This window comes from Streptomyces sp. NC-S4 (genome assembly GCF_054353315.1).
In genome coordinates, this window is record NZ_CM135937.1 from 5374482 (window position 1) to 5431093 (window position 56612).

The window sequence follows — 56612 nt, forward strand, 5'->3', positions numbered from 1 at the left end:
GCGGGCAGGATCGTCGAGCTTCTCAAGCGCCACCCGAAGGTCACCAACGTCCTCTACCCGGGCCTGCCCGAGCACCCGGGTCACGAGGTCGCGGCCAAGCAGATGCGCAACTTCGGCGGCATGATCTCCTTCCAGGTCGCCGGCGGCGAGGAAGAGGCGGTCGCGGTCTGCGGCCGCACCAAGATCTTCACCCTGGCGGAGTCGCTGGGCGGCGTCGAGTCCCTGATCGAGCACCCGGGCCGCATGACGCACGCGTCGGTGGCCGGTTCGGCGCTGGAGGTTCCGGCGGACCTGATCCGCCTGTCGGTGGGCATCGAGAACGCCGACGACCTCGTGGCGGACCTGACCCAGGCCCTGGGCTAACCCCCACCCCGTGCCGGGCCCCACCCGGGCCCGGCACCCCCCGGCTCCGCCGCGCCGCCATCCAGCCTCGGCCGGGCCAATCCCAGCCTCGCTGGCGGGCCCCGGCTTCCCGGCTATGCGGGGCCATCATCCAGCCTTGGCCCGGCCAATCCAGCCTCGCCGGCGTTTGAGGCGCGGGTCCGGGCGGAGCCCGGTGCCCGGCGGAGCCGGGATTCCTGGGGCTCCGCCCCAGACCCCGCGCCTCAAACGCCGGCGAGGCTGAACAGGCCCGGCGGGGCTACCAGCCCTGGAGGGGTGGGGAGATTCCGCTGGGTGGGGTGAGCCAGGGGCGGGTCAGGGAGGCCCACACCACGAAGGCCACCGCGGCAGCGAAGAGCACGGCCCAGCCAACCCCCCGCAGCGCCCGCCGCCGCCGCAGCAGACGGTCGCCCCGGGCCGCGGCGCCCGCCGCGAGCCCCGTCGGCACCGGCGGGTACGGGCCCTCCAGGAGCCGCTTGACCTGCTCCTCCTTCCGGTCCGGGCGCCCGCTCACGCCGCCTCCCGGTCCCGCAGCGCGGCCACGGCCCGGTTGCACAGCACCCGTACCCGCTCCACCGGCATCCCGAGCTGCGCCGCCGTGACCTCCTCCGCGACCCCTTCGTAGAGCCGCAGGACGAGGACGAGCCGCTCCGGCGGGCTCAGCCGGGCCAGCACCCCGGCGCCACCGTGATGGCGCCAGCCGGTCCGGGCGAAGGCCGAGCACAGTTCCTGGCGCGTGAAGTCGTACGGATCGTCCCCGCGCAGGCGCCGCCAGTTCGCGTACGTACGGGCCAGCGCGCCCGCCAGCAGCCGCCGGGCCGACTCCGGTTCACCGGTCAGCAGGAGCGCGACGTGCAGGAGCCGCCCGGCCGCGCCCGCGACGAAGGCCTCGAACTCCGCGTAGGAGCCCGCCTGTTGATCAACCACCCGCATAGTCCACATAGTGCGGGCAGCGGGGCCGCTCAGGTCAAGAGGCCGGACGGACTCCGCTCAGGAGGCGGGACCGGCTTCGGCCACGGCCGCCATGAGCTCCGACAGCGACAGGTTGAAGCGCGTCAGCAGACCGGTGAAGGATTCCCGTTCGCCCTCGCTCCAGCCCTCCGTCACACGGGCCATCAGCTCGCGCCGCGAGGAGCGGACCTCCTCCAGCCGGGCCATCCCCCGCGGGGACAGCGCGAGGACCACGGCCCGTCCGTCCTCGGGGTGCGAGGTCCGCTTGACCAGACCGCTGTCGACCAGCGGCGCGACCTGCCGGGTCACCGTGGAGGAGTCGATCCCCATGCCGCCGGCGAGCGCCTTCACGCCCATCGGGCCTTCCAGGTCGAGCCGGTTCAGCAGCAGGTAGGCGGCGCGGTCCATCGAGTTGCGGGCCTGGCCCACACCGCCCAGACGGGTCTGCTCGGCACGGCGGGCGAAGACCGCCACCTGGTGCTGGAGCGCGTCGAGGAGACCGGCTCCGGCGGGCGCGTCCGGCGCCGCGGGCAGATCGGAATTGGCCGGGGTGGAAGGCATGGCCGTGGGCTCTCTTCGCGTGGGTCCGACAAGGATGGGGGACAGAGTACGCGGCCGTGCGGCGGCTCGTACGCCTCGTACGAGAACTGGTGCGGCCGGTTGGGACTCCTGCCCCGAGCGTGTCCCGGATGGCGAGATATCGCCCCTACCGCGCGCCCTGCGAGACTGGCGCAATGAACTACCGCGTGCCCCAGCCCGTCCCCCAGGTCATCCTCGACGACGTCCGGGGGGCCCAGAAGATGCTGTCCGGCGTCTCGCGGGTCACCGCCATGGAGGGCAGCCGGCACCTCTCCGCACTCACCGGCTCCCCGGTCCACCTCAAGTGCGAGAACCTCCAGCGCACCGGATCCTTCAAGCTCCGCGGTGCCTACGTGCGCATCGCCGGCCTGCGCCCCGAGCAGCGGGCCGCCGGTGTCGTCGCCGCGAGCGCGGGCAACCACGCGCAGGGCGTGGCGCTCGCCTCCTCCCTCCTCGGGGTCCGCTCGACCGTGTTCATGCCGGTCGGGGCGCCGCTGCCGAAGGTGGCCGCGACCCAGGAGTACGGCGCGGACGTGCGCCTGCACGGGCAGGTCGTCGACGAGACCTTCCTGGCCGCCCAGGAGTACGCGGACCGCACCGGTGCGGTGTTCATCCACCCCTTCGACCACCGCGACATCATCGCGGGCCAGGGCACGGTCGGCCTGGAGATCCTGGAGCAGTGCCCGGAGGTGCGGACCATCCTCGTCGGGATCGGCGGCGGCGGTCTCGCGGCCGGCGTCGCGGTCGCCGTGAAGGCGCTGCGGCCGGACGTGCGGGTCATCGGGGTGCAGGCGGCGGGCGCGGCCGCGTACCCGCCCTCGCTCAGGGCCGGACATCCGATCTCGATCGACGAGCCGAACACGATGGCCGACGGGATCAAGGTCGGCCGCCCCGGAGACATCCCCTTCAACATCATCGGCGAACTCGTCGACGACGTGCGCACGGTCTCCGAGGACGCCCTCTCCAGTGCCCTGCTGCTCTGCCTGGAGCGGGCCAAGCTGGTGGTCGAACCGGCCGGGTGCAGCACGGTCGCGGCCCTGCTCAGCGAGCCCGAACTGTACGGCGGCGGCCCGGTGGTGGCCGTCCTGTCCGGCGGGAACGTCGATCCGCTGCTGCTCCAGCGGATCCTGCGGCACGGCATGGCGGCGGCGGGCCGCTACCTGTCCCTGCGGCTGCGCGTGGCCGACCGGCCGGGCGCCCTGGCCGGGCTCCTGGCGGTGTTGTCAGTGGTGGATGCGAACGTGTTGGACGTGAGCCACGTGCGGACGGACCCGCGGCTGGGGCTGACGGAGGTGGAGGTGGAGCTGCAGCTGGAGACGAAGGGCCCGGAGCACTGCGCGGAAGTCGCGCGTTCCCTGCACGGCGCGGGATACAAGGTGATGAGCTAGGAGGCGTCCCCGGCCCCCCCGGCCGCCCCGGACATCCCCCGTTCGGCCGAGCGGGACCTGCCCGGCACTCATAGGATTTGCGTAGAAATGCCCTGAATATCCTGATTCTACTGGCCCGATTCACTGGGAGAATCCATATGCCAGGCGCTATCTACGCCGAAGGTCTGGTCAAGACCTTCGGCGACGTACGGGCTCTCGACGGCGTGGACCTCGATGTCCCCGAAGGCACCGTCCTGGGTCTGCTCGGCCCGAACGGCGCGGGCAAGACCACGACCGTACGTGTCCTGACCACCCTCCTGCGGCCCGACAGCGGCAAGGCCGTCGTCGCCGGCATCGACGTACTGCGGCACCCCAACGAAGTCCGCCGCGCCATCGGCCTGTCCGGCCAGTTCGCGGCCGTCGACGAGTACCTGACCGGCCGCGAGAACCTCCAGATGGTCGGCCAGCTCTACCAGATGAAGGCCAGGGCGGCCAAAGCCCGGGCCACCGAACTCCTCGAACGCTTCAACCTCTCCGACGCGGCGGACCGCACGGCCAAGACGTACTCCGGCGGCATGCGCAGGCGCCTGGACCTCGCGGCCGCCCTCGTCGTCAGCCCGCCCGTGATGTTCATGGACGAGCCGACCACCGGACTCGACCCCCGCAACCGCCAGCAGCTGTGGGGCATCATCCAGGAACTGGTCGCCGGCGGCACCACCCTGCTCCTCACCACCCAGTACCTGGAGGAGGCCGATCACCTCGCGCACGACATCTGCGTGGTCGACCACGGCAAGGTCATCGCCCGCGGCACCTCCGACCAGCTCAAGGCCCGTACCGGCGGCGAGCGCGTGGAGGTCGTCGTCCACGAACGGCAGCACATCGCCACCGCGCGCGAGGTGCTCGCCGGCTTCGGCAAGGGCGAGACCACCGTCGAGGAGCACACCCGGAAACTGACCGTGCCCGTGGCCGGCGGCGCCAAGCTGCTCGCCGAGGTCATCCGCGAACTCGACGGCCGGGGCATCGAGATCGACGACATAGGCCTGCGCCGCCCCACTCTCGACGACGTGTTCATCTCCCTGACCGGGCACGCCGCGGAACGGGCCGAGGACGAGAACGGCGACGCGCCGGCCGGTGCCGGTACCGGGACCGGTACCGGCACCGCGACCAAGGGCCGCAGGGCGGCCCGCAAGGAGGCGGCCAAGTGACCCTCACCTCCCCGAACCCGGGCGCCTCCCCGCACCGCGACCTCGCGGCGCCCCGTCCGCGCGGCGGCGTCGTCCAGAGCGTGAACGACTCCCTCGTGATCGCCAAGCGCAACCTGATCCGGATGTCCCGGATCCCCGAGATGATCATCTTCGGCGTGATCCAGCCGGTGATGTTCGTCGTCCTGTTCAGCTACGTCTTCGGCGGCTCGATCAGCGTCGGCGGCAGCACCTCACCGGCCGCCTACCGCGAGTTCCTGATGGCCGGCATCTTCGCCCAGACCGTCACCTTCGCCACCGCCGGCGCGGGCGCGGGCATCGCGGACGACATGCACAAGGGCCTGATCGACCGCTTCCGCTCCCTGCCCATGGCACGCGGCGCGGTCCTCACCGGCCGCACCCTCGCCGACCTCGTCCAGACCACGTTCACCCTGATCATCCTGGCGATCGTGGCCCTCCTCGTCGGCTGGCGCACCCACACCAGCCTCGGCGAGGTCCTTGCCGGCTTCGGCCTGCTGCTCCTGCTCGGCTACGCCTTCTCCTGGATCGGCGCCCTGATCGGGCTGTCCGTGCGCACCCCCGAGGCGGCCACCTCGGGCGGGCTGATCTGGCTCTTCCCGCTGACGTTCATCTCGAACGCCTTCGTCCCCGCCGAGAACATGCCGCCGTTCCTGCGCACCATCGCGGAGTGGAACCCCTTCAGCGCCACCGTGCAGGCGGCCCGCGAGCTCTTCGGGAACCTTCCCGAGGGCTACCCGGTCCCGGACGCCTGGCCCATGCAGCACCCGATCACGGCGTCGATCCTCTGGTCGGTGCTGATCGTCGTGGTGTTCCGGACCCTGTCGGTGCGCAAGTACCGCTCGGCGACCGCCTAGGACCCGTACGGACGCCGGACGCGGCAGGCGGCCGTACGGGCGGCAACGCGCGATGCCCGGCCGGAAGGATCCGGCCGGGCATCGCGCGTCGTCGGTCAGACGGAAAACGGTGACCGAGGGTGATCAGCCGGTGAAGGGCTTGACGTCAAGGATCTTGACCGAGGCCTTCTTGCCGTTCGGCAGTTCGTACTCGGCGTCCTCGCCGATCGCCTTGCCCAGCACGCCGCTGCCCAGCGGGGACTGGGGGGAGTACGTCTCGAAGTCCGAGGACGCGTACTCGCGCGAGGCCAGCAGGAACTCCATGGTGTCGTCCTCGTCGCCGTCGAAGGCGATCTTGACGAGCGTGCCGGGGGCCACCACGCCGTCGGACGCGGGCGCGGTGCCGACCTTGGCGTTCTCCAGGAGCTGCGTGAGCTGGCGGACCCGGAGCTCCTGCTTGCCCTGCTCCTCCTTCGCCGCGTGGTACCCGCCGTTCTCGCGCAGGTCGCCCTCCTCGCGGGCGGCTGCGATCTTCGTGGCGATCTCCGTGCGGGCGGGACCAGAGAGGTAGTCCAGCTCCGCCTTCAGCTGGTCGTACGCCGCCTGGGTCAGCCAGGTGACGCTTTCGCTCGTCTGGGTCACGGGTGCTCCTCGTCGGTACAGGGGACTACTGACCGCCATCGGCGGACGAAACCACGAGCCTAACAATTCGGGAAGAAAAGGGGGAGGACCCCAGAGGCTCATTGCCTCGCGGGGCGCGACTTCAATCCTCTTCGGTCCTCCGGGGACCTCAGTGCGCGGAAGGGGCCGGCTGGCAGCCGATGAGCTCGATCATCGTTGCCCGGCTCGTGGTCTTCAGGGTGACGATCTCGTCCACCCGCGACCGGTTCTGCGCGAACGTGAAGTCCGCGCGACCCACCTCGGCGTGCTCCTCGTCCTGGGAGCTCAGGGAGCAGACCCCGGTGAGCGAGGCCTCCTTGCGGACCTCCAGGTGCACCTTCACCTCGGTGTCCGAAATCACCTGGAACTTGATCACCTCGGCGCTCACGCTCTGCCCCGCGACGTAGTCCCAGCCGATCCAGCCGACCACGCCCAGCAGCGCCGCACCCAGCACCGATCCGATGATCTTGAGCTTCCGGTCCGCACGCTCGTCCGCCGACCGGCCGTACCGGCCCTCGGGCAGTCCCTCGCGCACCGCGCTCATGATCGTTCCTCTCGCCGGGGACGGCTGGGTCACCCCTGGAATTTTCCGCCCCCCGGTTCGGTCACTATAGGAGCTGAGTGTCGCGCCGAATCGCAGAGGATCCTGTTTTGACCGAGCAGCTTCGACTGATGGCCGTCCACGCCCACCCCGACGACGAGTCGAGCAAGGGCGCGGCCACCATGGCCAAGTACGTGTCCGAGGGGATTCCCGTGCTGGTCGTCACCTGCACCGGTGGCGAGCGCGGCTCGATCCTGAACCCCAAGCTCCAGGGCGACAAGTACATCGAGGAGAACATCCACGAGGTCCGCGCCAAGGAGATGGACGAAGCCCGCGACATCCTCGGCATCCAGCAGGAATGGCTCGGCTACGTCGACTCCGGCCTCCCCGAGGGCGACCCGCTGCCCCCGCTGCCCGAGGGCTGCTTCGCGCTCGCGGACGTCCACGAGGCCGCCGGCGAGCTGGTGAAGAAGATCCGCGCCTTCAAGCCGCAGGTCGTCACCACCTACGACGAGAACGGGGGCTACCCGCACCCCGACCACATCATGACCCACACGATCTCCATGCTGGCCTTCGAGAGCGCGGCCGACACCGAGAAGTACCCGGAGGCCGAGTACGGCCCGGCCCACCAGCCGCAGAAGCTCTACTACAACCAGGGCTTCAACAAGCCGCGCACCATCGCCCTGCACGAGGCGCTGCTCGCGCGCGGCCTGGAATCCCCCTACGGAGAGTGGCTGGAGCGGTGGAAGGAGTTCGAGCGCAAGGAGCGGACCCTGACCACCCACGTCCCCTGCGCCGACTTCTTCGAGATCCGTGACAAGGCGCTCATCGCGCACGCCACGCAGATCGACCCGGACGGCGGCTGGTTCCGCGTCCCGATGGACATCCAGAAGGAGGTCTGGCCCACCGAGGAGTACGAGCTCGCGAAGTCGCTCGTCGACACTTCCCTCCCCGAGTCCGACCTCTTCGCGGGCATCCGGGAGAATGCGTAGCTATGAGCGCTACGCAGGCAGCACTGACCCAGCTCCTTCCGCTGGCGGGTGACACCTTCGACAAGAACAAGGTGACGCCCGGCCTCCTCGGCTTCGTCGTGTTCGCGGCCCTCGCCGTCGGCGTGTGGGCCCTGATGAAGTCCATGAACCGGCACATGGGCCGGGTGAACTTCGAGGAGGCCCCGGAGCCCGGCGCTCCGGCCGCCCCCGGCGCGGACGGCACCCGGGCCCCGTAGGACCCTCTGCGCCGGCCGCGCGAGCCCCGGCCCGCCCCGGGCCGGGGAGGGCCGGGCTCCCGGCGAGCGGGCCGGTGGCCGGTGGCCGGCGGACGCGATCCTCACCAGGGGCCGCGGACCTTCACGCCCAGCGCCCGCACCCGGTCCTGGTCCCGGTCCGCCAGCCTCGGCAACAGGTCCTCGCCGACGACGCCGTCGTGCCGCCATATGGCGCACAGGCTCGCCAGCGCCGCCTCGGCGACCTCCGGTTCCCCGTCCTGCGCAGCGGCCACCAGGGCTTCGGCGACCGGCCTGGTCCGGAGTCCGGCGACCGCGTGCGCCACCCTGGCCCGCTGTTCCGCCGGGACGGCGGCGTCGGAGAGCGAGCGCAGCACCTCCGCGGTGTCACGGGCGTCCTCGCACCGCAGGATCCGGATCAGGTAGGCGAACTGGAAGCCCACCATGATCAGGTACTGCAAGGGCATGAGCAGTGCCGCCGGCAGGAAGAGCGCCACCGGGCGCCCACGCGGGTCAGGCCCGCGGGACCCCCATGACCTCCCGCGAGTGCAGGTTCGGGACCAGGCCGAGCCGCCACGCCTGCCAGCCCTCCGCCGGATCCACACCCCGGCCCAGGACCACCCCGTACGTCTCCAGGCAGTCCTCCAGCCGGCCGTCCCGCGCCGGATGCGGAGCCTGGGCGAGGCGCCCCAGCTCCGCCCGCGCCTCCTCCGGCGCCGCCGGCACCGCATACGGCAGCATCGTGCACCGCAGGAACCGCGCCCAGTCCTCCCCGCGCCGGTCCCCGTACGAGATGAACAACCGCACCGCCTCCTCGCACAGACCCAGCGCCTGCGACAGCCTGCCGTTGCCCGCGTCGATCACCGCCAGCTCCAGGCACGTCCACGCCTCGCCGTGCGCCAGCCCGATCCGCCGGAAATCCGCCCGCGCGTCCACCAGCAGCTGACGGGCGAAACCGGAGTTGCGCAGGTTCCCCGTCTGCGCCGCCCGCTGGTCCCGCGTCACCCGGCCCGAATGGTGGCGGGCGTACGCCAGCCCGTACACGTCCCGCATCCGCGAGAACATCGTCCGCGCCCGCTCCAGCTCCCGTACCGCCTCGTCGCGCTCGCCGCCCACCTCCAGCGCCTGCCCGAGGTAGTACTGCGTCCACGCCTCCCCCCGCGCGTCCTCCGCCTCCCGGTGCCGGGCCAGCGCCTCCCGCAGCCCCTCCACCGCCGGCCCCGGATCGCCGTCCACCACCCGGGCCCGGCCCAGCTGCGTCAGCGCCCAGGCCTCACCGCGGTCGTCACGCGTCCGCCCGTACAGGTCCAGCGCCCGCCGCAGCTCCACCTCGGCCGGCTCCACGTCCCCGAACCGCAGGTGCACCTGACCCAGCTGGAAATGCGCCCACGCCTCCCCGTGCACGCTCTCGCTCTCCCGGTGCAGGGCCAGCGAGGTCTCCAGCAGCCGCGCCGCCTCCGCCAGCCGCGCCCGGTCCCGCTCCACCGCCGCCAGCGCGTGCAGCCCCCACGCCCGGTCACCCGCCAGCTCCGGCGGCTCCTGCAGCACCAGCGCCTCCCGGATCCGCACCGCCGCCTCCGGAAGATTGCCCTGGTGGTGCAAGGTGATCCCGAGCGAGACCAGGGCCATCGCGGCCGCCGCCTCCTGATCCGCCTCCATGTACTGGTCCACCACCGAGGCCAGCGTGGTGCGGGCCTTGTCCAGCTCGCCCAGCTGTCGCGCCGCGATACCCGTACGCCACTGCACCGACCGCACCAGCCGTCCCTGCTGCCCCTTCAGCCCGTTCTGGCCGGCCGCCACCACCTGCGTCAGCTCATCTATCTCGCCCAGCCGGTACAGATCCCCGCGCAGCAGGCAGAAATCGCACAGCGCACCCAGCAGATCCAGCACCGCCTGCTGATCCACCCCCTCCGAATGCCGCAGCGCCGCCGTGATGAAGCTCGACTCGTCGTCCAGCCAGCGCAGCGCCGCGTCCAGCGAGGTGAAACCGTGCCCCCCGACCGGACCCTTGAGGAACGTGCTCGCCCGCGTCGACATCTTCCCGTCGACCATCCGGATCACCGAGTCCGCGAGCCGCGCGTAGTCCCGGATCAGCCGCTCGTGCGCCGCCGCGGCCTGCGCCCGGTCCCCGTCCGCCGCCGACCGCGCCGCCGCGTACGCACGCACCGCGTCGTGCATCCGGAACCGCCGGCCGCGCACCCGCTCGATCAGCCCGGCCTCCCACAGCTCCTCCAGCGTGCGCAGCGCCGCCGCCTCAGGTACGTCCGCCAGCGCGGCCGCCGCCGCGGCACCCAGCGAAGCCCGCCCGGCCAGCGGCAACCACCGCAGCAGCTGCCGGGCGGGCTCGGCCAGCCGCGCGTCCGCCGCACGCAGCGCAGCCTCCACCGGGTGCGCCGCCGCACCGCCGGCCAGGGCCAGGCCCTCGCCGGCCAGCGGAGCCAGCAACCGCAGCGCGAGCGGCAGCCCGCCGCTCAGCTCCACCACCGCCGCCACGTCCTCCTCGGCCACACCCGCCTGCGGCGCGCGGAGCAGCTCCGCCGCCTCCTGCGGCGCCAGACGCTCCACCGGCAGCTGGTACACCCACGCCGCCAGATCGGCCGGCAGCTCCAACGGCTCCCGCGCCGTCACCAGCACCAGGCTCTCCGACCGCTCCGGAACCAGCATCCGCACCTGGGCCGCGTCCACCGCGTCGTCCAGCAGCACCGTCACCGGCAGCCCCTGCAGATGCTGGTGGTACAGCTCGCCCAGGCGCCGCACCTGCTGCTCCGCCGACGCGCCCTCCCGGAACAGCAACTGCTCGCGGGGCGCACCCAGCCGGTTCATCAGGTGCAGCAGCGCCTCCCGGGTGGCCAGCGGCGCCTCCCCGGACGCCTCCCCGGCCGAACCGCCCCGCAGGTCCACCACGCACGCACCCCGGAACTGGTCCCGCAGCCCGTGCGCCGCCCGCAGCGCCAGCGCCGTACGGCCCACCCCCGGCTCACCGTGCAACACCACCACCACCGGCCGGGTCTCCGTACTCGCCCGGGCCGCCTGCACCCATTGCGCGATCCGCGTCAGCTCGGAGCGCCGCCCCGCGAACACCTCCGCCGGAGCCGGCAACTGCCCGAAGGAGTGCTCCAGCGCACTGCGCCGCCGCGCCTCCGCGCTGCGGTCCACACCCCGCAACCGCGGAGCGGGCCGCGCCGCCGACCCCGCCGCCGCGGGCCGGGCCGCCCGGGCCGCCGCGGCCACCGCACGCTGCTGCTCCAGGAACGGCCGTATCCCGCGCACCTCCAGCGCCGACAGCCACTGCAGCTTCAACTGCTCCGGCCCGCCCGGCCGTCCCCGCTCCCCGGCCCGCCGGTTCGCGGCCGGCAGGTGCAGCGCCGTCACCTTCATCACCGTCGCCACCGCCCCGGAGATCCCCACCACGGCCCCCGCGGTCAGCGCCGTACCGGCCGCGACGCCCAGCGACAGGTCCGCGCCCACGGCCGTGGCCGCCGCGACCGCCGTCACCAGCAACGCCGTGGAATGGTCACCGCGCCGGAAGGCGTCACCGAGCGACTGGTCCCCGGCCGCCGCCTCGTCCAGGGCCCGCACGTACGCCTCGTACTCCGGCGCCGCGCTCGCGGCGAGCGCGTCCAGCGCCTCCCGACCCCGGGCCAGCAGCGTCGCACGGTCGATGCCCGCACCCGTCCCCCGCTGCGCCGCGTCGTCCACGGCCCGCTCCAACAGCCGCTCGGCATCACCGCGATGGCTGTCCCGCATCGGCATCCCCCTCAGAGAGCTCCGGCAACGAGCCCCAAGTGTCCTGCGGGACTCCGCCGAGCGCGAGGGAATCTGAGCTAGTTCAGAGGGAAGTGCGCACTCTCTCCTGCAGTCGGGTCAAAATCAGTCAACTGGCATATCCTGAGGGCAATATGACGCTACCTCGCTTACGTGTGGCACTGGTGTCCGCCTTGTGCGCGACGGTACTGCTGCCGGCACTGTTCGGATGCGAACACCCTTCGTCGGCACGGGGGTTCGTACACCGCCACGAGGAACCGGCCGAAGCCGACCGCGATAGCGCCGACTTCCTACGGCAGTGGAAGCTCCTCGAGCTCGTCACCGCCGACCTCAACGCCTACCTCGACGTCCCTGACCGGATCACGGTCGTCGCCCGTTCCTGCGCGGGCGAGGGCAGCGGCTACGACCCCGCGACCCAGCGGATCGAGCTCTGTTACGACGACCTGACGGAGGACCGGAATCTGTTCGAGGAGGCCGACCGCCGTCCGGCGGACGAACCCCTCGCCGAGGTCGTCCGGGAGACCCTCCACCACGAGGCGGGCCATGCCCTCATCGACGCCCTCGACCTCCCCGTACGCGACGGGGGCCGCACCGAGGAGGACGCCGCCGACCGCTTCTCCCAGCTGATGCTCCTGCGCGACCCGCAGGGCGACCACGCCCTGCTGACCGCCGCCCGGGCCTACGACCTCGCGGCCGCGGCCGACCCCGCCCCGGCCCCCGACGATGAACACGCCCCGGACCCGGCCCGCGCGGAATCCCACCGCTGCGCGGCCTACGGCCACGACCCGGCCCGCCACCCGGACCTCGCGACCCCGGCCCGCGCCCACTGCCCGGGCACCTGGACCACCACCCGCGACACCTGGACCGCCGACCTGACCCCGCTGCTCAGGCAAGAGTGATCGCGAAATGCAATCATCCGATTCTCCGGTGATCCGAGTATCAATGTGGATCGTGCCGCATTCTGGGAAAGTGCCAATTCAAGGCCCATCGCCTCCCTAGCATTTCCTCTTGGATATCAGGGGGGTTGAGGTGCGCGAGGACCGCGTAACGCTGGACGCGTTGGGGTTCAGCTCTGACGAACTGGAAGCCATTGGGCTGGGCCTGCCCGCGACGGCGGAGCCGTCGGGGCTCATGGATGTCTACCTGAGGCGGAGCAGCAAGAAGGAGGATCTGGCCACCCTCAGGGGGCACCTTCGGGATCTGGTGCGCTGGGCGCAGGCCGAGGGAATTCAGATCCGGCATGTGTGGTTCGAGCAACTCTCGGCTTCCAAGTCCTACGTTCGACGCCGCGAGTTCGAAAAGGCCACGCAAGCGATCCTGGAAGGCAGCTCCAAGACGCTCGGCGTGTGGAAGGCGGACCGCTTCGACCGGCGGGGGATGGGGGCGGTCGGGCGGATGCTCGACGAGTTCGACCGTCGGCAAGCGCGTCTCGTATCGGTCTCCGAAGGGCTGGATTCCGCAAAAGGCGGGCGCTTGGTGTTCGCGATCCTGAGCGAGCGCGCCAGAGACGAAGCCAAGGACATCGCGAAGCGCGTCAAGATGGGCCACGACGCGCACAAAGCCGAAGGCCGACGTGGAACGGGCAGACCCCCGTTCGGGCTCTGCAGCCCACCCGGAAGCGGCAAGGTCGAACCGGACCCCGACGAGTACGAGACCGCCCGACGGCTGGCGGACATGCTGCTCGACGGGAAGACCACGAAGGCCACGGCGCACCAGCTCAACAGGGAGGGCCATCGGACTCGGAGCGGCGCCACGTGGTCGCCCACCGCGGTGAGCAAGCTGGCCCAGTCCCCGCTCTTCGCGGGCATGGTCCCGGTTCGGCGCCGCATTACGGACGAGCACGGGAACCTCCTGGACCGTTGGAAGGGATACGGCGAACCTCTGCGCGACGGGAAGGGCGAGGTCGTCCTGTGCGGAGCGGGAGTGGTGACTCCGGCCGAATGGTTCAGGATCAAGGCCTTGATCGCCGAACGGACCGACGACCGCTGGTCGAGGGGCAAGCCCGAAGCGAAGTATCTGGGAACGGGCAGCTATCGCTGCGGACGGATGCGGGACAAGGAGGGGGCCGGTGAGTACGAACCCTGCGGCGGTGTGATGAGTCACCGAGGTGGGCGCTACCGGTGCGAAGTCCGGCAAACGCGCGGCAAGTCGATCTGTGAGGGCGTTGTCACGCTGGCCGAGCGCATCGACCACGCGGTGGGGCAGGCCTGGATCAGCCACATCACCTCCCTCGAACCGGACGATCCGGTGATCACTGCGATAGCGCGTCGCTGGCTCGCCTTCGCGGATCCTGAGACGCAGGCAAGGAGGGAAGAGATCCGGAAGGCGCTCGAATCGGCCCAGGATCGCGTGAGGAAGCTCGAAGACGACTTCTACCTGTACGGCAAGATGGACGAAGCGCGGTTCGAGGAGCTGAGCGAGGGGCAGCGAGCCCTCATCGAAAGCACGACCACCGCCTTGGAAGCCCTCGACGCCGAAGCCACCCGGACAACCCCCATGCAGATCGAAGGTTTACGGGAAGCCTGGGGGAAAGCGGACATGAGGGACAAGCGAATGCTGCTGAAGTGTGCGCTGGGAGAGAAGGGCATCACGGTCCGGCCGGCGACCCGGCAGGGCGACCCCACACCGATCCTCGAGCGACTCGAGTTCGACTGGCTCTCGACGTCCTCGTCTTCCCCGGCCGGGTGCTGACCGGACTCACCGTCATGCGCCACGCCTGGGCATTCGGGCCGGTCCTCACCCCGTACGCAAGGATGGGGGCATGCCCAACCGACTTGCGCACGCCACGTCCCCGTACCTTCTCCAGCACGCGGACAACCCCGTCGACTGGTGGCAGTGGGAGCCCGCTGCCTTCGACGAGGCGCGCAGTCGCGGCGTGCCCGTGTTCCTGAGCGTGGGGTACAGCAGCTGCCACTGGTGCCATGTCCTCGCGCACGAGTCCTTCGAGGACGAGCTGGTCGCCGCGTACATGAACGAGCATTTCGTCAGCATCAAGGTGGACCGCGAGGAGCGGCCCGACGTGGACGCCGTCTACATGGAGGCCGTACAGGCGGCCACCGGGCAGGGCGGCTGGCCGATGTCGGTCTTCATGACGGCCGACGCCGAGCCCTTCTACTTCGGCACCTACTTTCCGCCCGAGCCCCGGCACGGTATGCCCTCCTTCATGCAGGTGCTGGAAGGCGTCCACGCAGCGTGGACCGGCCGTCGTGAAGAGGTGGGAGAGGTCGCGCAGAAGATCACGCGAGACCTGGCCGGCCGCGCGTTCAGCACCGAAGGCACGGGGAGGCCGACCGACGAGTCCCAGGCCCGCGCCCTGCTCGCCCTGACCCGGGACTACGACCCGGCCAGCGGATGGTTCGGGGGTGGTGACACGAAGTTCCCGCCGAGCATGATCGTGGAGTTCCTACTGCGTCACCACGCCCGGACCGGGGCCGAGGGGGCCCGCGAAATGGCCGAAGGGGCGTGTGGGGCGATGGCCCGCTCGAGTCTCTTCGACCAGGTGGGAGGCGGGTTCCACCGCTACGTGCTGCGTCAGCAGGCCAGTGGTGTTTTGGTACCGCACTTCGAAAAGATGCTCTATGACAACGCGCTGCTCTGCCGGGTGTACGCGCACCTGTGGCGTGCCACCGGGTCCGATCTCGCGCGCCGGGTCGCGCTGGAGACCGCCGATTTCATGGTCCGGGAGCTGCGCACCGATCAGGGCGGCTTCGCCTCCGCGCTCGACGCCGACAGTGCGGACCCGCTGACCGGGGAGCACGTCGAGGGGGCCTACTACGCCTGGACCCCGGCCCAGCTGCGCGAGGTGCTGGGGGAGGCCGACGGGGATCTGGCCGCCGGGTACTTCGGGGTGACCGAGGAGGGGACCTTCGAGCACGGGACGTCCGTGCTGCAGCTGCCCCAGGACGGCCCCGCGGTGGAGGCGGGCAGGCTCGCCGGGATCAAGGAGCGGCTGCTGGCCGCGCGGGTCCGGCGGCCCGCGCCCGGGCGGGACGACAAGATCGTCGCCGCGTGGAACGGGCTGGCGATCGCCGCGCTCGCCGAGTGCGGGGCCTACTTCGAGCGGCCCGACCTGGTGGAGCGGGCGACCGAGGCGGCCGATCTGCTGGTGCGCGTGCACATGGACGGCCGGGCGCGGCTGTCGCGCACGAGCAAGGACGGGCGGGTCGGTGGCAACGACGGGGTCCTGGAGGACTACGGCGACGTGGCGGAGGGCTTCCTCGCGCTGGCGTCCGTGACCGGCGAGGGGGTCTGGCTTGAGTTCGCCGGGTTCCTCGTCGACCTGGTCCTGGACCGGTTCACCGCCGAGGACGGGTCGCTGTACGACACGGCGCACGACGCGGAGAAGCTCATCCGCAGGCCGCAGGATCCGACGGACACGGCCGCCCCGTCGGGGTGGACGGCGGCCGCGGGCGCGCTGCTCTCGTACGCGGCGCACACGGGGTCGGAGGCGCACCGTACGGCGGCGGAGCGGGCGCTCGGGGTGGTGCACGCGCTCGGGCCGCGGGTGCCGCGCTTCATCGGGCACGGGCTGTCGGTGGCCGAGGCGCTCCTCGACGGGCCGCGCGAGGTGGCGGTCGTCGGCCATCCGGAGGATCCGGCGCTGGCGCTGCTGCACCGGACCGCGTTGCTGGGGACGGCTCCCGGGGCGGTGGTGGCGATGGGTCTGCCGCGCGCGGCGGACGGCGGCGGAGGCGAGTTCCCCCTTCTTGCCGAGCGCACGCTCGTGCACGACCTTCCGACGGCGTATGTGTGTCGACATTTCGTCTGCGCGCGGCCTACGACGGATCCGGTCGAGCTGGCCGAGCAGTTGGGTGCGATTCGCCCCTGAAGCTGCCGGAGTACCGTCAATTCCGGTTGCGCGTGCATGAGTTGAGAAACGAGCTTTTTATCTGCGATGCGGCTGAGTGTCATGTTCACTGCCTAATCTCGTAGCTTCGGGAGTCACCGAGACGGCGTACTGGGGGGTGCGCGCGAGGGGGAAGCGGGGGCGGCTGGCCGGGGGGCCCGCCGTGAGCCCCCGGGGGGGTTTGCTGATCGCCGCCGGGGGGGGGGGGCGGCGGGTCTGTGGGGGGCCTTTTGTACACATCTGTGTTCATCGCTGTGATTTCCCTGGCGCTCTTCTGGATGGCGGCGTTCACGCTCTGGTGGCAGATGCACGCGTGGCGGACCCCCGAGGTGCTCGCCTCCACGCGCTTCGACCGCCCCGACGGGGAGGGCCGCCTCGCCTTCTCGCTGCTGCTGCCCGCCCGCCACGAGCAGGCGGTCCTGGAGCACACGATCGACCGGCTGCTGGAGTCGAGCCACACCGACTACGAGATCATCGTGATCGTCGGACACGACGACCCCGGGACGGCCGCCGTCGCCGAACGGGCCGCCGCCCGCGCGCCGGCCCGCGTACGGGTCGTGGCCGACCACCACGAGACGAAGAACAAGCCGAAGGCCCTCAACACCGCCCTCCCGTCCTGCCGCGGTGACATCGTCGGAGTCTTCGACGCCGAGGACCAGGTCCACCCCGAGCTGCTCGCCCACGTCGACCACGCCTTCCGCTCCACCGGCGCCGACGTGGTCCAGGGCGGGGTCCAGCTCATCAACTTCCACTCCAGCTGGTACAGCCTGCGCAACTGCCTGGAGTACTTCTTCTGGTTCCGCTCCCGGCTGCACCTGCACGCCGAGAAGGGATTCATCCCGCTCGGCGGCAACACCGTCTTCGTGCGCACGGAGGTGCTGCGCGAGGCCGGCGGCTGGGACCAGAACTGCCTCGCCGAGGACTGCGACCTCGGGGTGCGGCTGTCGTCGGTCGGCAAGAAGGTGGTCGTCGCCTACGACTCCGACATGGTCACCCGCGAGGAGACGCCCGGCTCGCTGGTGAGCCTGCTCAAGCAGCGCACCCGCTGGAACCAGGGTTTCCTCCAGGTTTACCGGAAGAAGGACTGGCAGCAGCTGCCCGGCCGCGGCCAGCGCTGGCTGGCCCGCTACACGCTGATGACGCCCTTCATGCAGGCCGCGTCCGGGGTGATCATTCCGCTCAACTTCGCCGTCGCGGTGCTCCTCGACGTGCCGGTCGGCATCGCGATCATCACCTTCCTCCCCATGATCACGGCGATGGTGACCTTCGTCTTCGAGATCGTCGGCCTGCACGACTTCGGCCGCCAGTACGGTCTGCGCGTCCGCCTCGTGCACTACGTCAAGCTCGTCGTCGGCGGCCCGTTCTACCAGGTGATGCTCGCCGGGGCCGCGATCCGCGCGGTCTGGCGCGAGCAGCGCGGCCGCAACGAGTGGGAGCTCACCAGCCACACCGGCGCCCACCTGGCCGCGACCGCACCCGACAGCGCTGCCGCCACCGCGCCCGACAGCGCTGCCGCCACCGCGCCCGTCCCCGCCACCGCCGCATCCGGTGTCGTCTCCGCCTCCACCGCGATCCGAGAGGACAGCCGCCAGTGACCGCCACCCTGCCCACGGCCACTGATCCCCAGCCCGGGACCGGCACCGACACCGGCACCGACACCGGCACCGGCACCGACACCGGGACCGACACCGGCACCCTCACCGTCCCGGCCCGGCCGACGCCCGCCGCCGGCGGCCTCGGCGTGCGCCCGGCCGCGCCTGCCCGGCCGCTCGTGCGCTTCCGCTCCTCCCGCCCCGACCTGCTGCTGTGCGGCGCCCTGCTGCTGGTGATCGTGCTGGTCCAGGGCTGGAACATCACGAACTTCCCGACCCTGAGCGACGACGAGGGCACCTACCTCGCGCAGGCCTGGGCCGTCCAGCAGGGCGATGGCCTCGCCCACTACACGTACTGGTACGACCATCCGCCGCTCGGCTGGATCCAGGTCGCGGGCCTGACCTACCTGCCGTCGCTGTTCGTGCCCGACTGGATGACCGTCGCACCCATGCGGTTCTCGATGCTCGCCGTCTCCGCCGCCTCCTGCGTGCTGCTGTACGTCCTGGCGCGCCGGCTGTGGCTGCCGCGCTGGGCGGCCGGGCTCGCGATGGCCCTCTTCGGGCTGTCGCCGCTCTCCGTGGTCCTCCAGCGGGAGATCTTCCTCGACAACCTCGCCGTGATGTGGATGCTGCTGGCCTTCTGCCTCGCCGCGTCCCCCAGCCGCCACCTGTGGCACCACTTCGGCTCCGGGCTGGCGGCCGCCACCGCCGTCCTGACCAAGGAGACGATGCTGGTGGTGCTCCCGGCGCTGCTGGTGACGATGTGGCGCCACAGCCACCGCGACACCCGTAAGTTCGCGGTCACCGGTGCGATCACCGCCTGCGCCCTGATCGGGCTGTCGTACCCGCTGTACGCCCTGCTCAACGGCGAGCTGCTGCCCGGCTCCGGGCACGTGTCGCTCATCGACGGCATCACCTACCAGATGGGCCGCGAGGGCTCCGGCTTCATCCTCACGCCCGGCTCCGGCTCGAACGGCGTGTTCCGGTCCTGGCTCTACTACGACACCGTCCTCCCGCTCGGTGGTCTGGCCGGGGCGGTGCTGCTGATCGTCACCGTGCGCCGGTCGGTGACCGCCCGCGCGCTGGCCGGTCCCGCGCTCGCCGCCGTGATCCTCGCCGCCGTCGCGATGCGGCCCTCCGGATACCTGCCGGCGATGTACGTGATCCAGGCGCTGCCCTTCCTCGCGCTCGTCCTGGCCGGGGGAGCGGCCAGTACCACGCACGCCGTACTGCGCCGCCGCCGCGGGCCGGGGGAGCGCAGGCCGCTGGTGTGGGCGCGCTGGGCGCTGCTCGGCGTACTCGCCGCGTCGGCCGCGGTGTACGTGCTGCCGCGCTGGTACGACGGCAACCGCACCGCGCTGACGGTGGACGCGAACGCCCCGTACCGGCAGGCCGCGGCCTGGCTCGGCCGCGAGGTCGCCGATCCGGCGCACACCCGGGTGCTGCTGGACGACGCGCTCTGGCTGGACGCGGTGCACCACGGCTTCGAGCCCGGCCTCGGCGCGATCTGGTTCTACAAGGCGGACCTCGACCCGGCCGTCACCGAGGCCCTGCCGCGGGGCTGGCGGGACATCGACTACGTGGTCTCCTCGCCCACCGTGCGCCGGGACGCGGTGAACCTGCCCAACGTGAAGGCGGCGCTGGAGCATTCGGCGGTGGTGGCGGTCTTCGGCTCGGGCGAGGACCGCATCGAGATCCGCCGGACCGACCGTACGAGTGGGAGCTGAGCGCGTATGAGCGAGGACCTGTGGCCCCTCCATGCCCCGATCGACACGGACCTCACCCTTCCGCAGGCGGTGACCGGCAGCGTCACCCTCATCATCCCGACCTTCAACGAGGCGGGGAACATCACCGAGTTGCTGCGCCGGCTCGGTGACGCACTGCCCGACCCCGCACAGCTGCCGCGCGAGGTGCTGTTCGTGGACGACTCCACGGACGACACCCCGGCTGTCATCGAGAAGGCCGCCGCCGACCACCCCTTCCCGGTGTCGGTCCTGCACCGGCAGACGGCCGACGGCGGGCTCGGCGGCGCCGTCGTCGAAGGGATCGGGCGCGCGGACACCGACTGGATCGTCGTCATGGACGCCGACCTCCAGCACCCGCCCCACCTGGTGCCCGAGCTCGTCGGCGAGGGCCTGCGCACCGGCGCCGACCTCGTCGTCGCCTCCCGGTACATCAGCGGCGGCAGCCGGGCCGGGCTGGCCGGGAGCTACCGCATCGCCGTCTCCCGCGCCGCGACCTGGCTGACGAAGGGGCTCTTCCCGCGCGCGCTGCGCGGGATCAGCGACCCGATGAGCGGCTTCTTCGCGATGCGCCGTTCCGCCGTCACCGCGCAGGCCCTGAAGCCGCTGGGCTACAAGATCCTGCTGGAGCTGGCGGTGCGCTGCCGCCCAGGCAAGGTCGCCGAGGTGCCGTTCGTCTTCCAGGACCGCTTCTCGGGGGAGTCGAAGTCCACCGCCCGCGAGGGCATGCGCTTCCTCGCCCACCTCGCCTCGCTGCGCTCGGCCGCCCCGCTGGCCCGCATGATCGGCTTCGGGCTGATCGGGCTCTCCGGCTTCGTCCCGAACCTGGCCGCGCTCTGGCTGCTCACGCGTGCGGGGATGCACTACCTGCCGGCCGAGATCGTCGCCAACCAGGCGGGGGTCCTGTGGAACTTCCTGCTCATCGAGACCCTGCTCTTCCGCGACCGGCGCCGGCACCGGCACTGGGCGGACCGGGTCGGGCGCTTCGCGCTGCTCGCCAACGCCGATCTGCTGCTGCGCATCCCGCTGATCGCGGTGTTCGTCGCCGAGCTCGGGATGGAGGTGCTGCCCGCCACCGCCCTCGCCCTGGTGACGACCTTCGTCCTGCGGTTCGCGGCCACCGAGGCCCTCGTCTATCTGCCGCGTCACAACAGGAGTTGAGCCGCACAGAAAGGAACCCCTCCATGCGTCTGACGATCCGGCGGAGGGCAGGGCGGCGGGCCGCCCTGCTCGCCGTCGGGGCGATGACCGCGAGCCTGCTGCTCACCGCGCCGCAGCAGGCCACGGCCGGTCCGCCCAATCTGCTCTCCAATCCCGGTTTCGAGACCGCCGGAGCCGCCGGCTCCGACATGCCGTCCTGCTGGTCCAAGTCCGGCTGGGGCGACAACGACTTCACCTTCGCCACCGTCGCCGACGCGCACGGCGGCACCAAAGCGATGAAGGTCTCGCTCACGCGCCGCGTGGACGGCGACCGCAAGGCGCTGGTCACGGAGAACAGCACCTGTGCCCCGACCGTCGTACCGGGCAGGCAGTACGACCTGTCCGCCTGGTACAAGTCGAACACCCCGGACGTGTCGGTGACCGTGTTCCGCCATGACGCGACGGCGGGCTGGCAGTACTGGACCGACCTGCAGAACCCGCCCGTCAGCGCGGCCTGGGCGCGTACGGAGGTCCGTACGCCGGCCGTTCCGCCGGGCACCGACAAGATCGCGTGGGGTCTTTCGGTCTACGGGGTGGGCACGCTCACCACCGACGACTACGCGCTGGAGGAGGTGGGCGCCGTCCCGCCGCAGCCGGTCTGTTCGGGTACGGCGGAGGAGTGCGCCAAGGGGAAGTGGCAGGTGATCCCGGCGCAGAACCCGGTGCGTTCGATGCACGCGGTCGTGCTGAAGAACGGCAAGGTGCTGCTGATCGCGGGTTCGGGCAACGACATCGCCCAGTTCAACGCGGGCACCTTCACCTCCGCCGTCTACGACCCGGCGAACGGGTCGTTCAGGACGATCCCGACCCCCGTCGACATGTTCTGCGCGGGCCACGTGCAGCTGGCGGACGGCCGGGTGCTGGTGATGAGCGGCAACAAGGGGTACCCGTCGGCCGACGGCTCGATCGGATACCAGGGGTTGAAGGACTCCTACACCTTCGACCCGGCGACCGAGACGTACACGAGGACGAACGACATGAACGGCGGGCACTGGTACCCGTCGGCGACGATCCTCGGCAACGGTGACGTGATCTCCTTCGGCGGGCTGAAGGAGGACTCCACCGGCAACGTGACGGCGGAGAAGTTCTCGGCGGCGCAGAACAAGTGGCTGCCGATGAACCAGGTCAACCAGACCTGGTCGTACTGGGGGCTGTACCCGTCGATGATCCTGATGCAGGACGGGCGGCTCTTCTACTCGGGCAGCCACACCTTCGGCAACGGCACCCCGGGCACCGGGGCCTCGGTCTACGACTACGGCGCCAACACCGTCACCGACGTGCCGGGCCTGCGGAACAAGGACGAGCGGGACGAGTCGGCGAGCGTGCTGCTGCCCCCGGCCCAGGACCAGCGGGTGCTGACCATCGGCGGCGGCAACAACGAGCGCAATCCGGCGGCCAACCGCCTCACCGACATCATCGACCTCAAGCAGCCGAGCCCCGCCTACACGGCCGGCCTGCCGATCCCGCAGGGCCTGGTCGACCAGGGCCAGGGCAAGCGGCCGCAGACCGGCGCCGAGGGCAAGATGTTCGTGTCGGCGGTGCTGCTGCCGGACGGCAAGGTGCTGGAGACCGGCGGCGGGCTGCACGACCGGGCCGACCCGGTCTTCGAGGCCTCCTTCTTCGACCCGGTGACCAACACCTACCAGGCGGGTCTCGCCGCCGACCCGATCCCGCGGACCTACCACTCGGCGTCGTTCCTGATGCCGGACGGCCGGGTCATGTCGGTCGGCGACAACCCGGGCAACGGGACGTACAACCACAACGTGTCGATCTACACCCCGCCCTACCTCTTCAAGGGCGCCCGCCCGCAGATCACCTCGGTGATCGACACGCAGTGGGTGTACGGGGACACGCAGCGGATCACCGTCAACCGGCCGGTCGCCAAGGCGGAGCTGATCCGCCCGGCGGCGGTCACCCACTCCTCGGACCCCAACCAGCGGTTCGTGGACCTGCCCATGACCGTCGTCAACGGCACCACCGTCGACCTCAACGTCACCAGCAACCCCAACCTGGCGCCGCCCGGCTGGTACATGCTCTTCGCCGTCGACGCGAACGGCATCCCTTCGATCGCGACCTGGGTGCACCTCGGCGGCCCGTCCGCGCTCGCCGCCGCCCAGGAGCAGCCCTCCGCGCACGAGCACGCCTTCGCGGACCGGCTGGGGCCGGCCAAGCAGAACCCGGCCCAGCGGGACTCCGTCCCGGTCGCGCCGGGCGTGGCCGGCTGCGACCGGCACTACGGCACGGCCAACGTGTGCGTACCGACCCGCTTCCCGGCCGAGGTGGCGGCGACCACGAAGGCCCGCTGCGACTGGCTGGCCGCCCACCAGTACCCGAAGCGCCTGAAGGTCAACGGCAGCGATCCGCTGCGCCTGGACCCCGACCGCGACGGCCGCGCCTGCTGAACACCAGGACCCCGCCGCCCCCTCGGGGCGGCGGGGTCCTGCGCGGCTGCGTCCGGATCAGTGCTGGTAGGCGACGAGCGAGATGCCGACGTAGTGGGCCACGAAGGCCGCGAGGGTCAGCGAGTGGAAGACCTCGTGGAAGCCGAAGAAGCGCGGGGAGGGGTTCGGGCGCTTCATGCCGTAGATGACCCCGCCCACGCTGTAGAGGAGCCCGCCGACGATCACCAGGACCAGGACGGCGATCCCGCCGGTGCGCATGAAGTCGGGCAGGAAGAAGACCGCGGCCCAGCCCATGGCGATGTAGCAGGGCGTGTAGAGCCAGCGCGGGGCGCCGACCCAGAAAACGCGGAAGGCGATGCCGGCGGCGGCCGCGATCCACACCGCCCACAGCAGGGTCCGCCCGGTGGAGGGCGGCAGCAGCAGGACGGTCAGCGGGGTGTAGGTACCCGCGATGATCAGGAAGATGTTGGCGTGGTCGAGCCGTCGCAGGATGGCCTCGCCGCGCGGCCCCCAGGTGCCGCGGTGGTAGACGGCGCTGACGCCGAAGAGCAGGCAGGCGGTGAGAATGTACACACCGCAGGCGACCCGTGCCTTCGTCGAGTCGGTGAAGGCCATCAGCACCAGGCCCGCGATGACCACGGCGGGGAACATCCCGGTGTGCAGCCAGCCGCGCATCAGCGGCTTGGCCTCCGGTGCGGCCGGAGCGGCCGGAACGGCCAGGTCCGCCGGGACGGCGGCGGCATCAGAAGTCATGCGCGCCATGCTACCTACGGGTCCGTAGGTTTCCGTTAGTGGTCTTTACGGAAGATTGACGGACGTGGCAATGCTCACGTGAGAGGCCCTCTGGACATATGCGCACATCCACCGGATGATCAGATGAGTGCGGTCGACACCGGATGAGCGGAGCGCGAAGCGTCCGGGTCGCAGCCCCCACGGGGCCTACACCAAACAAACCCCTCAACAAGGAGCAATCGTGGCGCGCGACAACGCGGCTCCCACTTCCATCCCGACGACCCACCAGGAGCTGATCTCCTGGGTGGACGAGATCGCAGCCCTCACCCAGCCCGACCGAGTCGTCTGGTGCGACGGCTCCGAGGCCGAGTACGAGCGCCTGTGCGAGGAGCTCGTCGCCAAGGGAACGTTCAAGAAGCTCGACGAGACGAAGCGCCCGAACTCCTACTACGCCGCCTCCGACCCGTCCGACGTCGCGCGCGTCGAGGACCGGACCTTCATCTGCTCCGAGAAGGAGGAGGACGCGGGCCCGACCAACCACTGGAAGGCCCCCGCCGAGATGAAGGAGATCTTCGCCGGCGGCGAAGGCATCTTCCGCGGTTCCATGAAGGGCCGGACGATGTACGTCGTCCCGTTCTGCATGGGCCCCCTCGGCTCCGAGCTCTCCGCGATCGGCGTCGAGATCACCGACTCCGCCTACGTCGCGGTCGCCATGCGCACCATGACCCGCATGGGCAAGGCCGTCCTCGACGAGCTCGGCACCGACGGGTTCTTCGTCAAGGCCGTCCACACCCTCGGCGCTCCGCTCGCCGAGGGCGAGGCCGACGTGCCGTGGCCCTGCAACACCACCAAGTACATCTCGCACTTCCCGGAGACCCGCGAGATCTGGTCCTACGGATCCGGCTACGGCGGCAACGCCCTCCTCGGCAAGAAGTGCTACGCCCTGCGCATCGCGTCCGTCATGGCCCGCGACGAGGGCTGGCTCGCCGAGCACATGCTGATCCTCAAGCTCACCCCGCCGGCCGGCGAGGGCGAGACCAAGTACGTCGCGGCCGCCTTCCCGTCCGCGTGCGGCAAGACCAACCTGGCCATGCTGGAGCCCACGATCCCCGGCTGGACCGTCGAGACCATCGGCGACGACATCGCCTGGATGCGCTTCGGCGAGGACGGTCGCCTCTACGCGATCAACCCCGAGGCCGGCTTCTTCGGCGTCGCCCCCGGCACCGGCGAGCACACCAACGCCAACGCCATGAAGACCATGTACGCGAACACCGTCTTCACCAACGTCGCGCTCACCGACGACGGCGACGTGTGGTGGGAGGGCATGACCGAAGAGGCGCCCGCGCACCTCGTCGACTGGAAGGGCAACGACTGGACTCCGGCCTCGGAGACCCCGGCCGCCCACCCCAACGCCCGCTTCGCCGTCCCGGCCTCGCAGTGCCCGACGATCGCCGCCGAGTGGGAGGACCCCAAGGGCGTCCCGATCTCCGCGATCCTCTTCGGCGGCCGCCGCGCCTCCGCCGTGCCGCTGGTCACCGAGTCCTTCGACTGGAACCACGGCGTCTTCATCGGCTCGAACATCGCCTCCGAGAAGACCGCCGCCGCCGAGGGCAAGGTCGGCGAACTGCGCCGCGACCCCTTCGCCATGCTGCCGTTCTGCGGCTACAACATGGGCGACTACATGGCCCACTGGGTCAAGGTGGCCGCGGACAAGGACCAGACCAAGCTCCCGAAGATCTACTACGTGAACTGGTTCCGCAAGAACGACGCGGGCAAGTTCGTGTGGCCCGGCTTCGGCGAGAACAGCCGCGTCCTGAAGTGGATCGTCGGCCGCCTCGACGGCACCGCGGAAGGCGTCGAGACCCCCATCGGCATCCTGCCGACCAAGGACTCCCTCGACCTCGACGGCCTGGACCTCCCGGCCGAGGACCTCGACTTCCTCCTCACCGTCGACAAGGAGGTCTGGCGCGAGGAGGCCGCCCTGGTCCCCGAGCACCTCAACACCTACGGCGACCACACTCCCAAGGAGCTGTGGGACCAGTACCACGCACTCGTGGAGCGCCTGGGCTGAGCCAGGACGCGCCCTGAAGAAGGGCCGATGAACGTGGGAGCCCCCGACCAAGCGGCGCCCACCGCTGTGGGAGCCCCCGACCAAGCGGTTCCCACCGCAGCACATGACCGACCTCAGGAGCGTCCGCGCTCCTCCAGGTAGGCCGTGTGCGTCTGCTGACGGCGGGCCTCCGTTTCACGGAGGTCCGCCGTCACTCTTTCCGCCTCCTCGCGCAGGAGCCCCAGCTGCCGCTCCAGGTGCTGCTCCGGCGACTCCCCGCCCGGCGTCATCCGGCTCCACCAGCGGGTCCGGTTGTAGGCGTCCACGCTCTCCGGCACGTCCCGCCGGACCGCCCGGGACACCGCGTGCACCGCCTCCGGATCGGCGACCAGCACATCGGCCACCCACCCCGGCTCCAGCAGCGCCCCGTACAGCTCCAGCAGCCCGGCGAGCGACTCCCGCGCCCCCGACGGCAGCTCCACCCCGTCGACGTAGGACCGCAGCCGCCCGAGGTCCTCGCCCAGTACGCCGAGCTCCTCGCGCGGATCGAAGGGCGGCGGCGCCGTCCGCTCCGGCGGGGCGATCAGCACGCCCGCCCCGTACAGCCCCGCGACCACCACCGGCCAGTACGCACCGGCCGCCCCGGCGAGGGTGAGAGCCAGCCCGGCCAGCCCGCAGGCGGAGCCGGCCAGGTTCTTCTTCGACTCCAGGTACGTCAGGACCCCGGTCGCCCTACTGGTAGCCACGGATCTCCTCGAACGCTCCGGCCAGCGAACCGGTCCCGCCAGTGGCGTCGAAGAGCCGTCCGCCGGTCAGTTCGGTGATGTGGGTGAGCTCCTTGCGGTCCGAGTCGCCGAACAGCACGGCGAAGACCGGCGTCCGCTTCTGCGCCTCGGGCAGCGCCGCGTAGAAGGAGTCGAAGTGCCTGGCTCCGACGCCCTCCGTGTTCTCGCCGTCCGTCATCAGCACGATCGACGTGAAGGCATCCGTGCCGCCCTTGCCCAGCTGCTGGTACGCCGCCTCCAGGCTGCCGTAGACCGCCGTACCCCCGTCCGGCTCCAGCGACTTCACGTCACGGCGGATCGCCTCCAGGGCCGGCTCCGGATTGCCCGGCTCCACCACGTGCGTGTTCACCTTCTTCACCTTCGACCCGAAGGGCAGCAGCGTCACCTCCTCGCGGTCCCGGAACCGCTGCCCGGTGCCCGAACCGCCACTGCCCGTCAGATCGGTGAGCGCCGACTTCAGCCGCCCGATCCGGTCGTCCTCGCTCATCGAACCCGAGGTGTCCAGCACGTACACCGTCCGCGAGGGCCGGCGCAGCTCGTTCTCGTAACTGGCCAGCAGCCCGTCGGCGACCGACCGCGAACCGGGGAACGGCAGTTCGCGCCGCTTCTCCTGGTCCAGCCCGGCGGCCGGCGCCACCCCGGCCGCGACCGGGCGGCGGAAGGTCCGCTCCGTGATCACCCGCTGCGCCTCCGGACCCCGCAGGTACTCCGTGAGCGCCCGCCCCGCATCACGGGCCCCGGCGGGGGCCGAGGTCAGCAACGTCAGCGGATAGTGGGCCGTGACCACACCGTCGCGCGGCCGGACCACCGTCAGCGGAGCCCCGGCGTCCTTCGCGTCCCGGTTCATGGACAGCAGCACCGACTCGTAGTTCACCAGCGCGTCCACGTCCCCGCGCCTGCCGTACGCGGTGACGAGCCAGCCCGAGGAGCCCGACGTCAGCTTCTGCCCGGCGAAGAACTCCTTCAGCCGCGGCGTGGCCGTCCTCACGTCCGCGTCGCTCAGCGCCGCCTGTGCCCCCGACAGCCCCGAGGCCACCGAGACCAGCGCGGAGAAACCGGAGTTGGAGCGCACCGGGTCGGTCATCCCGTACGTCAGCTTCCCGGCGGCGACGGCCTCGTGCACCGCCGGCCAGGTCACCTCCCCGGGCTTCCAGCCGAGCCGGGCCAGTGCCTCCGGCTTCACACCGAGGGCGACGGGCGAGGACATCACCGGGGTCTCGCTGGAGAGCTTCCCGGCGGCCTCCGGCCGCAGCCGCAGATAGTCGTTGGAGGAGAGCCAGACCGCGTCGTACCTGCCGTCGGCCTGCCCGGAGGCGACCTGCTCGGCCGCGTCCAGCGTCCCGGACCAGGTGAGCTTCACGGTGACCCCGGTCGCCTTCCGGGCCTGCTCCAGCACCGGCTCCATGTCCGCGAGCTCACTGGAGGCCAGCACCCGCAGCGTGCCCTCCTTGTAGGCCGTCTCCGCGGGCCCCGCGGGCTCGCCGGAGGTGCAGCCCGTCGCCGCCGTGAGCACGGCGAGGGCCAGCACCACGGCCGCCCGGACCCGCCCGGCCGCGCTCACAGGACACCGCCCTCGACCGCACCGGCGGTCCGCGCCCGCGCGAGGTGGGCCGACGCGCTCTGCAGCTCACCGGTCAGCGACTCCACCGTCGCCGCCATGTTCTCCGTCGCCTGCACCTTGAACGTGTCGATCGCGTCCAGCGTCTTGTAGATCTGCGCGAACGCCGTGCGCAGGGTCTCCGCGCCCACCGCCGGATCGGCCGCGATCCGCTGGATCTCGCCGCTCTGCGTCGACAGCATCTCCGCGTTGCCCCGGATCAGCTCCTCGGTCGTCCCCTTCAGCGCGTTGACCTGCTCGATCACCGTGCGCTGGTGTTCGAGGGCCGAGGCCAGCATCACGGCGATCCGCAGCGCCGACACGGTGGTGGTGGCAGCCCGGTCGACGCCCTTGATCAGCTCGTCGTTGCTGCGCCGGACCACGTCCATCGCCAGGTAGCCCTGCGCGCAGACGGCCAGCTGCGTCAGCAGGTCCTGGTGCTTCTGCCGGACCGGGAAGAGCACGTCCGCGCGCATCGCGTCGGCCGCACCCGGATCGGAGTGCTCCACCTCGGCGACCCGCCGCTCGACGGCGCCGTCCAGGGACTCGGTCAGTACCGCGTACTCCTGGAGCTTGCCCATCGTCTCCCACAGGCGCGAGCGCTCGGTGTGCAGGGCCGCGTTGTCACGCCGCAGCTCGTCCTGGCCGCTGCGCAGCGAGCCCACGATCCTGTTGAGCGTGGCCTGCGAGGAGGCGTACTTCGCCACGTGGTCGCGGAACCTGTTGCCGCCCGGCAGCTTCGCCAGCAGCCGGCGGGCCCCCTTGGCGGGCGAGTCCCGCGGGTCGAGGTCCTCGACCGTGCGGCGCAGCTCCACCAGGGAGCCGGCCACGCGGGCCTGGGCGTCGCCGCCGCCGTCCGGGCCCAGCGAGCGCACGGCCCGCTCCAGCATCCGGTTGGACTGCTGGGCGGCGCTGCGGATGTCGGCCTGGCCGAGGCCGGCTATCTCGCCGATGCGCTGCGCGAACTCGGGGGAGCGGGTGTCGATCGCGGCGAGCGAGCCGACGTACTCCGCGGCCCGGCGGGCCATCTCCTCGCGGACGCCGTCCTCAAGCGGGACCAGCCCGGAGGCCTGCTCCCTGCGTACGGGGGCGACGGGCTCCGGAGGGCTCAGGCGGAAGGACGTGTCCTCGGGCGGTGTCAGTGTCATGGCGTGTCCCCCTGGCCCTTGGCGCGCTGGGCCAGCGCCATCAGGATCTTGACGGTGGGTGTGCCGACCTGGCGGATGCCGGTCAGCCCCGTGTTGAGGTAGGCGGCGTGCGGAGCCGTCGCGGCGGCGAACTCGGCCACGCCCTCCTGCGGGCGGAACCCGCGGAGCACGGCCAGTTCGCGCAGCTTCGGATCGGTGGCGAGGAGCGTGCCCAGCTCCCGCGCCCGCTCGGTCAGCGGCACGAAGGTGTGCGCCGAGTTGACGGTGGTGTCCGGGTAGAGCACGACCATGTCGCCCGGATCCTGCTTCTGCATCAGCAGCGAGGCCACCTGGGACTCGTACACCAGGATCAGCGGTTCGCCGCTGCCGCTGATGAAGGCCCGGAAGGGGTCGTCGGTGCTGGGCTCCAGCGCGCCCTGTACGGAGATCAGCTTGCGCATCAGCGGCGCGGTGCGGGCGATGCCGGCGTCGTCGGCGACCACGGTGTTGCCGTTCGCGACGTTGGACGTGGCGGCGAGGAAGAGGGCGCCGGAGTTGGAGGAGGACGGGTCGGTGGTCTTGACGAACACCGTGCCGGTCAGCTCGGCGTGGGCCGCGGAGCCGGGCAGCTGCTGCCAGGTGCGGTCCTCGCCGGAGGCCTTGAGGAACGGCCCCATGAGCAGGGTTCCGGTGTTCTTGCCGGTCATCTTGGCGAGGCCGTTGTCGGCCAGCACCCCGGCCGCGCCCGCGCGGGCGATGACGACGAGGGGGGAGAAGAACGGCTTGGTCTCCTGGGCCCCCTTGAGCCCGGCGGCGGCCGCGACCTCCTTGGCGGGTTCACTGCTGCTGGGGAAGGCGAAGTCGAACTCCTTGAGGGCGAGCTGGTCCATCGCCCAGGAGCCCGAGGTCTCCGTCTTGACGGTGTAGCCCTTGGCGGCAAGGGCCTTGACGACGTCGGGGTCGCGGAAGAATTCGGACTTCTCCGAGCCGATGACGCCACGCACGGTCTTCGTTGCCGTGGTTTCTGGGTGATCCTGCCCCTGGAACGCGACGACGTAGAGCACGCCGCCGATCAGGAGGAGGCCCAGGACGATTCCTAGGATGCGTCTCACGGGTGCAGCGTGCTCGCGGAAACCCACATTCCGCGCCAACTTGAATGAACGTCAGGTGTCCAGGCGGTCCCACTTCGAAATGCTGTGTGAGCCCTCGGGTGCTGGTGGGCGGGGCGGCGGCCCGGGAGGATCTGGGCATGGGCGTGAGCACGTTGAAATGGCAGGGCTGGCTGGTCGGCCTGGTGACGGTGGCCGGGCTGCTGGTGTTCGCCCCGCTGGGTCTGTACGTGTGGGCGAGCGGCGGCGATCCGCCGCAGGCGCCGCCGCGGGCGGCGGTGGAGGACGTACGGGTCACCGGGTGCCGTATCGATCCGGCCAGCCGCCGGGTGGTGGCCGCGGTGGAGGCGGCGGGGCGGGCCGAGGGCCCCGGCGCGTACGTCGTCACGGTGGAGTTCCGTGACCGCGCCGAAGCGGACCCGCAGGCGCGGGCCGCGCAGGCGCTGGTGAAGATCCCGGGCGTGGCACCGGGCGCGACCGAGTACGGGGAGGCGGTCGGCCCGGTGTGGCCGGTGGCGACGGTGCCCTGGTGCGGCGTCGCCGGCGCGGAGTTCGCGCCGGCCGGCCAGGCATGACGCAGGGGGTCGCCACCGGTCCTCACCGTGGGGCGATCAGCCGTTCTGGTTCACCTTGATGACGACGGTGCTGCACACCTTGTCGGCGAAGGTCTGCTTCTTCTCGTCCCACAGCGGCCACAGGTAGCCGATGTAGCAGGCGGCGCCGTCGAGGATGTGCGCCAGCTTGCGGACGAACGCCATGCCGAAGCCGAGCACGGCCCCGTCGAGCTCGCGGTGCACGCTGATGCCGACGATCTTCTTGCCGATCGTCTGGCCGGTGGTGCCTTCCTTGTACAGCTGGAAGAAGAGCATGCCGAGGGTGTACAGCATGCCGAGCAGGCTGAGGATGCCGGCGATCGCCTCGGTCGACTCGTCGCTGGCGATGGCCGCGCCGAGACCGATCAGGGCGTACATCGGGCCCGCGATGATCAGCCCGTCGAGCAGGGCCGCACCCACGCGCAGACCCCAGTGGGCCAGCGGCGGCATCCCCGAGCCCGGCATGCCCGGCGCGTGCATCCCCGGCGGCGGGTAAGCGCCGTACGGCGGCGGGGTCTGCTGCGGGTAGCCGTACTGGGGGGCGCCCTGCGGCGGCTGCTGCGGGTAGCCGTACTGCGGGGGCACGCCCTGCGGGGCCTGCTGCGGGTGGCCGGGCTGACCCTGCGGGGGCTGCTGGCCGTAGGGGTTGTTCGGGTCGCCGAAGCTCATGGGCGAATCTCTCCAGAATGCTCGAACGGGGACGAAGCGCAGTGGAGGAGATTGAGCATGTGGAGCGGCCTCCCCCGTGCAACCGCGATCTTTCAGCCCTCATCGTGTTCGGAGCACCGGGTTCTGTCCAATTTCCGCCCCTGCCGCAGTCCCTCGCACACGGAGCGTGGCACCCGGTCCGGAGCCTCCGCGGCCCCGGACCGGGGCCGTCTAGAGGGCGCCGGCCAGGTCCGGGGACTTCAGGGCGGCGGCGTGCGCGTCCATGCGCTCGGCGGCGAGGATCGCGACGGTGGTGTCGGCGCGGGACGCGGCGACGAGGAGCGCGCGGGCGGCGAGGTCGTGGGCGCGCTGGTGGAGCGCGGCGGCGTCCTCGGCGGAGTGGCGCGGGGCACGGGCGGGCTGGGCCCCGCGCAGTCGTGCGACCTGGGCGGCGATCTCGGCGGCGCCCTCGTCGAGCCCGAGCTCGTCGGTGACGGCGAGCAGGGCCGCGAGGTGGCCGGCGAGCTGGATGTCCAGCGCTTCGCCGCGGCTGCTGTGCGGGTAGTCGGCCGGGGCGGCGCCCATGCGGTGGACGACCGGCTTCGTGCGGATCGGCTCGTACATGAGGTGGCCTCCTGCGTGGTCAGGAGACCATCCTACATTGGATTGGTTCTAAAGTTGAGCTGAATCCTGTTGTTGGGGGGTGCGTCTCGCCGGCTGGACTCCGGCGAGTCGCACCGCGCGTCGCTACAGCTGGCTGTAGCCGTCGAGGAAGTTCCCGATCCGGGTCACCGCGTCGGCCAGGTCCTTGGCGTTCGGCAGCGTCACGATCCGGAAGTGGTCGGGCTCGGGCCAGTTGAAGCCCGTACCGTGCACCACCATGATCTTCTCGGCCCGCAGCAGGTCCAGGACCATCTGCCGGTCGTCCTTGATCTTGTAGACGGACGGGTCCAGTCGCGGGAAGGCGTACAGCGCGCCCTTCGGCTTCACACAGGTGACACCCGGGATCTGGGTGAGCAGGTCGTACGCGACGTTGCGCTGCTCCAGGATCCGCCCGCCGGGCAGGACCAGGTCCTCGATCGACTGCCGGCCGCCGAGCGCGGTGGCCACGGCGTGCTGCGAGGGCATGTTCGCGCACAGGCGCATGTTCGCCAGGACCGTGAGGCCCTCGATGTAGCAGGCGGCGTGCTTCTTGGGGCCGCAGACCGCCATCCAGCCGGCCCGGTAGCCGGCGACGCGGTAGTTCTTCGAGAGCCCGTTGAAGGTCAGCGTCAGCAGGTCCGGGGCGATGGCGGCGGTGTTGTGGTGCACGGCGCCGTCGTAGAGGATCCGGTCGTAGATCTCGTCCGAGCAGACGACGAGGTTGTGGCGGCGCGCGATGTCCGTGAGCCCGCGCAGCATCTCCTCGTCGTAGACGGCGCCGGTCGGGTTGTTCGGGTTGATGATGACGATCGCCTTGGTGCGATCGGTGACCTTGCGCTCGATGTCGGCGAGGTCCGGCATCCAGTCGGCCTGCTCGTCGCAGCGGTAGTGCACGGCCGTGCCGCCCGCGAGGGACACGGAGGCGGTCCACAGCGGGTAGTCCGGAGCGGGGACCAGGACCTCGTCGCCGTCGTCGAGCAGCGCCTGCATCGACATCTGGATCAGCTCGGAGACGCCGTTGCCGAGGTAGATGTCCTCGACGTCCAGGTCGATGCCCTTGGTCTGGTAGTGCTGCATGACCGCGCGGCGCGCGGAGAGCAGCCCCTTCGCGTCACCGTAACCGTGGGCGGTGCCCAGGTTGCGGAGCATGTCCTCAAGGATCTCCGGAGGGCACTCGAAGCCGAAGGCCGCGGGGTTGCCCGTGTTGAGCTTGAGGATGCGATGACCTGCTGCTTCGAGCCGCATCGCCTCTTCGAGCACGGGGCCGCGGATCTCGTAACAGACATTGGCGAGTTTGGTTGACTGGATCACCTGCATGACGGGAGCTTACGGGCCCGGGTGCGAGCTTGACGTGTGTTTTCGAGGAGAAGCCCGAAGGGTGGTTTGTCCCGTTTCGGGCAATGGGTGGGTCGGGGCGCGGTCCCCCCTTGGAATCCGGGGCCGCGTCCGTGCTCCGACCTGCGGAATGAGTGGGGCGCGGGCATGCGCGAGCGCATGGTGTTGCGCTCGTCACCCCAGGTGGCCGGATGGATCGCAAGGGGCCGGGTAGGCCGCATGAGTACCCCGGATGAGTACACGCACTCATGCGGGCGCCCGTGCCGGGACGGAGGCTGGGCGCATGGACCAGGACGGGTGGAAGCCGGCGGACCGCCGCCGCCGTGAACGGGTCGCCACGGCGGGCGCCCTCGTGGCGGCGGGAGCGATCTGCGCGGCGTTCGTCCTGCGGGTGTACGTGCACGGCGGCAACGGAGGAGCGCGGGACAGTGGTTTTCGTAGTTGGTGGCATGGAGATCGCCACGGTCGGCACGGATGGCGACGACCGGGCCATCGAGTTCCTGGTCAGGCCGGAAGGCGTCCTCGAGGAGGCCCGCTTCGCGATCTTCCGCGAACACGACCAGGACTGGGAATCGGCCCGCCTCGCCATCGACCCCCACTCGGGCAGCGTCCCCCTGGCGGCGGTGGAATGGGCGGTGGAGTTCGCTCGGGAGTACCTCTGAGGGGGTGGGGCGGCTGGGCGGGGTCGGGCAGTGCGGCGGTGGCTTCGGTGGGGGTGGGGCGGAGTCCGCTGGGGCGGTGTCGGGGATGTGCTGGGGGTTTCCCGTCAGTCCCATCGTCCCTCCGTGTCGGGCCGGTCCCTCAAGGGCGCTCCTTCGTCGCGTCGCTTCGCGATGGCCTGCGGCCACCCTTGACCGACCGCCCCGCCCCGGAGAAACGAAAGACTGCCGGGAAGCCCCCAAAGGAACGGGCCGGCACTTCAAGACACGGACGGGGACGGTCGGCCATGCCCGGCCCCGTCCCGCATGAGCCAGGGTCGGCAGACGGGGCCGATCCAGACCCGGCCCCGGGTCGGTGGGGCGCGCCAAATCGCTACGCGCTCCTCACCTCTCAGCGTCCGACGACCGTCTGTGGCTGGACATAGACCGCCCACGCCCCGAAAGGGTTTCTCACCGACAGCGGCCGATGGTCGTCCGTAGCTGGACATAGACCGCCCACGGCCTCAGGCGCTTCTCGCCGACAGCGACCGACGGCCGTCTGTGGCCGTTCATAAGCCGCCCACGGCCTCGGTGCGGCGCTCGACCCGCGTCCGACGACCGTCCGTGGCCGGCCGCAAGCCGCCCACGACCCGCAGGTGCTTCCCCGGGAGGCGCCTGCGGGTCGTCGCGGGGCGAAAAGACGTGAGACAGCGCCTATTCCGCAGTGGATGCGGGTCAGCGTGCATGGGCGACTCAAAGGGCCGACGGATTGCCCCAATTGCACCTCTTTGGGGGTGGGTTTGTGGTGCGATGCTTGCGCTGACCCGGCTCCACTACGGAATAGCCGGACTATCGGCCGTCCGCCCCTCTCACCAGGCGCTGACGGCCGTGGGTCGCGGTCCTGGAGAAGCGCGTAGCGATCTGGGGCGGCCTGTGCCCGGCCCGGGCCGGTCGTCGGACGCAGGTCGAGCGCCGGACCGAGGCCGTGGGCGGCCTATGTCCAGCCCAAGACGGACTGGAGACGCTGAGAGGTGAGGAGCGCGTAGCGATTGGACGCGCCCCACCGACCCGGGGCCGGGTCTGGATCGGCCCCGTCTGCCGGCCCTGGCTCATGCGGGACGGGGCCGGGCATGGCCGACCGTCCCCGTCCTGATCCTTGATCGCCCGGCCCGTTCCTTTGGGGGCTTCCCGGCAGTCTTTCGTTTCTCCGGGGCGGGACGGTCGGTCAAGGGTGGCCGCAGGCCATCGCGAAGCGACGCGACGAAGGAGCGCCCTTGAGGGGCCGGCCCGACCCGGAGGGACGATGGGACTGACGGGAAACCCCCAGCACATCCCCGACACCGCCCGAGAGGATCCCGTTCCGCCCCCACCGAAGCCCCCGCCCCGCCCCGCCCCACCCGTTCGTCGGCCTGTCAGTGGTGGCGAATACCGTTCGGGGCATGAAGCCGATGAGGATCATTGCCGGGGATGCGACGAGTCCTCAGGCCAAGGGGCCCAAGATCGTTGCGCATGTCTGCAATGACCTCGGGGGCTGGGGGAAGGGCTTCGTGCTGGCCGTGTCGAAGCGGTGGGCCGAGCCCGAGGCCGCGTTCCGGGCGTGGCATCGGGGGCGCAGCGGGAACGACTTCGGGCTGGGGGCCGTCCAGCTGGTGCGGGTGAAGCCCGACGTGTGGGTGGCCAACATGGTCGGTCAGCGCGGCATCCGGACCGGGAGCGGGGGGCCGCCCATTCGGTACGACGCCGTGGAGCGGTGCCTCACCGCGCTCGCCGGTCATGCCGTCGAGCTCGGGGCGAGCGTTCACATGCCGCGCATCGGGTGCGGGCTCGCGGGTGGTACGTGGGCGCGCATCGAGCCGCTGATCACCGGGGCGTTGTGCGAGCGGGACGTGGAAGTGACCGTGTACGACCACGGGTGAGCCGCGCGGCCTCAGCGGTCGGCGGTCGGTGGGTGGCTGACGGGCGACGCCGCTGCCGGGTTCCGGGGTGACCGCCGCTTGCGGGCTTCGCGTGCGAGGTAGGCGGCTCCCGTGAGGACTGTCGTGAGGAACGGCAGGGCCAGGGCGGCCGGCCGCCAGATGGCCCAGGCGCCCAGGGCGCTCACCCATGCCGCCGACGAAGCGGCGGCCAGGGCCGGCAGCAGAGCGATCCTGGCCGCGAGCGGCAGCCTGCCGCTCACCGCGACGGTCGTGTACCCGAGGACCGCGCTCGCGACGAGGGTCAGGGCCAGGCCCCCGAGTGTGAAGGCGAGCGCGAGGGCGAGGGCGAGCAGGACCATGGTGGGCCGACCTCCGGACTCGTGGCGACCGGTCGTGAAGGCAGGCGGAATTGCTTTCCCGCTGTTCCGGCAGGTTCACCGGAGGTCATACTGCCAGAACATTGAACATGTTCAATACCTCCCGTGTCACCCGGAGGCCCCGGTGTCGGCAGCGTGGTCCGGCCGCGGGGGCGTGGCACGATCGCGGGATGGAGTACCGGTACGCCACCGAGGCCGATGCGCCCGCCATGGCCGAGCTCATCGCCGCCAACCACCACGACGCGCTGACGGAGCGTCAGCGGGCGGAGCAGGGCTTCGTGCAGGGCCGCTTCGACGTCGGCGTGCTGCGGGCGATGGCCGGTGCGCGGGAGCTGCTGGTCGCGGACGACGGGGGCCGGATCGCAGGGCTGCTCGCGCTGTCGGCGCCCGCGGCCCTGGCCGATCCGTCGCCGCCGGTGGCGGGCCTGCTCCGGGCCCAGGAGGTGCTGGAGTGGCAGGGGTGCCCGCTGGCCGAGGTGCGGTGGCTGCTGTACGGGCCGGTCGTGGTCGCCTCCGCGTACCGGGGGCGTGGTGTGGCCCGGGCGCTGTTCACCATGGCCCTGGCGGCGGCCTCGGAGCGCGCCGAAGCCGTGGTCGCCTTCATCGAGGCCGGGAACGCGCCGTCCTGGAAGGTGCACGTCGACGGTTTCGGCATGGTCCCGCTGGGCGACTTCGTCGCGGGCGGCCGCACGTACAGTGCGGTGGTCGCGCCGACGTTGTGACCGTTCCGGGCGGGGTGCCCGGCCGGTCGGCGGCCCGGTCGCTCAGTTGGCGCGCTCCATGATCACCAGCGGGATCTCGCGGGGCCGGGCCGCGGCGCGGTCCTCCTCGAACGGGGGCCACAGGGCCGTCATCATCTCCCAGTACACCTCCCGTTCCTGGGGCGTGGCGGTGCGTGCCCGCGCCGTGAAGGCGGCGGCGCCGACCTGGAGGCGGACCTCCGGGTGGTCGGTGAGGTTCCGGTACCAGCGGGGGTGGTCCGCGGCGCCGTAGCCGGAGGCGAGGACGATGTACCGTCCCGCGTCCTCGCCGTAGATCAGCGGGGTGCGGACCGCGCGGTCGCCGCCGCGGTCGAGCGTGGTCAGCAGGAGGGTGCGGACTCCGTGCCAGAGGTGGCCGTCGGCTCCCGCGGTGCTCACGTAGGCGCGTACGTGGTCGAGCCGCGGGCCGGGGCGAGGGTCGGTGGGGTGGTCCCAGTCGACGTCGAGTGCGTGCATTTGCCTGTCCTTAGGATCGTGTCCCCCTTGCGGCTAACGAGCATTAACGATTCTGGATGCGCCCGACCCGTAGCGCATGCCCACAGGTCTGGACCAAGCTCGTCGTATGGATCTGGAGCTGAGGCACCTCAAGATCGTCCGGGCCGTCGCCGACGCCGGGAGCCTGACGCGGGCCGCCACCGCGCTCGGCCTCGCGCAGCCCGCGCTCAGTACGCAGCTCAAGCGCATCGAGCGGGCGCTGGGCGGGACGCTGTTCCTGCGGGGGCGCGACGGCGTACGGGCCACCGCGCTCGGTGAACTGGTGCTGGAGCGGGCCAGGGTGCTGCTGCCCGCCGTGTGCGAGCTGCAGGAGGACGCCCAGCGGTTCGCCCGCCAGGGGGCGCACGGCTACCGGCTCGGCGGCACGCACGGACCGCTGCTCGGCGGGCTCGTGGACCGGCTCGCCCACCAGGAACCGGGGGTGCCCGTGACCACGTACACCTCCTGGTCGGAGAAGGACGTCGCCGCCGGAGTCGCCGACGGCCGCCTGGACTTCGCGCTGGTCGGGGTCTGCGGGGAGAGCGTGCCGCCCGAGCCGGGGCGCCTGGCGTGGATGGAGGTGGCGCGCGACCCCGTGCACGTGATGCTGGCCGAGGACCATCCGCTCGCCCTGGCCGCGCGTAGCGAGATCGAGCTGGCCGAGCTGGCCGCCGAGGCGTGGACGGACGTCCCCGGCGACGGGTGTTTCGGCGACTGCTTCGCCGCGGCCTGCGTACGGGCCGGGTTCGCGCCCGCCTGTGTCTACGAGACCGACACCGCCTCGTGCGTGCACCTGGTGCAGGTGGGGCGGGCGGTCGGGCTGTGCCGGGCCACGTTCCCGGTGACCCCGGGGGTGGTCACCCGGCCCCTCGCCGGGACCCCGCTCGTCTGGCGGCACCTGCTGGGCTGGCATCCCGCCGCGCGGGTCGCTGCGCGGGCCGCCGAGGTGCTGGGGCAGGCGAGGGCCGCGCATGCGGAGGCCCTGGTCAGGTCGGCCGGAGCCGCGGCCCTGCGGGCGGCGTCGCCTGCGGCGTAGCGGGAGCGGGCAAGGGAGCGGGCAAGGGGGCGGGTGCGGCGCCGTTGCGGGGGCGCGGCTGGAGGGGTGGGGCTGGATGCGGGCGCCCCCGGCGGGGCCGGGGGCGGGTGTGGCAGTCCTTCGCGCCTGCGCCGTGGCTACGGCAGGTAGCGCTCGATGACCTGCGGGCCCTCCTTCTCCATGAGCTTCCGGGCCTTCTCGACCCGCTCCGGAGTCGGGTCGTGGCCGGTCGCCATCACGAGGTCCTCGGGGTCGTACGGCCGTTCCCCGCCCGTGAAGAGCCGGTCCGACCGGGTGGGCTGCTCGTCGGGTTCACTGACCATCGCGTACCTCCTACGGTTTCCCCTGGCCCCATCCTCCGGCCACCGCCCCATGAACGCACCTCGACCGTGCGCGGGCCGCCGGAGAGCCCCGGGCATAACACCGCGGCAGGGGCCAACTGGCAGCTCCCGCGCGACGGTTCGGATTTCTACGGTTTCCGCAGACCCCACCGGAAACCGAGGAGATCCCCCATGCTCAAGCGACACGCCCGCGCGGCGTGTACCGCCCTGGCCGCCGCCGGGCTGCTGCTGGCCGGGACCGGCGGCGCCACCGCCGACTCCACCCCCGCCCCGCCCTCCGCGGCAGCCACCCTGCGCACCGCCGACGCCCCGCCCGAGCTGCTCGCCGCGATGCAGCGCGACCTCGGCCTGACCCCCACGCAGGCCAAGGCGCGCCTCGCCCACGAGGCCGAGGCGGGGGCCACCGCCGCCCGGCTGCGCGACCGGCTCGGCGCCGCCTTCGCCGGGGCCTGGGTGGACGGGGCCGACGCCGGCACCCTCACCGTGGCCACCACCCGGGCCGCCGACACCGCCGCGATACGGGCCACCGGGGCCCGGGCGAAGCTGGTCACCCGGACCCTGGCCGACCTGGACGCCGACCGGGCCGCACTCGACCGGGCCGCCGGCCCCGCGACCCCGGTCCGCTACGCCGACCCGCGCACCAACACCCTCGTCGTCGAGGAGACCGAGGCGGGGGCGGCCGCCGCGCTGCTGGCCGCCACCGGGATCGACGCGGCCGGCGTCACGGTGGTCCGTACGGCCGTGGCCCCGCGCCCGCTGTACGACCTGCGCGGCGGGGACGCGTACTACATGAACGGCAGCGGCCGCTGCTCCGTCGGCTTCCCCGTCACCAAGGGCTCCGTGAACGGCTTCGCCACCGCCGGGCACTGCGGACGCGCCGGAACCACTACCAGCGGCTTCAACCAGGTGGCCCAGGGCTCCTTCCAGGCCTCGGTCTTCCCCGGCAACGACATGGCCTGGGTGGCCGCGAACACCCAGTGGACCGCGACCCCCTACGTGAAGGGCAGCGGCGGGGCGAACGTGCAGGTCACCGGCTCGGTGCTGCAGCCCGTCGGCGCCTCGGTATGCCGTTCCGGATCGACCACCGGATGGCACTGCGGCACCATCCAGCAGCACGGCACCAGCGTCACCTACCCCGAGGGCACCATCTCCGGCGTGACCCGTACGACGGTCTGCGCCGAGCCGGGCGACTCGGGCGGCTCCTACATCTCCGGGAGCCAGGCCCAGGGCGTCACCTCGGGCGGCTCCGGCAACTGCTCCAGCGGCGGGACCACCTTCTTCCAGCCGCTCAACCCGATCCTGTCGGCCTACGGACTGACCCTCAAGGTCAGCGGCAGCGACCCCGGCCCGGGCCCCGGCCCCGGTGACCCCGAGCCGGGCGGCACCTGGAAGGCGGGCACCGTCTACGCGGCCGGCGCCACCGTCACGTACGGCGGCTCGGACTACCGCTGCCTCCAGGGGCACCAGGCCCAGACGGGCTGGGAGCCGCCGAACGTCCCGGCGCTCTGGCAGCGGGTCTGATCCCTGCGGTGACCGGTGCCGTGACTGCCAAGGGGGGAGTCACGGCACCTTCCGCGTCCGCGCCGTCCGCCCCGTTCGCTCCGTCCGCCCCGTTCGCTCCGTCCGTCGTCAGACGAGGACCGCGGCCAGCGTGCCGAGGGCGCCGAACACGGCCAGCAGGCCGCAGATCGACAGGTTCACCGTCCGGTGCTCCCAGAAGACCGCGACGAACTCGCGGATGGTGGCGCTCGGCCAGTAGTACTTCGCGGTGGGGGAGCCCAGGACCTGCCCGTTCACGCCGGTCTTGCGGGCCAGCATCGCGGCCCGGAAGGCGTGGAAGTTGTTGGTGACGACCACGCACCGGTAGGCCGGATCGTGCTGCTCCATGATCTGCCGGCTGAAGAGCATGTTCTCCTCGGTCGTGGTGGACCGGTCCTCCAGCACGATGTGCTCCGCCGGCACGCCCTCGGCGATCAGCCAGTCCGCCATCGCCCGGGCCTCCGCGACCTTCTCGTCCGAGCCCTTGCCGCCGGAGACGAGCAGCACCGGCGGCCGTCCGCTCCGGGCCAGCTGACCCTCGTAGATCTGCTGCCCCTTGCGCAGGCGCGAGGCCAGCAGCGGCGGCACGCGGTCGCCGCCGACCAGGCCGGAGCCCAGCATGACCACGTGGTCGACGTCGCCCCGCACCTTGATCCGGCCGTAGAGGAAGGCGTAGCCGAGGAAGCAGAAGAAGACGAAGGAGACGTAGCCGGCGACGACGGTGAGGGTCCCGGCGATCCCGCCCAGTACGGGGGAGCCCACCACACCGACGAGGACCAGCAGTGCGATCAGCGCGAAGATCGCGAGGCCGGCGAGCATCGACAGCAGATTGGCGGGCCGCAGCCCCTCCTTGCGGATCATCGTCATGCCGTTGCGGACGAGGAAGACGCCCAGCGCCACGACGCCCAACGCGGGTGAGGCGAAGGCGAGGACGACGACCGTGACGGCCGCCCAGAAGGGCAGCTTGCCCACCTGGAGGAACAGGGCCGAGAACGCGGTCAGGAAGGTCAGCCCCAGGAGCACCGCATTGCTGAAGCGGCGCCGGTCCTGCCGGACGCTTATGCAGAACGCGAGGAAGAGCAGGGCGGCGAGGGCGAAGGCGACCATGAAGACATCGTAGGCGGCTGACCTACCGGGAAACATGGCCGGTTCGGCGCACCGACCGGCCGGCCAGCACGTCCGTCCGCCGTCCGTCGCGCATCACGAAACGCCCGTCGATCAGGACGTGCGGGATCCCGGTCGGCAGTACGCGCGGCCGCTCGTACGTGGACCCGGCCGCGACCGTGTCCGGGTCGAAGAGGACGAGGTCGGCGCGGTACCCCACGCGGACCAGGCCCCGGTCGGGCAGCCGCAGGCGCGCCGCGGGCCGGCCGGCCAGGTGCGCCACGCACTCCTCCAGGGACAGCAGACCGAGTTCGCGGACGTAGTGGCCGAGGTAGTGGGGGAAGGTCCCGTAGGCGCGCGGGTGCGGTTTCGTGCCCTGGAGGATGCCGTCCGAGCCGCCGGTGTGGACCCGGTGGCGCATGATCGCCCGGACGTTCTCCTCGTGGCCGACGTGCTGGAGGACCGTCGGCGCCAGCCGGTCGCCGAGCAGGAGGCGGCGGGCGGTCTCCCAGCCGTCCAGGCGCCTGCCGACGTACGGCCCGTAGGCGGGGTCGGCGGTGCCCGAGATCTCGATGGCCGACCAGTCGACGGGGACCCCGTGGCAGCCGTCGGATCCCTCGGCCTCCAGCGCGTGGCGGATCCGCTCGGCCTGGGTGTCGTCGCGCAGCCGCGCCAGGACCGCCTCCGGGCCGCCCTCGTTCGCCCAACCGGGCAGGAGCGCGACGAGCGTGGTGCAGCCGGGGGTGTACGGGTAGCTGTCGAGGGTGATGTCGGCGCCCCCGTCCAGGGCCGCGTCGAGCAGGGCGAGCAGCTCGCCGGCCCGGCCGCGGTTCTCGGCGAAGTTCATGGTGGCGTGCGCGAGGTGCAGGGCGCAGCCGGCCTCCCGGGCGAGGTCGACCATCTCGGCGTAGGCGGCCAGCGCGTCGCGGCCGTAACTGCGGTGGTGCGGGCAGTAGTAGCCGCCGTACCGGGCCACGACCCGGCACAGTTCGCTCAGTTCGGCCCCGGTGGCGTACATGCCGGGGGTGTAGGTGAGCCCGGAGGACAGGCCGACGGCGCCCTGGTCGAGGCCCTCGGCGACGAGCTGCCGCATCCGGTCCAGCTCGGCCGGGGTCGCCGGGCGGTCGTCCCAGCCGAGGGCGTACGCGCGGACCGTGCCCTGGGGGACCAGATAGGCGGCGTTGACGGCCACGCCGCGGCCGCCGTGGGCCCGGTCCAGCCGGTCGAGGTACCCGCCGACCGTGCGCCAGTCGAAGTCGACGTCGTCGCCGGGGCCGTTCCAGCCGGCGATGGCGGCCCGCACCTCGCCGAGGGTGCGGTCGTCGACGGGCGCGTACGACAGGCCGTCCTGGCCGAGGACTTCGAGGGTCACGCCCTGCGCGGCCTTCGCACTGTGGTCCGGGTCGCGGAGCAGGGCGAGGTCGCTGTGGGCGTGCATGTCGACGAAGCCCGGGGCGAGGACGAGGCCGTGCGCGTCGAGGGTCCGGCGCCCGCCGCCCGGGATCCGGCCGCCCGGGAGCCGGCCGTCCGCAATCCCGCCGATCTCGGCGATCCGGCCCTCGTGGACGCCGACGTCCGCGGTGTACGAGGGCCCGCCCGTGCCGTCGACGACGCGGGCCCCCCGGATGACCAGGTCCACCGGCCGGTGCCTAGAAGAAGGTGCGGACGTAGTCGGTGACGGCGCCGTCGGCCTGCACGACCGGGATCAGCGGCCACTTCTCGAAGATCGTGCAGGGGTGGGCCATGCCGAGGGAGACCCAGTCGCCGACCTCCAGCGGGGTGGCGTCGGCGTCCGTCTCGACCCAGGCGTGCTGGTCGGACAGCTTGGTCACCCGGATTCCGGTCGCGGCCCGCTCGACACCGTCGCGGGCGCTGCGCACGGCGAGCACTTCGGGCAGGCCGAGGTCGTAGGCGATGTCGCGCTTGCCGGCGTTGACGAAGGCCTGGCCGGGCGTGGGGCGGGAGACCACTTGGGTCCACAGCCGGAAGGCGGGGAGCAGGCCGCCTTCCTCGGGAAGGCGGTTGAAGGGGGTCAGGCCCGAGTACCAGCCGTGGTCGTGGGAGACGTACGCGCCGGAGCGCAGCAGCGGCAGGACGGGCAGCGAGAGCTCCGGGACCTCGGCGAAGACCTCGGCGACGGCGTCGAACCATTCGCTGCCGCCGGCGCTGACGATGACCTCGTCCAGGCCGGTGCCGGTGAAGAGGCCCTGCTTGTCGAGATCGGCGGCGAGCGCGGTGAGACGGCGCAGCCAGACACGGACGCTGTCGGCGTCGGCACCGGGCATGGTGGCCTCGTAGCCGGCCACACCCGCCAGGCGCAGGGAGGGGGACGCGGCCACGGCCTCGGCGACCGCCTGGCACTCGGCGTCGGTACGGAGCCCCGTGCGCCCCTCGGCGCCGGCGCCGAGTTCGAGGACGACGTCGAGGGTGGCGCCGTGGCCGTGCAGGGCGGCGTCCATCAGCTCGACTCCGCGCACGGAGTCGACGTAGCAGACGAACCGGAAGCCGGGGTCGGCGGCGAGCTCGTCGGCGACCCAGCGGAGGGCGGGAGCGTCGACCAGCTCGTTGGCCAGGAAGATCGTCCGGATGCCGAAGGCGCGGCAGACGCGGGCCTGGTGGGGCATGGCGACCGTGATGCCCCACGCGCCGTGTTCCAGCTGGCGCCGGAAGAGCTGCGGAGCCATGCAGGTCTTGCCGTGCGGGGCGAACGCCAGGTCGTGGCGGGCGGCGTAGGTGCCGAGGGCGGCGAGGTTGTGCTCCAGCGCGTCCGCGTCGAGGGTCAGGACGGGGGTGGTGAAGCCGCCGGTGTACAGGTCACGGCGCTCGGCGGCGAGCCGGCCGACGGTGAGGCCGTGTGCCTGGGCGTCCGGGGGCAGGCCCTTGAACCGGTGGTCGACCGGCTCGTCGGCGAGGTCCTTGACGGGGTCGCTGTCGCTGGCCATGCGGGGTGCCTCCCGGAGTTGCGTTCTGTGCAACGGTCGTTGCGTCTGCCGCTGCATGCTGTCTAACATCCCGGGTGACGACGGGTCAACGTGCGGCGCCGCTGCGGGGGCGGAGCCCGGCGCACCGGCGGAGCCGGTGTTGGCAGTGACGGTCACGAAAGGACGCGGCATGAGCCAGTCGGTGGAGCGGGCGCTCGCGGTGCTGCCGCTGCTCGCGAAGGGGCCCGCCGGGCTCGGCGAAGTGGCCGGCGAACTCGGCGTGCACAAGAGCACCGCGCTGCGTCTCCTGCGCACCCTGAACGAGCGCGGCTTCGTCTGCCGCCGGGCCGACGGCCGCTACCGGCTCGGCGCGCAGCTCTTCGCGCTCGCCGCCGAGGCCATCGAGAACCTGGACGTCCGGGAGATCGCGCACCCCCACCTCGTCGAGCTGAACCGGGCCACCGGGCACACCGTTCATCTCGCCCTCCACCAGGACGACGAGGTCGTGTACGTCGACAAGGTCGACAGCCGCTACCCGGTCCGCATGTACTCCCGCATCGGCAGGCCCGTGCCCCTCACGGTCGCCGCCGTGGCCAAGCTGCTCCTCGCCGATCTGCCCGAGGCCGAGCTCAGGGCCCTCGCCGGCCGGATCGACTACCCCCGCTACACCGCCCGTTCCACCCCGGACGCGGCGGCCTTCCTGCGCGAACTGGACCTCGTAAGGGAGCAGGGCTGGGCCACCGATCTCGGTGGGCACGAGGAGTCCATCAACTGCCTCGGGGCGCCGGTGCACGGGCCGGACGGGCGGGTCGTCGCCGCGCTGTCGGTCTCGGCGCCCGGTGTGGTCATCCCCGCCGAGGGGCTGCTCGAACTGCTGCCGCAGGTGCTGCGCACCGCCGAAGCCATCAGCCAGGACTACTCAGGAACCCAGGAGAGCACGTGAGCGAGAAGACCGCCGTCACGCCCGGCACCCACACCACCCCGCCGGCGAGGTTCTCGCACGGTGTGCGCAAGGGCAACATCCTCCAGGTCGCCGGCCAGGTCGGCTTCCTCCCGCACGTGGACGGGCAGCCGCCCACCCCGGCCGGTCCGGGCCTGCGCGAGCAGACCCTCCAGACGCTGGAGAACGTCCGCTCGGTCCTGGAGGCCGGCGGTGCGGGCTGGGACGACGTGATGATGATCCGCGTCTACCTCACCGACACCGGGCACTTCGCCGAGATGAACGCCCTCTACAACGCCTACTTCGAGGAGCAGGGCCTGAAGGAGGCCCCCGCCGCCCGCACCACCGTGTACGTGGGCCTGCCGGCCGGGCTGCTCATCGAGATCGACGCCCTCGCCGTCCTCGGCTGACGCGCGGACGGGGCGCCCCCCTGGCGGTGGGGCGCCCCCTTTCACACGGTCACGTGCCGCACTGGGTCACGGCGCCGCGCAGTACTGGGCTTCCTTGCCGATCGAGCGGTACATGCAGTCCGCGTTCTCCAGCAGCTGGAGCACCGCGTCCTTGTTGCGCGCGGTCTCGCGGTCGATGACCTCGTCCGGCGGGTAGAAGCCGCCGCCGCCGCTCTCCGGGTACATCTCGAAGGTGTAGGAGAAGATCTTCTGGTTGCCCCACAGCCAGTCGTCGATCGTCCCGTCCGTGATGTACAGGTCGCTCGACTGCTCGGGCGTGTAGCCGTTGCTCGCCGCCATGCTGGTGCCGATCTTCTTGTAGACGGCGAGGTCGTCGGCGGTCAGGCCCGGGGCGGTGTCGTTGTAGGTGTAGCCGAAGGGCCACAGGACGAGCTCGCTGTAGGTGTGGAAGTCGATGGCGGCCTTGATCTGCTGCTTGCCGCCGATGACGCGGCTGCGGACGAAGTCCGCGACGACCTTCACCTCGGGCGCCGACTCGGCGGAAGCGCCCCGGTAGGTCTCGGAGCTCTTGCTGCTGCTGGAACCGCCGCAGCAGCCCCACTTGTAGTTCCAGTTGCGGTTCTCGTCCGTGCCGACGTAGGAGGAGCCGGAGTTCGGCTGCCGGTTCTTGCGCCAGGACCGGTAGGAGCCGGTGGCGATGTCGTACTCGCCGCCGTCCGGGTTGAGGTCCGGGACGATCCAGATCTCGCGGCCGTTGACGGCGCCCGTGACCCGGGAGTCGCTGCCGTACTTGGAGGTGAACTCCTTGAGCAGGTACAGGGCCATCTCGACGGTCAGGTGCTCGCGCGCGTGCTGGTGGGCGGTGAAGAGCACCTCGGGCTCGGCCTCGTCCGTCGCGACGTTGTCGCTGATCTTGATGGCGAACATGTCCCGGCCCTGGTACGACTTCCCGATCACCTGCTTGCTCGCGATCGCGGGGTACTGCGCGACGATCTGGTTGATCTCCGCCGTCGCCTCGGCGTAGTTGTGGTACTTCGAGTCCGCCGAGGGGAAGTCCATCGGGCTCGCGGCGATACCGGGCAGGGAGCGGTCCGGGGGTCCGGGCAGGGCCGTCAGCCGGTAGCCGAGCTCCTTGAGCTTCTTCGCCTGCATGGTGTCGGCGCTGACCACGACGGTGTGGTCGTCCACCTCGTCGATCGAGACGCCCGTACGGAGCAGGGCGGTGCGGTCGGCCGCGGTGGAGGGGCCGTGGATCCGGTACTGGACGATCGCCTCGTCCTGGGTGGCGGTCGAAGGGGTGGGCGGAGGGGAAGCCGTCGCGCTCATGCCGTAGGCGGGTGCGCCCAGCGCGAGCGCCAGCAGGGCCGCCGTGACGGCGGCCCTCCGGCGGGTATGGAGCCGCATGCGTTCTCCTGGGTCGGGAGTGTGGGGATAGCCGTGCGGACGCGCACAGCGTGCTCTCGTGGCATGTCCCGGTCAAGGACACCCTGTGCAGGCCGTACCGATCCGGCCACCCCCACACGTACCGCCTACGGGAGCCCGTGGACCTTCGGACCCACCGAGTTCGACCAAGCACTACCCGCCTTGGCGTCCCAGTTGGTCGACCAGGTCATCGCGCCGCGCAGCCCCGGGTAGGTCTTCGACGGCTTGAAGGTGCCGCAGTTCGTTCCCCGGGTCAGGCAGTCCAGGGCGTTGCCCACGACCGTCGGGGACACGTAGCCGCTGCCCGCGCCGCTGGGCGAGGCCGGGACGCCGATGCCCACCTGCGAGGGGTCGAGGCCGCCCTCCAGCTGGATGCAGGCGAGCGCGGTGAGGAAGTCCACCGAGCCCTGGGAGTAGACCTTGCCGTCGCAGCCGTTCATCGAGCCGCTGTTGTAGTACTGCATGTTGACGACGGTGAGGATGCCCTTGATGTTCAGCGCCGTCCTGAAGTAGCCGCCCTGCGTGGACTGCATGTCGATCGTCTGCGGGGCCATGGTGATGACGAGCGAGGATCCGGCCTTTGACGACAGCGAGCGCAGGGCCTGCGTCATGTAGGTGGGGTTCAGGCCGTTCTCGAGGTCGATGTCGATGCCGGTGAACCCGTACTCCTGCATCAGGGCGTACGCGGAGTTCGCGAGGTTGTTCGCGGAGGCCGAGTCATTGACCGTGATGGTCCCCTTCTCGCCCCCGATGGAGAGGATGACCGACTTTCCGGCCGCCTTCTTCGCGGCGATGTCGGCCTTGAACTGGGCGACCGTGTAGCCGCCGAGGCCGGCCGAGTCGAGGTTGAAGGTGATGGCGCCGGGCGTGGTGGTCGCGTCCGCGAAGGAGACGGCGATGATGTCGTACTGCGCCGAGACGTCGGAGATCTTCTGGACGGTCGCGCCGTTGTTGAAGTTCTGCCAGTAGCCGGTCAGGGCGTGCTTGGGGACGGCGGGCCCGGGGCCCGGACCCGGGTCGGTGCCGGTGGTCGTGCCGGTCACGGGGGCGGACTTCGGGCCCTCGCCCGCCGCGTTGTACGCGCTCACCTGGAAGGAGTACGAGGTCGAGGCCGCGAGCCCGGTGATCTGGGTGGTGGTGGCGCCGCCGGTCACCGTCCTGACGCGGACGCCGTCCTGGTACACGTAGTAGCCGGTGGCCGAGCCGGCCGCGTTCCACGAAAGGGTGAGGGCGTTCGCGCTCTGGCCGGATACGGCCGCCCCGGCCGGGGCGCCGGGGACCGAGGGGCCGGGGTCGGTGCCGCCTCCGCCGTCGGGGCCGAAGACGCTGAACTCGTCGACGACGTAGGCCGGCTGGCCGTACCAGCCGTGCGTGTAGACGGTGACCTGGGTGGTGCTGGGGCCGGTGGTGAAGGTGGTGGAGAGCTTCTGCCAGCCGGCGCCCGATCCGGGGGTCCAGGTGGAGACGTCCTGGGTGCCGGTCCCGGTCGCGCCGAGGTAGACGTAGCTGCCCTGGACCTGCGTGCTCAGCGTGTAGGTCGAGTTCGGCTTGACCGTGACGGTCTGGCTGCACCGGGCGTTGTCCTGGCCCGCCGGAGTGGCCTTCAGGGCGCCGGATCCGGCGTAGACGGGCGAGGAGACGGAGGTACCGGTTCCGCCGGTGCAGGACCAGTTGGCGAGGCCCGACTCGAAGCCGCCGTTGCGGGCGACGTTCACGTCGGCGGCCTGTGCGGTACCGGCTGCGAGGGCGGACAGGGCGCCCGCGGCCAGGGTGGCGGCGATGGGCAGGGCGAGGGAGCGTATGCGGTTCACGTGGGCTCCGGTGGGGGGAGGGAAAGGGGTGTGGAAGGAGGTGGACCGAGTGGGGTGGGTCCGACTCGAGGCGTTGGCTGCCAAGTTGGTCCAGACCAATCCCCGTGTCAAGGGTCTTCGCGATGTGGCTTGAAATGGCCCGCTATGCGATCCCTGTTGTCCGGGTTTCCGCCCCCTGCGGCACGTGCAGCCGCCACGGGAATCCCCAAGGCCCTGCCCCGCCAGGGGTGACGCGGATATGGTGCTGGGGCAAGGGGGAGCGGGGCGATCGGATGCGGTCGCGCGGTGGGGGCGCGGACGCGGGAAGTCCGTTCCGGATCCGCGTCGAGTCCGCGTCGGGTCCGTGCCGGATCCGCGTCAGGTCCGTGCCGGGTCCGCGTCGAGCGCGCGTCGGGCACGGGAAGTGCCCGCGGCGTACGGGGCGTACGCACGGGGTGCACGTGGGGGAACGGGGGAATGCGCGTGCCGACCGCCATCGCTGTCACCAGCGCCGATCTGGTACTTCCGGCCCCTGACCGGCACACGCCCGGGGCCGCGTTACTGCACCCGCCCGAGCAGCTCGACCTGGAGTCCGCGCTCGCCGGGACGGCCGCCCTGCTGGAGCGGCACGGCCACCTCGTGGCACTCGTGCCGCCGTGGCTCCCGCGCTCCACCGTCCAGCGCCTGCACACCGTGCGCGCCATCCTGGAAACCGACCGGATCGCGCTCCTCGGGATCGATCTGCCGCCGCTGGGAACGGCCCTGCTGGCACGTCAGCTCCGCCAGCTCAGCGTCTGCGACTTCAGCCCAGGAGTCATCGCCTCCGCGGCCCGGCTGCTGTCCCACTACATCTACGCGGGCGCCCTGCTGGGCTCGGTCGCCAAACTCGACCGGGTCCGGGTCCCGGTGGGACTCGGGGCGCACGCCCGGTCCTGGTCGCCGAGCGCGCAGTTCGCCGTCATGGCCCACCCGAAACCGCACCTGGCGAAACTGGGCGCGGGCGGCGGCTCCAAGGCCGGTGCACACGGTGCCCACGGTGCCCACGGCTCCCGGGGCGCGCTGCTGCCGGCGGGCCCCGAGTTCGCCACGCACCTCACCTTCGCCCGCGGCCAGCTCGCCTCCGACTGGGTCACGGCCGAACTGGCCCCCGCCTGGCAGGTCCAGGGCGTCCTGGAGAACCCGCTGCCCGCCGCGTCCCCCGGCTGGTGGGGCACCCCGAAGCTCGTCGAGTTCGCCGCCGGCATTCCGGACCTGTCCGTGCTGTACCAGCTCGTCGCCTCGGTCCGCCGGGAGGAGTGCCGCTGGTGCGGCCTCGAACTCATCGGCGACCGCTGCGGCTTCTGCGCGGCACCGCTCACCGCCCCGCCGCCGGCGAGCGCCGCCCGTTCCAGACCCTGATCACTCGAACGCACGAATGAATGAAGAACGGCGAGGTAGGTAAGGCCCATGAACTCACGCCAGCGCCGCGGCGTCATCCTGCTGCTCCTGTCGGTCCTGTGCGCGCTCGGGGCCTTCGCCGGGGTCCTCGTGGTGATCGGCGACGTCAACTCCAAGGTCGGCGCCGAGGTCGTCGCGTACCGGGCCAAGGGCGACATAGCCCCGTACAGCCCGCTGGCGGCGGGGCAGTTCGAGGAGGTCAGGATTCCGAAACGGTGGCTCTCCGACACCGCCGTCACCGACCTCGGCGCGCTCAAGGACAAGATCGCCCTGACCACGCTCAAGAAGGGCTCGCTGCTCCAGGCGGACATGTTCGTCGACCGGCCGCAGCTGCAGCCCGGTGAGCAGGAGATCGCCATCATGATCGACGCGGCCACGGGCGTGGCCGGCAAGATCACCTCCGGCGCCAAGGTCAACATCCTCGCCACCTTCAAGGGTGCCAAGGACACCGAGCCCTCGCGATCGGTGATCATCGTCGCCAACGCCCGGGTCCTCGGCGTCGGCAAGCTCACCGCCCTGGACAAGGACAGCGACCGCAAGGGCCCCGCCGAGGCCGTCCCGATCACCTTCGCCCTGAACACCAAGGACACCCAGCGCGTCGCCTACGCCGAGTCCTTCGCGGAGCACGTACGCCTGGCCCTGGTGGCCCCCGGCACCGATTCTGCGCCCGCCCCGGGCGACCGCACGTACACCCTCGACGGGGACAGGTGAGGCCCGGATGACCACCCGAATCCTCCCCGCGGTCGGCGACGCGGACGCCGCACGCGCCATCGTGACCCTGCTCAGCCAGCTCCCGGCCGCCGAGCCGGCCGCCCCCGTCCCCGACGCGACCACGCTCCTGGACACCCTCGCCCGCCTCGCCGCCGACTCCATCGACGAACTCCCCGAGGTCGTCCTCGTACACGAGCGGATCGGCCCGGTGCCCGCCCTGGAGCTCATCCGGGAAGTCGCCCTGCGCTTCCCGGCGGTGGGCGTCGTCCTGGTCTCCTCGGACGCCGGCCCGGGGCTCTTCTCCGCCGCCATGGACTCGGGCGCCCGGGGCCTGATCGGCCTCCCGCTCTCCTACGAGGAACTCGCCGCCCGCGTCCAGGCCGCCGCCCAGTGGTCCGTGGGCGTACGCCGCCACCTGGGCGGGGGCGCCGCCGCCGACGTCTTCACGGGCCCGGGCGGCCGGGTGGTCACCGTCACCGGAGCCAAGGGCGGCGTGGGCACCACCTTCACCGCCGTGCAGTTCGCACTGGCCGCGGCCGCCTCCGGCCGGCGTACCGCACTGGTCGACCTGGACCTCCAGGCGGGCGACGTCGGCTCGTACCTCGACGTGCAGTTCCGGCGCTCCATCGCCGACCTGGCCGGGATCCAGGACATCTCCCCGCGGGTCCTCCAGGACGCCGTCTACGACGACGCCTCGGGCCTCGCGCTGCTGCTGGCCCCGGCGGACGGGGAGCGGGGCGAGGAGGTCGACGACCGGGCCGCCCGGCACATCGTGGGAGCCCTGCGCAGCCGCTACGAAATCGTCGTGGTCGACTGCGGGACCCAGGTCACCGGGGCCAACGCGGCGGCCGTGGAGATGGCGGACGTGGCGGTGCTGGTCACCACGCCGGACGTGGTCGCCGTACGGGCGGCGAAGCGCATGGTCCGGATGTGGGAACGGCTCCAGGTCCGCAAGGCGGAGGACACGGCGATGGTCGTCAACCGCTGGAGCAAGCACACGGAGATCCAGCCCGCCCTGATCGAGAAGATCACCAAGACCCGCGCCACCCGCACCCCGGTCCCGGCCGCCTTCAAGGAACTCCAGGCCGTGGTCGACGCGGGCCGCGTCCAGGACCTCGACAACCGCTCGACGGTCAAACAGGCCCTGTGGACCCTCGCCGGCGAACTCGGCCTCCTGTCGACCCCCGACACCGCCACCTCGTCCCCGGCGCCCACCACCCCGGGCGCGTCCCTGGCGGTCCGCGCGACGGGCCCGGTGGCCCGCCTGCGCCGCGGCCGGGAGGGCTGACACGTGCCCGCCCGCAGACCGGGCCGCGGGGACCGGGGCCAGGTGGCGATCGAGTTCGTGGGCACGGTCCCGCTGATCCTGCTGCTCGTGGCGGCGGTGTGGGAGTGCGTACTGATCGGGTACGCCTTCTCGCTGGCGGGCAACGCGGCGGACGAGGCGGCGCGGGCGGCGGCGGTGGGACGGTCCTGCCAGGAGGCGGCGGCGGAGCACATCGGCGAGGCCTGGGGCATGAAGGCGGTGTGCGTTCCCTCGGGCGACATCTACAGGTCGACCGTGACCCTCGAGATCCCCGTGCTCTACCCCGGGCTCAACTTCGGCAGGATCACCGCCACGGGCGGCGCGGCGTTGGAGAAGGCGGAGCAGTGACATGAGCAGGAAGCGGAACTGGCGCTCCGACCGGGGCCAAGTGGCCATCGAGTACATCGGCTTCGTGCCGATCCTGCTGTTCGTCGCCCTCTGCGGGATCCAGCTGGGCTGGGTGGGGTACGTCCACGAACAGGCGGACACGGCGGCGCGTACCGCCGCACGTGTGGAGGCCCAGCACCGGGGCCGGGGGGAGGCAGCCGGATATGCAGCCATCCGAGAGGGGCTCGCAGCGACCGTCAGCGTGGACGCGGGAGCGGACGCGGTGACGGCGACCGTGACCATCCGGATCAACTCGATCATTCCCGGGCTGGATCCCGAACCGGCCAGGGCGACCGCCGTCATGCCCAACGACGACCCGAAGGTGACCGGACCATGAGCCTGCGTTCCCGGGTCAACACCCCCGACGACCGCCACAGCCCGCGCGAGGACGGCCGCCTGGTCTCCTCCTACCGCGCCAAGCTGCTGGAGGAGATCGACCTCGCCGAGATGTCCGCGCTCGCACCCGCCGAGCGCCGGGCGCGCCTGGAGCGCGTACTCGGCCACATCATCAGCCGGGAAGGGCCCGTCCTCTCCACGGTCGAGCGCGCCCAGCTGATCCGCCGCGTCGTCGACGAGGCCCTCGGACTCGGCGTGCTCGAACCGCTCCTCGAAGACGCCTCGATCTCCGAGATCATGGTCAACGGCCCCGACCACATCTACGTGGAGCGCGCCGGCCGGGTCGAACAGCTCCCCATCCGCTTCGCCTCGCACGAGCAGCTGATGCAGACCATCGAGCGCATCGTCTCCACCGTCAACCGCCGCGTGGACGAGGCCAATCCGATGGTCGACGCGCGCCTGCCCAGCGGCGAGCGCGTCAACGTCATCATCCCGCCGCTCTCCCTGACCGGCGCCACCCTCACCATCCGCCGCTTCCCGCGCGCCTTCACCCTGCACGAGATGATCGCCCTCGGCTCGCTCGACGAGCAGATGCTGATACTGCTCTCGGGCCTGGTCGGGGCGAAGATGAACGTGATCGTCTCCGGGGCCACCGGCACCGGCAAGACCACCCTCCTCAACGCCCTCTCCGGCCTGATCCCGGAGGGCGAACGCATCATCACCATCGAGGACTCGGCCGAACTCCAGCTCCAGCAGGCCCACGTCATCCGCCTCGAATCCCGGCCCGCGAACGTGGAGGGCAAGGGCCAGATCACCATCCGCGACCTCGTACGCAACTCCCTGCGCATGCGCCCCGACCGCATCATCGTCGGTGAGGTCCGCGGCGGCGAGACCCTCGACATGCTCCAGGCGATGTCCACCGGCCACGATGGCTCCCTCGCGACCGTCCACGCAAACAGCTCCTCGGACGCCCTGATGCGCCTGCAGACGCTCGCCTCCATGTCGGAGGTCGAGATCCCCTTCGAGGCCCTTCAGGACCAGATCAACAGCGCGGTGAACGTCATCGTCCAGCTCACCCGCTTCGGCGACGGCTCGCGCCGCATCACCGAGATCTCCGTCCTCGAATCGCACGGCCGCGAACCCTTCCGGATCACCACGGTCTGCCGCTTCGGAGCCCAGCCGATGGGCGCGGACGGGCGCGTCCACGGCTACTTCGAGTACTACCCGCTGCCCCGCCGGATCGCGGAACGGCTCTACATGAACAACCAGCCCGTCCCGCAGGCCTTCGGTGTCGCGCCGGAGGACCCCCTGACCGCCCGCATCACCCGGACCGCCCTGTGAACCCACTGATCCTCGCCACCCTCGGCGCCACGCTGCTGACCTGCGTACTGGTCGTCGCCGGCCTCCAGGCGTACCTGGCCGGCCGCGCCCAGCGCGCCGCCCTCATCGAGCGCCTCACGGCGAGCGGCGCCCCGGAGCCGGTCGGCCGTCGGCGCCGCTTCCCGACGGTCGACCGGAGGCTGCGCAGGACGGGGCTCGGCCGCCGGATCGAGGTGAAACTGGCGACCACCGGCCTGGACCTCACCCCCGGCGAGTTCTTCGTCTACATGCTGGGCTCGATCGCGGGCGTCTGGCTCATCGCGTCCTCCCTCCTCGCGCCGTTCTTCGGCCCGGTGGCGGGCGCCATCGGCATCTGGGCGGCGAACGCCTTCCTCAACTGGCAGCGGGCACGGCGTACGGAACGGTTCATCAACCAGCTCCCCGACCTGGCCCGCATCCTCGCCAACGCCACCCAGGCCGGGCTGGCACTGCGTACGGCCATCGGTATCGCGGCCGAGGAACTGGAGGCACCGGCCGGCGAGGAACTGGCGCGCGTCGCCGACCGCCTCGCCGTCGGCCACTCGATCGACGAGTCCCTCGGGGAACTCACCGAGCGCCTGCCGTCCCGGGAGCTGGTCGTCCTGGTCTCCACCCTCGTCCTGTCGGCCCGCGCGGGCGGCGCGATCGTGGACAGCCTGCGCAACCTCACGGTGACGCTGGAGCAGCGCAAGGAGACGCGGCGCGAGATCCGCACGCAGCTCTCCCAGGTCACGGTGACGGCGTACCTGGTCCCCGCCATCGGCCTCGGGTCCCTGCTGCTGGTCGACCTGATGATGCCCGGCGCGCTCGACCGGATGACGGGCGCGTTCATCGGCCAGACGGCCGTCCTGATCGCCCTCGGCCTCTTCGCCCTGGGCTTCGTCCTCATCCGCCGCCTGTCGAAGATCGACGTGTGAGGGGGCGGACGCGACGATGACCGGACTCCTTCTCGCACTGGCCGTGGCCCTGTCGGTCCTCGGCGCGTTCCACGGCATCCGCCTCTACCGCGCGGACGTCAAGCTGCCCACGGACCTCGCGCTCGCCCTGGAGGTCGGAGCCACCCGCACGACGGCGGTCGGCTCCCTGGTGGACCGGATGGGCATCCGCTGGGCCCCGGCGGTGCTGCGGCTGATGGGGCCGGCGCGGGTGGCCCGCAAGCGCCGCCAGATCGACATGGCCGGCAACCCGGCCGGTCTGACGATCGACCGCTACGCGGCCCGGCGCGCGGTGTACGGAGCCCTGGGCGCCCTCGGCGCCTTCTCGATGCTGATCAACGGTCAGCTGGTCGCGGCGCTCCTCATGGTGGCCTTCGGCCTGTTCTGGATCGAGGCCGGCCTCTGGTCGGCGATCCGGGTCCGCCGCGATCACATCGAGCGGACCCTGCCGGACTTCCTGGACGTACTCGCAGTCGTCGTCAGCGCCGGGCTGGGCTTCCGGCAGGCGCTGGAACGGGTGGCGGACAAGTACGAAGGCCCCTGGGCG

53 protein-coding genes (2 of these 53 cut by a window edge) are annotated in these 56612 nt (G+C 71.7%); 30 read left to right on the top strand and 23 right to left on the bottom strand.

Annotated features, from left to right (window positions below):
* Positions 1–363 carry the end of a cystathionine gamma-synthase gene (locus ACXNSR_RS24310; RefSeq protein ID WP_458637579.1) on the top strand. It extends 795 nt beyond the left edge of the window, so the window shows 363 of its 1158 coding nt (coding positions 796–1158); its start codon lies off the left edge, out of view; it ends in the stop codon at positions 361–363.
* A 277-nt stretch (positions 364–640) separates the two neighbouring features.
* Here the strand turns inward: ACXNSR_RS24310 and ACXNSR_RS24315 are convergent, their stop codons facing one another.
* The 3 genes from ACXNSR_RS24315 to ACXNSR_RS24325 are packed head-to-tail and all read right to left on the bottom strand — an operon-like array spanning position 641 to position 1893.
* Positions 641–895 carry a hypothetical protein gene (locus ACXNSR_RS24315; RefSeq protein WP_458637580.1) on the bottom strand — a complete coding sequence of 85 codons (255 nt, stop codon included), beginning with the start codon at positions 893–895 and terminating at the stop codon, positions 641–643.
* Positions 892–1314 carry a sigma factor-like helix-turn-helix DNA-binding protein gene (locus ACXNSR_RS24320; protein WP_458637581.1) on the bottom strand — a complete coding sequence of 141 codons (423 nt, stop codon included), beginning with the start codon at positions 1312–1314 and terminating at the stop codon, positions 892–894. Before ACXNSR_RS24320 ends, ACXNSR_RS24315 begins: the two co-directional genes overlap by 4 nt.
* 57 nt (positions 1315–1371) lie before the next feature.
* The gene (locus ACXNSR_RS24325; protein WP_458637582.1) at positions 1372–1893 is read right to left on the bottom strand and encodes a MarR family winged helix-turn-helix transcriptional regulator; all 522 of its coding nucleotides are present in this window, start codon (positions 1891–1893) and stop codon (positions 1372–1374) included.
* Positions 1894–2066: 173 nt separating this feature from the next.
* Here ACXNSR_RS24325 and ilvA point away from each other — a divergent pair, with 173 nt between their 5' ends.
* The 3 genes from ilvA (at position 2067) to ACXNSR_RS24340 (ending at position 5355) form a co-directional block, all read left to right on the top strand.
* Positions 2067–3299 carry a threonine ammonia-lyase gene (ilvA, locus tag ACXNSR_RS24330; RefSeq protein ID WP_458637583.1) on the top strand — a complete coding sequence of 411 codons (1233 nt, stop codon included), beginning with the start codon at positions 2067–2069 and terminating at the stop codon, positions 3297–3299.
* A 137-nt stretch (positions 3300–3436) separates the two neighbouring features.
* Entirely contained in the window at positions 3437–4483 is a 1047-nt protein-coding gene (locus tag ACXNSR_RS24335; protein ID WP_458637584.1) for an ATP-binding cassette domain-containing protein, read from the top strand.
* The gene (locus ACXNSR_RS24340) at positions 4480–5355 is read left to right on the top strand and encodes an ABC transporter permease (RefSeq protein WP_458637585.1); all 876 of its coding nucleotides are present in this window, start codon (positions 4480–4482) and stop codon (positions 5353–5355) included. Before ACXNSR_RS24335 ends, ACXNSR_RS24340 begins: the two co-directional genes overlap by 4 nt.
* A gap of 123 nt (positions 5356–5478) precedes the next feature.
* Here ACXNSR_RS24340 and greA read toward each other — a convergent pair whose 3' ends face one another.
* On the bottom strand, positions 5479–5976 hold the full coding sequence (greA, locus tag ACXNSR_RS24345; protein WP_030009952.1) for a transcription elongation factor GreA: 498 nt from the start codon (positions 5974–5976) through the stop codon (positions 5479–5481).
* 148 nt (positions 5977–6124) lie between these two features.
* The gene (locus ACXNSR_RS24350; protein WP_458637586.1) at positions 6125–6538 is read right to left on the bottom strand and encodes a DUF4307 domain-containing protein; all 414 of its coding nucleotides are present in this window, start codon (positions 6536–6538) and stop codon (positions 6125–6127) included.
* Between the two features lie 107 nt (positions 6539–6645).
* Here ACXNSR_RS24350 and mca point away from each other — a divergent pair, with 107 nt between their 5' ends.
* Together mca and ACXNSR_RS24360 are read left to right on the top strand one after the other, a co-directional pair.
* Positions 6646–7527, top strand: coding sequence for a mycothiol conjugate amidase Mca (mca, locus tag ACXNSR_RS24355; protein WP_458637587.1), 882 nt, complete (start codon positions 6646–6648; stop codon positions 7525–7527).
* 2 nt (positions 7528–7529) lie between these two features.
* On the top strand, positions 7530–7763 hold the full coding sequence (locus tag ACXNSR_RS24360; protein ID WP_458637588.1) for a hypothetical protein: 234 nt from the start codon (positions 7530–7532) through the stop codon (positions 7761–7763).
* A 101-nt stretch (positions 7764–7864) separates the two neighbouring features.
* Here ACXNSR_RS24360 and ACXNSR_RS24365 read toward each other — a convergent pair whose 3' ends face one another.
* Both ACXNSR_RS24365 and ACXNSR_RS24370 read right to left on the bottom strand, forming a co-directional pair.
* Positions 7865–8257, bottom strand: a complete 393-nt coding sequence (locus ACXNSR_RS24365) for a hypothetical protein (protein WP_458637589.1) — start codon at positions 8255–8257, stop codon at positions 7865–7867.
* Positions 8258–8273: 16 nt separating this feature from the next.
* Positions 8274–11507, bottom strand: a complete 3234-nt coding sequence (locus tag ACXNSR_RS24370; RefSeq protein ID WP_458637590.1) for a tetratricopeptide repeat protein — start codon at positions 11505–11507, stop codon at positions 8274–8276.
* Positions 11508–11698: 191 nt separating this feature from the next.
* Here ACXNSR_RS24370 and ACXNSR_RS24375 point away from each other — a divergent pair, with 191 nt between their 5' ends.
* The 7 genes from ACXNSR_RS24375 (at position 11699) to ACXNSR_RS24405 (ending at position 23307) form a co-directional block, all read left to right on the top strand.
* Entirely contained in the window at positions 11699–12424 is a 726-nt protein-coding gene (locus tag ACXNSR_RS24375; RefSeq protein WP_458637591.1) for a DUF4344 domain-containing metallopeptidase, read from the top strand.
* 109 nt (positions 12425–12533) lie between these two features.
* Positions 12534–14216, top strand: a complete 1683-nt coding sequence (locus ACXNSR_RS24380; RefSeq protein ID WP_458637592.1) for a recombinase family protein — start codon at positions 12534–12536, stop codon at positions 14214–14216.
* 70 nt (positions 14217–14286) lie between these two features.
* Entirely contained in the window at positions 14287–16353 is a 2067-nt protein-coding gene (locus ACXNSR_RS24385; protein ID WP_458637593.1) for a thioredoxin domain-containing protein, read from the top strand.
* A gap of 248 nt (positions 16354–16601) precedes the next feature.
* Positions 16602–17966, top strand: a complete 1365-nt coding sequence (locus tag ACXNSR_RS24390) for a glycosyltransferase (RefSeq protein WP_458637594.1) — start codon at positions 16602–16604, stop codon at positions 17964–17966.
* Positions 17963–19690 (top strand): ArnT family glycosyltransferase, encoded by a 1728-nt coding sequence (locus ACXNSR_RS24395; protein WP_458637595.1) that lies wholly within the window; start codon positions 17963–17965, stop codon positions 19688–19690. Before ACXNSR_RS24390 ends, ACXNSR_RS24395 begins: the two co-directional genes overlap by 4 nt.
* Positions 19691–19696: 6 nt before the next feature.
* On the top strand, positions 19697–20866 hold the full coding sequence (locus ACXNSR_RS24400) for a glycosyltransferase (protein WP_458637596.1): 1170 nt from the start codon (positions 19697–19699) through the stop codon (positions 20864–20866).
* A 23-nt stretch (positions 20867–20889) separates the two neighbouring features.
* A complete protein-coding gene (locus tag ACXNSR_RS24405) occupies positions 20890–23307 on the top strand; it encodes a galactose oxidase-like domain-containing protein (RefSeq protein ID WP_458637597.1) in 2418 nt (805 codons plus the stop codon).
* 57 nt (positions 23308–23364) lie between these two features.
* Here the strand turns inward: ACXNSR_RS24405 and trhA are convergent, their stop codons facing one another.
* Positions 23365–24060, bottom strand: a complete 696-nt coding sequence (trhA, locus tag ACXNSR_RS24410) for a PAQR family membrane homeostasis protein TrhA (RefSeq protein ID WP_458637598.1) — start codon at positions 24058–24060, stop codon at positions 23365–23367.
* A 220-nt stretch (positions 24061–24280) separates the two neighbouring features.
* Between trhA and ACXNSR_RS24415 the strand changes: the two genes are divergently transcribed.
* Positions 24281–26110, top strand: a complete 1830-nt coding sequence (locus tag ACXNSR_RS24415) for a phosphoenolpyruvate carboxykinase (GTP) (protein ID WP_458637599.1) — start codon at positions 24281–24283, stop codon at positions 26108–26110.
* 113 nt (positions 26111–26223) lie between these two features.
* On the opposite strand, the gene ACXNSR_RS24420 is transcribed toward ACXNSR_RS24415, so the two are convergent.
* The 4 genes from ACXNSR_RS24420 to ACXNSR_RS24435 are packed head-to-tail and all read right to left on the bottom strand — an operon-like array spanning position 26224 to position 30710.
* Entirely contained in the window at positions 26224–26835 is a 612-nt protein-coding gene (locus tag ACXNSR_RS24420; RefSeq protein WP_458637600.1) for a hypothetical protein, read from the bottom strand.
* Positions 26822–28435: a substrate-binding and vWA domain-containing protein gene (locus ACXNSR_RS24425; RefSeq protein ID WP_458637601.1), complete on the bottom strand. Its 1614-nt coding sequence runs from the start codon at positions 28433–28435 to the stop codon at positions 26822–26824. Before ACXNSR_RS24425 ends, ACXNSR_RS24420 begins: the two co-directional genes overlap by 14 nt.
* Positions 28432–29619 (bottom strand): toxic anion resistance protein, encoded by a 1188-nt coding sequence (locus ACXNSR_RS24430; RefSeq protein ID WP_458637602.1) that lies wholly within the window; start codon positions 29617–29619, stop codon positions 28432–28434. The genes ACXNSR_RS24425 and ACXNSR_RS24430 overlap by 4 nt, the downstream gene beginning before the upstream one ends.
* Complete coding sequence (locus ACXNSR_RS24435; protein WP_458637603.1) at positions 29616–30710, bottom strand: hypothetical protein; 1095 nt, start codon at positions 30708–30710, stop codon at positions 29616–29618. Before ACXNSR_RS24435 ends, ACXNSR_RS24430 begins: the two co-directional genes overlap by 4 nt.
* Before the next feature lie 143 nt (positions 30711–30853).
* Between ACXNSR_RS24435 and ACXNSR_RS24440 the strand changes: the two genes are divergently transcribed.
* Complete coding sequence (locus ACXNSR_RS24440) at positions 30854–31282, top strand: hypothetical protein (protein WP_458637604.1); 429 nt, start codon at positions 30854–30856, stop codon at positions 31280–31282.
* Positions 31283–31318: 36 nt separating this feature from the next.
* Here the strand turns inward: ACXNSR_RS24440 and ACXNSR_RS24445 are convergent, their stop codons facing one another.
* From ACXNSR_RS24445 to ACXNSR_RS24455, 3 genes are all read right to left on the bottom strand, one after another.
* Positions 31319–31969, bottom strand: a complete 651-nt coding sequence (locus ACXNSR_RS24445; protein ID WP_458637605.1) for an RDD family protein — start codon at positions 31967–31969, stop codon at positions 31319–31321.
* 210 nt (positions 31970–32179) lie between these two features.
* Positions 32180–32572 carry an SCO4983 family protein gene (locus ACXNSR_RS24450; protein ID WP_458637606.1) on the bottom strand — a complete coding sequence of 131 codons (393 nt, stop codon included), beginning with the start codon at positions 32570–32572 and terminating at the stop codon, positions 32180–32182.
* Between the two features lie 123 nt (positions 32573–32695).
* The gene (locus ACXNSR_RS24455) at positions 32696–33907 is read right to left on the bottom strand and encodes a pyridoxal phosphate-dependent aminotransferase (RefSeq protein ID WP_189733007.1); all 1212 of its coding nucleotides are present in this window, start codon (positions 33905–33907) and stop codon (positions 32696–32698) included.
* Between the two features lie 446 nt (positions 33908–34353).
* Here ACXNSR_RS24455 and ACXNSR_RS24460 point away from each other — a divergent pair, with 446 nt between their 5' ends.
* Entirely contained in the window at positions 34354–34587 is a 234-nt protein-coding gene (locus ACXNSR_RS24460; protein ID WP_458637607.1) for a hypothetical protein, read from the top strand.
* 1415 nt (positions 34588–36002) lie between these two features.
* Positions 36003–36479 (top strand): macro domain-containing protein, encoded by a 477-nt coding sequence (locus ACXNSR_RS24465; protein ID WP_458637608.1) that lies wholly within the window; start codon positions 36003–36005, stop codon positions 36477–36479.
* 11 nt (positions 36480–36490) lie between these two features.
* Here ACXNSR_RS24465 and ACXNSR_RS24470 read toward each other — a convergent pair whose 3' ends face one another.
* Positions 36491–36838 (bottom strand): hypothetical protein, encoded by a 348-nt coding sequence (locus ACXNSR_RS24470; protein ID WP_458637609.1) that lies wholly within the window; start codon positions 36836–36838, stop codon positions 36491–36493.
* Between the two features lie 188 nt (positions 36839–37026).
* On the opposite strand from ACXNSR_RS24470, the gene ACXNSR_RS24475 reads away from it, so the two are divergent.
* Positions 37027–37578: an N-acetyltransferase family protein gene (locus tag ACXNSR_RS24475; protein WP_458637610.1), complete on the top strand. Its 552-nt coding sequence runs from the start codon at positions 37027–37029 to the stop codon at positions 37576–37578.
* 42 nt (positions 37579–37620) lie between these two features.
* Here ACXNSR_RS24475 and ACXNSR_RS24480 read toward each other — a convergent pair whose 3' ends face one another.
* A complete protein-coding gene (locus tag ACXNSR_RS24480) occupies positions 37621–38073 on the bottom strand; it encodes a nitroreductase/quinone reductase family protein (protein ID WP_458637611.1) in 453 nt (150 codons plus the stop codon).
* Positions 38074–38179: 106 nt separating this feature from the next.
* On the opposite strand from ACXNSR_RS24480, the gene ACXNSR_RS24485 reads away from it, so the two are divergent.
* Positions 38180–39127, top strand: coding sequence for a LysR family transcriptional regulator (locus tag ACXNSR_RS24485; RefSeq protein ID WP_458637612.1), 948 nt, complete (start codon positions 38180–38182; stop codon positions 39125–39127).
* Positions 39128–39264: 137 nt separating this feature from the next.
* Here the strand turns inward: ACXNSR_RS24485 and ACXNSR_RS24490 are convergent, their stop codons facing one another.
* The gene (locus ACXNSR_RS24490) at positions 39265–39450 is read right to left on the bottom strand and encodes a hypothetical protein (protein WP_458637613.1); all 186 of its coding nucleotides are present in this window, start codon (positions 39448–39450) and stop codon (positions 39265–39267) included.
* Between the two features lie 189 nt (positions 39451–39639).
* Here ACXNSR_RS24490 and ACXNSR_RS24495 point away from each other — a divergent pair, with 189 nt between their 5' ends.
* On the top strand, positions 39640–40989 hold the full coding sequence (locus ACXNSR_RS24495) for a carbohydrate-binding protein (RefSeq protein ID WP_458637614.1): 1350 nt from the start codon (positions 39640–39642) through the stop codon (positions 40987–40989).
* Between the two features lie 108 nt (positions 40990–41097).
* Here the strand turns inward: ACXNSR_RS24495 and ACXNSR_RS24500 are convergent, their stop codons facing one another.
* From ACXNSR_RS24500 to ACXNSR_RS24510, 3 genes are read right to left on the bottom strand one after another with little or no spacing between them, the layout of a single operon-like run.
* The gene (locus ACXNSR_RS24500; RefSeq protein WP_458637615.1) at positions 41098–42114 is read right to left on the bottom strand and encodes a YdcF family protein; all 1017 of its coding nucleotides are present in this window, start codon (positions 42112–42114) and stop codon (positions 41098–41100) included.
* 22 nt (positions 42115–42136) lie between these two features.
* On the bottom strand, positions 42137–43750 hold the full coding sequence (locus ACXNSR_RS24505; protein WP_458637616.1) for an N-acyl-D-amino-acid deacylase family protein: 1614 nt from the start codon (positions 43748–43750) through the stop codon (positions 42137–42139).
* Between the two features lie 10 nt (positions 43751–43760).
* Entirely contained in the window at positions 43761–45053 is a 1293-nt protein-coding gene (locus tag ACXNSR_RS24510; RefSeq protein WP_458637617.1) for an amino acid deaminase, read from the bottom strand.
* Between the two features lie 169 nt (positions 45054–45222).
* Between ACXNSR_RS24510 and ACXNSR_RS24515 the strand changes: the two genes are divergently transcribed.
* Positions 45223–45975 (top strand): IclR family transcriptional regulator, encoded by a 753-nt coding sequence (locus ACXNSR_RS24515; protein WP_458637618.1) that lies wholly within the window; start codon positions 45223–45225, stop codon positions 45973–45975.
* On the top strand, positions 45972–46382 hold the full coding sequence (locus ACXNSR_RS24520) for a RidA family protein (RefSeq protein WP_458637619.1): 411 nt from the start codon (positions 45972–45974) through the stop codon (positions 46380–46382). Before ACXNSR_RS24515 ends, ACXNSR_RS24520 begins: the two co-directional genes overlap by 4 nt.
* Positions 46383–46448: 66 nt before the next feature.
* Here the strand turns inward: ACXNSR_RS24520 and ACXNSR_RS24525 are convergent, their stop codons facing one another.
* The gene (locus ACXNSR_RS24525; RefSeq protein ID WP_458637620.1) at positions 46449–47786 is read right to left on the bottom strand and encodes a M14 family metallopeptidase; all 1338 of its coding nucleotides are present in this window, start codon (positions 47784–47786) and stop codon (positions 46449–46451) included.
* A gap of 125 nt (positions 47787–47911) precedes the next feature.
* Entirely contained in the window at positions 47912–49615 is a 1704-nt protein-coding gene (locus ACXNSR_RS24530) for a chitinase (protein ID WP_458637621.1), read from the bottom strand.
* 456 nt (positions 49616–50071) lie between these two features.
* Between ACXNSR_RS24530 and ACXNSR_RS24535 the strand changes: the two genes are divergently transcribed.
* The 8 genes in view from ACXNSR_RS24535 to ACXNSR_RS24570 are tightly spaced (at most 48 nt apart) and all read left to right on the top strand, a layout consistent with a single transcriptional unit that may run on beyond the window.
* On the top strand, positions 50072–50992 hold the full coding sequence (locus ACXNSR_RS24535; RefSeq protein WP_458637622.1) for a hypothetical protein: 921 nt from the start codon (positions 50072–50074) through the stop codon (positions 50990–50992).
* A 48-nt stretch (positions 50993–51040) separates the two neighbouring features.
* Positions 51041–51742 (top strand): Flp pilus assembly protein CpaB, encoded by a 702-nt coding sequence (gene cpaB, locus ACXNSR_RS24540; RefSeq protein WP_458637623.1) that lies wholly within the window; start codon positions 51041–51043, stop codon positions 51740–51742.
* Positions 51743–51749: 7 nt separating this feature from the next.
* Positions 51750–53030 carry an AAA family ATPase gene (locus tag ACXNSR_RS24545; protein WP_458637624.1) on the top strand — a complete coding sequence of 427 codons (1281 nt, stop codon included), beginning with the start codon at positions 51750–51752 and terminating at the stop codon, positions 53028–53030.
* 3 nt (positions 53031–53033) lie between these two features.
* Positions 53034–53396: a TadE/TadG family type IV pilus assembly protein gene (locus ACXNSR_RS24550; protein WP_458637625.1), complete on the top strand. Its 363-nt coding sequence runs from the start codon at positions 53034–53036 to the stop codon at positions 53394–53396.
* Between the two features lies 1 nt (position 53397).
* Complete coding sequence (locus ACXNSR_RS24555) at positions 53398–53772, top strand: TadE/TadG family type IV pilus assembly protein (protein ID WP_458637626.1); 375 nt, start codon at positions 53398–53400, stop codon at positions 53770–53772.
* Positions 53769–55112, top strand: coding sequence for a CpaF family protein (locus ACXNSR_RS24560; RefSeq protein ID WP_327737096.1), 1344 nt, complete (start codon positions 53769–53771; stop codon positions 55110–55112). Before ACXNSR_RS24555 ends, ACXNSR_RS24560 begins: the two co-directional genes overlap by 4 nt.
* A complete protein-coding gene (locus tag ACXNSR_RS24565) occupies positions 55109–56047 on the top strand; it encodes a type II secretion system F family protein (RefSeq protein WP_458637627.1) in 939 nt (312 codons plus the stop codon). The genes ACXNSR_RS24560 and ACXNSR_RS24565 overlap by 4 nt, the downstream gene beginning before the upstream one ends.
* A 16-nt stretch (positions 56048–56063) precedes the next feature.
* A protein-coding gene (locus tag ACXNSR_RS24570) for a DUF5936 domain-containing protein (RefSeq protein ID WP_458637628.1) crosses the window boundary here: on the top strand, positions 56064–56612 show its 5' portion. The gene runs 345 nt beyond the window's last position; the window shows 549 of its 894 coding nt (coding positions 1–549); its start codon is at positions 56064–56066; its stop codon lies off the right edge, out of view.

Coding starts and splice junctions, on each gene's coding strand:
- ACXNSR_RS24325 (WP_458637582.1), bottom strand. CDS start 1,893: ATGCCTTCCACCCCGGCCAATTCCGATCTGCCCGCGGCGCCGGACGCG.
- ilvA (WP_458637583.1), top strand. CDS start 2,067: ATGAACTACCGCGTGCCCCAGCCCGTCCCCCAGGTCATCCTCGACGAC.
- ACXNSR_RS24335 (WP_458637584.1), top strand. CDS start 3,437: ATGCCAGGCGCTATCTACGCCGAAGGTCTGGTCAAGACCTTCGGCGAC.
- ACXNSR_RS24495 (WP_458637614.1), top strand. CDS start 39,640: ATGCTCAAGCGACACGCCCGCGCGGCGTGTACCGCCCTGGCCGCCGCC.
- ACXNSR_RS24350 (WP_458637586.1), bottom strand. CDS start 6,538: ATGAGCGCGGTGCGCGAGGGACTGCCCGAGGGCCGGTACGGCCGGTCG.
- ACXNSR_RS24385 (WP_458637593.1), top strand. CDS start 14,287: ATGCCCAACCGACTTGCGCACGCCACGTCCCCGTACCTTCTCCAGCAC.
- ACXNSR_RS24465 (WP_458637608.1), top strand. CDS start 36,003: ATGAAGCCGATGAGGATCATTGCCGGGGATGCGACGAGTCCTCAGGCC.
- ACXNSR_RS24490 (WP_458637613.1), bottom strand. CDS start 39,450: ATGGTCAGTGAACCCGACGAGCAGCCCACCCGGTCGGACCGGCTCTTC.
- ACXNSR_RS24450 (WP_458637606.1), bottom strand. CDS start 32,572: ATGTACGAGCCGATCCGCACGAAGCCGGTCGTCCACCGCATGGGCGCC.
- ACXNSR_RS24360 (WP_458637588.1), top strand. CDS start 7,530: ATGAGCGCTACGCAGGCAGCACTGACCCAGCTCCTTCCGCTGGCGGGT.
- ACXNSR_RS24500 (WP_458637615.1), bottom strand. CDS start 42,114: ATGGTCGCCTTCGCCCTCGCCGCCCTGCTCTTCCTCGCGTTCTGCATA.
- ACXNSR_RS24455 (WP_189733007.1), bottom strand. CDS start 33,907: ATGCAGGTGATCCAGTCAACCAAACTCGCCAATGTCTGTTACGAGATC.
- ACXNSR_RS24475 (WP_458637610.1), top strand. CDS start 37,027: ATGGAGTACCGGTACGCCACCGAGGCCGATGCGCCCGCCATGGCCGAG.
- ACXNSR_RS24445 (WP_458637605.1), bottom strand. CDS start 31,969: ATGAGCTTCGGCGACCCGAACAACCCCTACGGCCAGCAGCCCCCGCAG.
- ACXNSR_RS24485 (WP_458637612.1), top strand. CDS start 38,180: ATGGATCTGGAGCTGAGGCACCTCAAGATCGTCCGGGCCGTCGCCGAC.
- ACXNSR_RS24515 (WP_458637618.1), top strand. CDS start 45,223: ATGAGCCAGTCGGTGGAGCGGGCGCTCGCGGTGCTGCCGCTGCTCGCG.
- ACXNSR_RS24370 (WP_458637590.1), bottom strand. CDS start 11,507: ATGCGGGACAGCCATCGCGGTGATGCCGAGCGGCTGTTGGAGCGGGCC.
- ACXNSR_RS24400 (WP_458637596.1), top strand. CDS start 19,697: ATGAGCGAGGACCTGTGGCCCCTCCATGCCCCGATCGACACGGACCTC.
- ACXNSR_RS24525 (WP_458637620.1), bottom strand. CDS start 47,786: ATGCGGCTCCATACCCGCCGGAGGGCCGCCGTCACGGCGGCCCTGCTG.
- ACXNSR_RS24480 (WP_458637611.1), bottom strand. CDS start 38,073: ATGCACGCACTCGACGTCGACTGGGACCACCCCACCGACCCTCGCCCC.
- ACXNSR_RS24535 (WP_458637622.1), top strand. CDS start 50,072: ATGCGCGTGCCGACCGCCATCGCTGTCACCAGCGCCGATCTGGTACTT.
- cpaB (WP_458637623.1), top strand. CDS start 51,041: ATGAACTCACGCCAGCGCCGCGGCGTCATCCTGCTGCTCCTGTCGGTC.
- trhA (WP_458637598.1), bottom strand. CDS start 24,060: ATGACTTCTGATGCCGCCGCCGTCCCGGCGGACCTGGCCGTTCCGGCC.
- ACXNSR_RS24320 (WP_458637581.1), bottom strand. CDS start 1,314: ATGCGGGTGGTTGATCAACAGGCGGGCTCCTACGCGGAGTTCGAGGCC.
- ACXNSR_RS24555 (WP_458637626.1), top strand. CDS start 53,398: ATGAGCAGGAAGCGGAACTGGCGCTCCGACCGGGGCCAAGTGGCCATC.
- ACXNSR_RS24405 (WP_458637597.1), top strand. CDS start 20,890: ATGCGTCTGACGATCCGGCGGAGGGCAGGGCGGCGGGCCGCCCTGCTC.
- ACXNSR_RS24560 (WP_327737096.1), top strand. CDS start 53,769: ATGAGCCTGCGTTCCCGGGTCAACACCCCCGACGACCGCCACAGCCCG.
- ACXNSR_RS24545 (WP_458637624.1), top strand. CDS start 51,750: ATGACCACCCGAATCCTCCCCGCGGTCGGCGACGCGGACGCCGCACGC.
- ACXNSR_RS24430 (WP_458637602.1), bottom strand. CDS start 29,619: ATGACACTGACACCGCCCGAGGACACGTCCTTCCGCCTGAGCCCTCCG.
- ACXNSR_RS24470 (WP_458637609.1), bottom strand. CDS start 36,838: ATGGTCCTGCTCGCCCTCGCCCTCGCGCTCGCCTTCACACTCGGGGGC.
- ACXNSR_RS24510 (WP_458637617.1), bottom strand. CDS start 45,053: ATGGCCAGCGACAGCGACCCCGTCAAGGACCTCGCCGACGAGCCGGTC.